General features: G+C 64.8%; 44 protein-coding genes. 14 read left to right on the plus strand and 30 right to left on the minus strand.

All coding sequences use genetic code 11. The features are described 5' to 3' along the window. The coding region (locus GY769_22090; protein MCP4204608.1) for an alanine--glyoxylate aminotransferase family protein at nt 1–1,023 on the minus strand (1,023 nt) is incomplete at its 3' end. After that, nucleotides 1,020–1,793, minus strand: a complete 774-nt coding sequence (locus GY769_22095; protein MCP4204609.1) for a glutamine amidotransferase — start codon at nt 1,791–1,793, stop codon at nt 1,020–1,022. The genes GY769_22090 and GY769_22095, both read right to left, overlap by 4 nt. 394 nt (nt 1,794–2,187) lie before the next feature. On the opposite strand from GY769_22095, the gene GY769_22100 reads away from it, so the two are divergent. The 3 genes from GY769_22100 (at nt 2,188) to GY769_22110 (ending at nt 3,252) form a co-directional block, all read left to right on the plus strand. Further along, complete coding sequence (locus GY769_22100) at nt 2,188–2,589, plus strand: BrxA/BrxB family bacilliredoxin (GenBank protein MCP4204610.1); 402 nt, start codon at nt 2,188–2,190, stop codon at nt 2,587–2,589. 110 nt (nt 2,590–2,699) lie between these two features. Further along, entirely contained in the window at nt 2,700–2,879 is a 180-nt protein-coding gene (locus tag GY769_22105; GenBank protein MCP4204611.1) for a hypothetical protein, read from the plus strand. A 16-nt stretch (nt 2,880–2,895) separates the two neighbouring features. After that, entirely contained in the window at nt 2,896–3,252 is a 357-nt protein-coding gene (locus GY769_22110) for a DUF423 domain-containing protein (protein ID MCP4204612.1), read from the plus strand. A gap of 60 nt (nt 3,253–3,312) precedes the next feature. Here GY769_22110 and GY769_22115 read toward each other — a convergent pair whose 3' ends face one another. Together GY769_22115 and GY769_22120 are read right to left on the minus strand one after the other, a co-directional pair. Continuing rightward, nucleotides 3,313–5,052, minus strand: coding sequence for a thiamine pyrophosphate-binding protein (locus GY769_22115; GenBank protein MCP4204613.1), 1,740 nt, complete (start codon nt 5,050–5,052; stop codon nt 3,313–3,315). Beyond that, the gene (locus GY769_22120) at nt 5,053–5,457 is read right to left on the minus strand and encodes a PaaI family thioesterase (protein MCP4204614.1); all 405 of its coding nucleotides are present in this window, start codon (nt 5,455–5,457) and stop codon (nt 5,053–5,055) included. A gap of 81 nt (nt 5,458–5,538) precedes the next feature. On the opposite strand from GY769_22120, the gene pruA reads away from it, so the two are divergent. Next, nucleotides 5,539–7,170: an L-glutamate gamma-semialdehyde dehydrogenase gene (gene pruA, locus GY769_22125; protein ID MCP4204615.1), complete on the plus strand. Its 1,632-nt coding sequence runs from the start codon at nt 5,539–5,541 to the stop codon at nt 7,168–7,170. Between the two features lie 883 nt (nt 7,171–8,053). Here pruA and GY769_22130 read toward each other — a convergent pair. After that, complete coding sequence (locus GY769_22130; GenBank protein MCP4204616.1) at nt 8,054–8,377, minus strand: PilZ domain-containing protein; 324 nt, start codon at nt 8,375–8,377, stop codon at nt 8,054–8,056. Nucleotides 8,378–8,451: 74 nt separating this feature from the next. On the opposite strand from GY769_22130, the gene GY769_22135 reads away from it, so the two are divergent. From GY769_22135 to GY769_22145, 3 genes are read left to right on the plus strand one after another with little or no spacing between them, the layout of a single operon-like run. Next, nucleotides 8,452–9,282: a glycosyltransferase gene (locus GY769_22135; GenBank protein ID MCP4204617.1), complete on the plus strand. Its 831-nt coding sequence runs from the start codon at nt 8,452–8,454 to the stop codon at nt 9,280–9,282. Next, the gene (locus GY769_22140) at nt 9,279–10,082 is read left to right on the plus strand and encodes a 5'-methylthioadenosine/S-adenosylhomocysteine nucleosidase (GenBank protein MCP4204618.1); all 804 of its coding nucleotides are present in this window, start codon (nt 9,279–9,281) and stop codon (nt 10,080–10,082) included. Before GY769_22135 ends, GY769_22140 begins: the two co-directional genes overlap by 4 nt. Nucleotides 10,083–10,102: 20 nt before the next feature. Then, nucleotides 10,103–11,137: a DNA photolyase gene (locus GY769_22145; protein ID MCP4204619.1), complete on the plus strand. Its 1,035-nt coding sequence runs from the start codon at nt 10,103–10,105 to the stop codon at nt 11,135–11,137. Here GY769_22145 and GY769_22150 read toward each other — a convergent pair. The 4 genes from GY769_22150 to GY769_22165 all read right to left on the minus strand — a co-directional run bounded on the left by GY769_22150 (nt 11,110) and on the right by GY769_22165 (nt 17,009). Continuing rightward, nucleotides 11,110–12,297, minus strand: coding sequence for a carotenoid 1,2-hydratase (locus GY769_22150; protein ID MCP4204620.1), 1,188 nt, complete (start codon nt 12,295–12,297; stop codon nt 11,110–11,112). The genes GY769_22145 and GY769_22150 overlap by 28 nt on opposite strands. Then, complete coding sequence (locus tag GY769_22155; GenBank protein ID MCP4204621.1) at nt 12,294–14,864, minus strand: ABC transporter permease; 2,571 nt, start codon at nt 14,862–14,864, stop codon at nt 12,294–12,296. Before GY769_22155 ends, GY769_22150 begins: the two co-directional genes overlap by 4 nt. After that, entirely contained in the window at nt 14,861–15,589 is a 729-nt protein-coding gene (locus tag GY769_22160) for an ABC transporter ATP-binding protein (GenBank protein ID MCP4204622.1), read from the minus strand. The genes GY769_22155 and GY769_22160 overlap by 4 nt, the downstream gene beginning before the upstream one ends. A gap of 73 nt (nt 15,590–15,662) precedes the next feature. Then, the gene (locus GY769_22165; protein MCP4204623.1) at nt 15,663–17,009 is read right to left on the minus strand and encodes a response regulator SirA; all 1,347 of its coding nucleotides are present in this window, start codon (nt 17,007–17,009) and stop codon (nt 15,663–15,665) included. A gap of 85 nt (nt 17,010–17,094) precedes the next feature. Between GY769_22165 and GY769_22170 the strand changes: the two genes are divergently transcribed. Then, the gene (locus GY769_22170) at nt 17,095–17,874 is read left to right on the plus strand and encodes a class I SAM-dependent methyltransferase (GenBank protein ID MCP4204624.1); all 780 of its coding nucleotides are present in this window, start codon (nt 17,095–17,097) and stop codon (nt 17,872–17,874) included. Between the two features lie 30 nt (nt 17,875–17,904). On the opposite strand, the gene GY769_22175 is transcribed toward GY769_22170, so the two are convergent. Next, nucleotides 17,905–18,327: a GNAT family N-acetyltransferase gene (locus tag GY769_22175; GenBank protein MCP4204625.1), complete on the minus strand. Its 423-nt coding sequence runs from the start codon at nt 18,325–18,327 to the stop codon at nt 17,905–17,907. Between the two features lie 153 nt (nt 18,328–18,480). Here GY769_22175 and GY769_22180 point away from each other — a divergent pair, with 153 nt between their 5' ends. After that, entirely contained in the window at nt 18,481–19,929 is a 1,449-nt protein-coding gene (locus tag GY769_22180; protein MCP4204626.1) for a diguanylate cyclase, read from the plus strand. 24 nt (nt 19,930–19,953) lie between these two features. On the opposite strand, the gene GY769_22185 is transcribed toward GY769_22180, so the two are convergent. Further along, complete coding sequence (locus GY769_22185; protein ID MCP4204627.1) at nt 19,954–20,283, minus strand: cupin domain-containing protein; 330 nt, start codon at nt 20,281–20,283, stop codon at nt 19,954–19,956. A gap of 77 nt (nt 20,284–20,360) precedes the next feature. On the opposite strand from GY769_22185, the gene GY769_22190 reads away from it, so the two are divergent. Beyond that, the gene (locus GY769_22190) at nt 20,361–21,344 is read left to right on the plus strand and encodes a hypothetical protein (protein ID MCP4204628.1); all 984 of its coding nucleotides are present in this window, start codon (nt 20,361–20,363) and stop codon (nt 21,342–21,344) included. Here the strand turns inward: GY769_22190 and msrA are convergent. The 4 genes from msrA to GY769_22210 form a co-directional block, all read right to left on the minus strand. Next, a complete protein-coding gene (msrA, locus tag GY769_22195) occupies nt 21,337–21,996 on the minus strand; it encodes a peptide-methionine (S)-S-oxide reductase MsrA (protein ID MCP4204629.1) in 660 nt (219 codons plus the stop codon). The genes GY769_22190 and msrA overlap by 8 nt on opposite strands. Beyond that, the gene (locus GY769_22200; protein MCP4204630.1) at nt 21,993–23,222 is read right to left on the minus strand and encodes a DUF1579 domain-containing protein; all 1,230 of its coding nucleotides are present in this window, start codon (nt 23,220–23,222) and stop codon (nt 21,993–21,995) included. The genes msrA and GY769_22200 overlap by 4 nt, the downstream gene beginning before the upstream one ends. After that, nucleotides 23,219–24,475, minus strand: coding sequence for a PQQ-binding-like beta-propeller repeat protein (locus GY769_22205; GenBank protein MCP4204631.1), 1,257 nt, complete (start codon nt 24,473–24,475; stop codon nt 23,219–23,221). Before GY769_22205 ends, GY769_22200 begins: the two co-directional genes overlap by 4 nt. A 144-nt stretch (nt 24,476–24,619) precedes the next feature. Then, nucleotides 24,620–24,871 carry an RNA-binding protein gene (locus GY769_22210; protein ID MCP4204632.1) on the minus strand — a complete coding sequence of 84 codons (252 nt, stop codon included), beginning with the start codon at nt 24,869–24,871 and terminating at the stop codon, nt 24,620–24,622. A 255-nt stretch (nt 24,872–25,126) separates the two neighbouring features. Between GY769_22210 and GY769_22215 the strand changes: the two genes are divergently transcribed. Beyond that, nucleotides 25,127–25,273 (plus strand): hypothetical protein, encoded by a 147-nt coding sequence (locus GY769_22215; protein ID MCP4204633.1) that lies wholly within the window; start codon nt 25,127–25,129, stop codon nt 25,271–25,273. A gap of 129 nt (nt 25,274–25,402) precedes the next feature. Beyond that, nucleotides 25,403–26,224 (plus strand): alpha/beta hydrolase, encoded by an 822-nt coding sequence (locus GY769_22220; protein MCP4204634.1) that lies wholly within the window; start codon nt 25,403–25,405, stop codon nt 26,222–26,224. Between the two features lie 3 nt (nt 26,225–26,227). Here GY769_22220 and GY769_22225 read toward each other — a convergent pair whose 3' ends face one another. The 10 genes from GY769_22225 to GY769_22270 all read right to left on the minus strand — a co-directional run bounded on the left by GY769_22225 (nt 26,228) and on the right by GY769_22270 (nt 36,416). Further along, entirely contained in the window at nt 26,228–27,694 is a 1,467-nt protein-coding gene (locus GY769_22225) for a sulfatase-like hydrolase/transferase (GenBank protein MCP4204635.1), read from the minus strand. Between the two features lie 689 nt (nt 27,695–28,383). Then, nucleotides 28,384–30,366: a VWA domain-containing protein gene (locus tag GY769_22230; protein ID MCP4204636.1), complete on the minus strand. Its 1,983-nt coding sequence runs from the start codon at nt 30,364–30,366 to the stop codon at nt 28,384–28,386. A gap of 43 nt (nt 30,367–30,409) precedes the next feature. Continuing rightward, nucleotides 30,410–30,949, minus strand: a complete 540-nt coding sequence (locus GY769_22235; protein MCP4204637.1) for a hypothetical protein — start codon at nt 30,947–30,949, stop codon at nt 30,410–30,412. A gap of 4 nt (nt 30,950–30,953) precedes the next feature. Further along, entirely contained in the window at nt 30,954–31,544 is a 591-nt protein-coding gene (locus tag GY769_22240) for a porin family protein (GenBank protein ID MCP4204638.1), read from the minus strand. A 101-nt stretch (nt 31,545–31,645) separates the two neighbouring features. After that, nucleotides 31,646–32,437, minus strand: coding sequence for a methyltransferase domain-containing protein (locus GY769_22245; protein MCP4204639.1), 792 nt, complete (start codon nt 32,435–32,437; stop codon nt 31,646–31,648). Nucleotides 32,438–32,486: 49 nt separating this feature from the next. Continuing rightward, nucleotides 32,487–32,756: a hypothetical protein gene (locus GY769_22250; protein MCP4204640.1), complete on the minus strand. Its 270-nt coding sequence runs from the start codon at nt 32,754–32,756 to the stop codon at nt 32,487–32,489. Between the two features lie 91 nt (nt 32,757–32,847). Next, nucleotides 32,848–33,117 (minus strand): hypothetical protein, encoded by a 270-nt coding sequence (locus GY769_22255; protein ID MCP4204641.1) that lies wholly within the window; start codon nt 33,115–33,117, stop codon nt 32,848–32,850. A 210-nt stretch (nt 33,118–33,327) separates the two neighbouring features. After that, the gene (locus GY769_22260; GenBank protein ID MCP4204642.1) at nt 33,328–34,098 is read right to left on the minus strand and encodes an AMP nucleosidase; all 771 of its coding nucleotides are present in this window, start codon (nt 34,096–34,098) and stop codon (nt 33,328–33,330) included. Nucleotides 34,099–34,143: 45 nt separating this feature from the next. Further along, nucleotides 34,144–35,811 carry an AAA family ATPase gene (locus tag GY769_22265; GenBank protein ID MCP4204643.1) on the minus strand — a complete coding sequence of 556 codons (1,668 nt, stop codon included), beginning with the start codon at nt 35,809–35,811 and terminating at the stop codon, nt 34,144–34,146. Between the two features lie 62 nt (nt 35,812–35,873). Next, nucleotides 35,874–36,416, minus strand: a complete 543-nt coding sequence (locus GY769_22270; GenBank protein ID MCP4204644.1) for a hypothetical protein — start codon at nt 36,414–36,416, stop codon at nt 35,874–35,876. A gap of 118 nt (nt 36,417–36,534) precedes the next feature. Between GY769_22270 and GY769_22275 the strand changes: the two genes are divergently transcribed. Then, nucleotides 36,535–38,340 carry a PQQ-like beta-propeller repeat protein gene (locus tag GY769_22275; protein MCP4204645.1) on the plus strand — a complete coding sequence of 602 codons (1,806 nt, stop codon included), beginning with the start codon at nt 36,535–36,537 and terminating at the stop codon, nt 38,338–38,340. A gap of 97 nt (nt 38,341–38,437) precedes the next feature. Here GY769_22275 and GY769_22280 read toward each other — a convergent pair whose 3' ends face one another. The 5 genes from GY769_22280 to GY769_22300 form a co-directional block, all read right to left on the minus strand. Further along, entirely contained in the window at nt 38,438–40,075 is a 1,638-nt protein-coding gene (locus GY769_22280; protein MCP4204646.1) for a CRTAC1 family protein, read from the minus strand. Between the two features lie 47 nt (nt 40,076–40,122). Next, entirely contained in the window at nt 40,123–40,605 is a 483-nt protein-coding gene (locus tag GY769_22285) for a hypothetical protein (GenBank protein ID MCP4204647.1), read from the minus strand. A 91-nt stretch (nt 40,606–40,696) separates the two neighbouring features. Beyond that, nucleotides 40,697–40,852, minus strand: a complete 156-nt coding sequence (locus tag GY769_22290; GenBank protein ID MCP4204648.1) for a hypothetical protein — start codon at nt 40,850–40,852, stop codon at nt 40,697–40,699. Nucleotides 40,853–40,870: 18 nt separating this feature from the next. Next, nucleotides 40,871–41,155, minus strand: a complete 285-nt coding sequence (locus GY769_22295) for a sulfurtransferase TusA family protein (GenBank protein ID MCP4204649.1) — start codon at nt 41,153–41,155, stop codon at nt 40,871–40,873. A 30-nt stretch (nt 41,156–41,185) separates the two neighbouring features. Then, entirely contained in the window at nt 41,186–42,208 is a 1,023-nt protein-coding gene (locus tag GY769_22300; protein MCP4204650.1) for a cysteine synthase family protein, read from the minus strand. 1,554 nt (nt 42,209–43,762) lie between these two features. On the opposite strand from GY769_22300, the gene GY769_22305 reads away from it, so the two are divergent. Continuing rightward, on the plus strand, nt 43,763–44,644 hold an 882-nt coding region (locus GY769_22305), incomplete at its 3' end, for a hypothetical protein (protein ID MCP4204651.1).

The following is a 44,644-nucleotide window of genomic DNA, read 5'->3' on the forward strand; positions in this document are numbered from 1 at the left end:
CAGCTCTCCGAGTCCGCCGCCGATCTCGATGTTGTAGCCGTTCAGCAACTCCCGACGAACCGCGGCATCGTCGACGCCCGCTGGGACATGGACCGCATTGAGCATCGGTAGCCGGTGCTTCCGGGCTACAAACGGGGAGCAGCCGAGGGCCTGAAGCCCGGCCATCAGTGCGGCGCTGTTTCGCCGATGACGCTCGAACCTGGATCCGAGACCTTCCTCCAATGCCAGCGCCAGCGCCTGATGCAGGGCGTAGTTCATCGAGATCGGGGCGGTGTGGTGGTAAGAGCGCTGGCCCTCGCTCCAGTAGCTCCGGATCATGGAGAGGTCGAGATACCAGCTGGCGACCCGAGTCGTGCGGCGATCGAGCTTGTCGACCGCGCGAGGTCCGAGAGTGACCGGCGCCAGCCCGGGCGGACAGCTCAGGCACTTCTGGGTCCCGCTGTAGCAGGCGTCAATCAGCCAGTCGTCGACGCGAAGATCCTGGCCGCCCAGGGACGTCACCGCGTCGACGACCAGAAGGGCCTCGTGGGCGCGACAAATCCTGCCGAGATCGGCGAGCGGTTGGCACGCACCGGTGGAAGTTTCGGCGTTGACGATCGCGACCAGTTCGATCTCGGGGTGATCGGCCAGTGCCCGTTCGATCTCGGCCGGATCGAAGACCTCTCCCCAGGGCCGATCGATCCTGTGCAGGACCCCGCCCAGCCGCTCGACGATGTCGGCCATGCGATTACCGAAGACTCCGTTGACGCAGACCAGAGCTTCGTCACCGCGCTCGATCAAATTCGTCAGAACGGCTTCCATACCGGCACTGCCGGTCCCCGAGACGGCAACGGTGAGGAGGTTTTCGGTCGCGAAGACCCCTCGCAACATCGTCTGGAGCTCGTCCATGATCTCGAGGAACTGGGGGTCAAGGTGTCCGACGAGGGGCTTACCCAGTGCCTCGTAGACGCGCGGATGAACGCTGGATGGGCCCGGCCCCATCAGCAGGCGGCCCCGCGGCTCGAGTTTCCATCGCTGACTCATTTCGGCTCCGAAACCAGATAGGGCACCCAGTCGTCATCGGGCGGCCAGGGAATCAACAGGCCGCCGCCGACTCCAGCCGCAACCTGCTCTCCGTACAGCCTGTCGACGAGATACATCGCGGCGTCGAAACTGCGCGCCCCTCCCTGGGATGTGATGGTCTTTCCGGAGTGAACAAAAGACACGTTGATACGCAGGTCGAGCGCCGGAAAACGCTCGGTGAAGGTGTCGTAGTCGCTGGGGAACGTCGTGCAGGCGGTGTCGTCGAGAAGGCCGGCCTGCGCGAGAACGAATGCGCCCCAACAGAGAGACATGTTCCCGCCCGCCCGCTCGCCGGTTGCGGCGACCCATTCGATAAGGTCTTCGCGTTCGAGGTCCTTGTCTCGACTCGCTTCGGCGCTTGGAACCACGAGCAAGTCGATGGCCGGCGCGTTCGCGAAGCTGTGGTCGGCCTGGATGTTCAGGCCTTCCGCCGTGGTCACGGCCCGACCGTCGGGAGAAATGGTGAAGACCTCGATGCCGAGGCCGTTCGGGGCGTGGTAAATCGTGTGCTGGAGGACGTCGAAAGGCGCAGTGAGCTCGGTGTTGTAGACACCGTCGACAATGAGAAAAGCGGCGGTGAGACGCCGTTCGCCGGCGGTCTTCACCAGGTCGTCGAGCATACTCGTCGCGGGTCCGCTCGACCAGTTGCCTTCGCCCGCGGGGGCGGCTTGGCAGGCGACGAGCGCCAGCAGGAGTGCCGAGCTCAGGATGGTCTGTCGCGCTCGCAGCACCAGGCGATTCTAGCAGCGGTAAGTTCTGAAGAGCCGGTCCCGGCCTTGCCAGCACTCGAGCCTTTCGGCTCATGCGATCCAGTGGACTCGTTGCGGTGCGTAGGAGGAGAGAGCGGCTGACCAAAGGCGCGGAGGAGCCGATTGCCAGAGCAGCGGCCAGGGGACGCCTCGGGCAAGGAGACCAGAGGCGCGCAGGCGAGAGCCGAGCGCTCAAAGGCCTTCCAGCTCGAGCCGGCCCCTGGTAAATCGCCTGGCGGGGCGCGTCGACGCACTGGCCCCGCCGGCTGGTGTCGTCCGGCTCCTGTCATACAATTGGCCGCGCCCGCGACGACACTGCGGGCGCCTTCAGCGAAAAAGGAGATTGCACGTGTACAGTCCTCTACTTGTCCAGCCGATGCGAGACGAGCTCACATCCATCGGCTTTCAGGAACTACGCACCGCCGAAGAGGTCGATGCCTTCATGGCCGACAAGTCCGGTTCGGCGTTGCTGGTCGTCAACTCGGTTTGTGGTTGCGCTGCCGGTCAGGCGCGCCCCGGCCTGCGGGCGGCGCTTCAGTCGGAAGTCAAGCCGGATCGGTTGGCGACGGTATTCGCCGGTCAAGATGCCGAAGCCGCGGCCAGGGCGCGCGGTTATTTTGCCGACATTCCACCATCGAGCCCCTCGATCGCTCTGTTCAACCAGGGCGAGCTGGTCTATTTTGTGCCCAGACACCGGATCGAGAATCGGTCGGCCGAAGAGGTGGCGGATGATTTGACCCAGGCCTTCGCCCGGGACCTCGGCGCCTCGGTTTCCTGAGTTGGGCACCTTTCACCAGGGCAAGAGTGAGCTCCACGGCATTACCGTCGTGGTCGAGACCTCCGCGGAGGACCTCTACGTGGGATCGCTGCGAAGACGAGGATGAGCGCGTGGTCGTTCTCCTGGATGCCGATATGCACCGGCCGACGGATAAGATGAGCCGGGGCGATTACCTGAAACGGGCGATTCAGTTCGGGGTCTGGAACCGGCTACCCAGAGTTGAGGTAGAACGCCGGGAAGTGACGTCGATCCGGCCGCTGGGCGAGTTCGAGGCACCCGGCGCCGGTTAGGCGGCGAGGCAATGTGATGAACTGGCTTGTGGCCGGAGCGCTCCTCTGCGCGGCTTCGATCGTCGCCGGCGCCTTTGGAGCGCACGCGCTGGCCGCTCGGCTGGCAGCGGACAGCCTTACCCTTTGGGAGACGGCGGCTCGCTACCTGATGTATGGCGGCCTCGGGCTGTCGCTGGTAGGACTCGGCGGGAAAGTGCTCGCTCAGCCTGTGGCGGCACCGGGCTGGTCGTTGTTCCTCGGCACGCTGGTTTTCAGCGGTACCGTGTTCGCTCTGGCGCTGGGCTCGCCCCGTTGGCTCGGAGCCGTGACCCCGATCGGCGGCCTGCTCATGATCGTCGGCTTTGTCCTGTTCGCGATCGCGGCCTGGCGCTGATCGGGGGGACGCCTCGATACACAGAGTCGGGAGGAGACACCAACAGAATGGTGTCCCCGGCTACATCGAGATCGAGCCCTTGCGGAAGTCGCTCTTGCCGAGCAGAGCGTTGATCAGCACCGGCCGTCCCCGAGCGGCCTCCGCCTTGGCAGCGGCCAGAGTCGGCGCGATCTTGTCCGGGGAGTCCAGGAGGAGCCCTTTGCCGCCGAATCCCTCGGCCACGACGTGGTAGTCGCTGCGCCGGAGCACGGTTCCGACGTCGTCTTCGAGGATCTCGATCTGCTCCCTGGCGATCTGGGCCCAGGAGGCGTCGTTCCCGACCACGGCGATTACCGGCAGTTCGTGCCGGACGTAAGTGTCGAACTCGGCGATCGAGTAGGCCGCGGAGCCGTCTCCGTAGATGATCCAGACCTCGGCCCCGGGCCGGCAGAGCTTGGCGCCGAGAGCGAAGCCGCCGCCGACACCGAGAGTTCCGAAGACCCCGGGATCCAGCCAAGACAGCGGACCCCGCGGCGACACGGAATAGGAGGCAGTGGCCACGAAGTCTCCGCCGTCGGCCACCAGAACGCTGTTGGAATCGAGATGGGTGTCGATCTCCCGGCACAGGGCCAAGGGGTTGATATGGCCGGTGGGCTCGGTGGCCCGTTCGGCGATGTCCTGTTCGCGCGCGAGGTCGCGCTCGCGCAGGCGTCCGAGCCATTCGCTTCGGTCTACGCTTCGCGGAGCCTCGGTCGCCAGCGCTTCGAGGAAGCGGCCGGCGTTACAGCAGACGCCGAGATCGGGATCCCGGTTCTTCTTCAGGCCTTCCTCGCTCAGGTTCGCCGAGATCACCTTCGCTTTTGAACTGATCTGGCGGCCGTAGTCGAGTCGAAAGTCGAAGGGGACGCCCGCCAGGATGACCAGGTCGGCCTCCTTGAGAGCGACGCGCCGTTTATGCCGCATTTGCAATCGGTGCCCGCGTCCCAGGAGACCGCGCGCCATGCCCGAAAGGTAGGTTGGAATCTCCAGCCGTGCCACCGCTTTCGCCACATCGGCGGCGCGCTCCGCGCGCACCAGAGCCTGGCTGCCCACCATCAGCACCGGCCGTCGCGCGAGCCCCAGGCGCCGCAGGGCGCGGCGAATCTCGAACGGTCGCGGACCCGCGGGTTCCGGGATCCCCAACTCGGCGGCACGAGGCTTTCCGGCTCCTCGAAACAACCTGTTGACGTGCCAGCCAAGGTAGGAAGACAGGGCGCGGGACGACAGGCTCTGCCCCTTGCCGCCCATATCGAGATAGAGCTTGCGCACGATCTCTTCCGGATAGAGCAGATCCACCGGGCACTCCAGGAAGACCGGTCCGGGCACGCCTTCGGCCGCTATGAACATGGCCTTCTCGAGCGCCGGTTCCAGGTCCCGCACCCGTGACGACGTGCCGGCCCACTTGACGTGCGGCTCGACCAGGGCGAGCTGATCGATGTCCTGGAGTGATCCACGACCCTTGAGGATCGTGCCCGTGGCTCCTCCCAGGATCACCACGGGGGACTGCGCCAGCTGGGCGTTCTTGACCGCCGTAATCGTATTGGTGAGCCCGGGCCCTGCGGTTACCGCCGCCACCCCGGGTATCCCCGTGAGCCGGGCGACCGAGTCGGCGGCGAACACCGCGCTGGCCTCGTCGCGAACATCGACGACTCGAATGCCGCGCCGCTTGGCAGCGACGAGGATCGGGGAGATGTGACCTCCGCACAGCGTGAAAAGAAATCGGACGCCGTGTCGGGTGAGAACTCGAGCTATGCGATCACCGCCGTCCATGGCTATCAAGATCTACTCGGCGTGCGGGCTCGGGACTTGTAGAACGTGATGGTCCAACTCGTAGCAGACCAGCTCGGCGCTCATGACGGTGTCGTTCCCACGGCGGACCTCAACCTGTACGGTCTTCTTCCGGCCGTCGCGTCGGACGATCTCGGCAACCGCGAGGAGGATCTCGCCTTCTCGGACCGGCTTGAGGAATCTACTGTTGGCTTGCCCCAGAACCACGTTGGGGTGGTTCACGGCGAGCATCGCCGCGTGGTCGGCCAGACCGAAAACGAAGCCTCCGTGCACGAGTCTGTGCTCGTCGACCACCATCTCCGGCGTTGCCTTGAGCTCGACCGAAGCGAAGCCTTCGCCGAGCTCGACCGGCTCGCCGCAGAGCCGCCGGTCGATGTCCGGGTGGGTCCTGAGATCCATTCCTGTTCGACTCTAGCAGCCCACACAGCGAGTCCAGACGGTCATGCGTCCGTTGTACGATACGCCGACGGAGGAAACTCGATGCCCAACGCAATTGCCAATCCGCCGCTGCCGAGAAACGAGCCCGTTCGCGACTACGAGCCCGGCTCTCCCGAGCGCGCTGCGATCAAGGAACGGCTCGCCGACATGATGATTGAAGAGGTGGAGATTCCGCTGATCATCGGCGGGGAGGAGGTTCGTACCGGAAACACCGCGCAGGTCATTTGCCCACACGACCGGAAGCATGTCCTGGGGGTCTATCACCGCGCGGGTGAGAGCGAAGTCAACGATGCGGTCGAGGCGTCTCAGCGGGCCTGGCGAGAGTGGTCCGAGATGGCCTGGGAAGACCGTGCCGGGGTGCTGCTCAAGGCGGCGGATCTCCTGGCCGGTCCGTGGCGCGACACCGTCAACGCAGCGACCATGCTGAACCAGTCTAAGAGCGTCTACCAGGCCGAGATCGACTCGGCCTGCGAATTGATCGACTTCTGGCGATTCAACCCCGCCTTCATGCGCAGAATCTATGAGGACCAGCCCGACTCGGCGGCCGGGGTGTGGAACCGGGTCGATTACCGACCTCTCGAGGGCTTCGTCTTCGCGGTGACTCCGTTCAATTTCACCTCGATTGCGGGCAACTTGCCGACCGCACCGGCGCTCATGGGCAACACCGTCCTGTGGAAGCCCGCTTCGACCTCGGTTCTCTCCGGTTACTACGTGATGAGGGTGCTCGAAGCGGCGGGCATGCCGGCGGGCGTGATCAACTTCCTGCCGGGCAGCGGCAGCCAGGTCGGGGATCCGGCCTTGGCGAGCTCGCACTTCTCCGGCCTGCACTTCACCGGCTCCACAGCGGTTTTTCAAGGGATGTGGCGCACCATCAGCGAGCGCCTTGCCGACTACAAGACCTATCCGCGCATCGTGGGCGAGACCGGCGGCAAGGACTTCGTGTTCGTTCACGAGTCGGCTGACGTTCAGGCCGTGGTCACCGCGCTGGTCCGCGGCGCTTTCGAGTATCAGGGGCAGAAGTGCTCGGCGGCTTCGCGCGCCTACATTCCACTGTCGATGTGGAGTGAGCTGAGGGATCGCCTCGAGACCGAGGTCGGCAGAATCAAGACCGGCTCACCACTCGATTTCTCGAACTTCATGTGCGCGGTGATCGACGAGAGCTCATACGACAACATCATGGAGTACCTGGACCACACTCGTACGGCCCCGGATCTGGAGGTGCTCCTGGGCGGCTCCGGCGACAAGTCAGAGGGATTCTTCGTCGAGCCCACGGTCGTCATGTCGAGAGACGCGGGCTCGCGCCTGATGTGCGAGGAGATCTTCGGACCGGTCCTGTCGATTCATGTCTACCCGGACCACGAGCTGGAGGAGACTCTCGAGATCTGCGACCAGACGAGCCCCTATGGGCTCACCGGAGCCATCTTCGCGCAGGATCGCAAGGTGATCGAGGCGATGTCGAACGCGCTCAGACACAGCGCCGGTAACTTCTACATCAATGACAAGCCCACCGGAGCCGTCGTCGGCCAGCAGCCTTTTGGCGGAGCTCGGGCCTCCGGAACCAACGACAAGGCGGGGTCGGCGGCGAACTTGCTGCGTTGGACCTCCCAGCGCTCGATCAAAGAGACCTTCTCGCCGCCGACCGACTTCGGCTACCCGTTCATGGGCGCGGACTAGGGTCGGCGCGCGGCGCTGCGCCGGTTGATCAGGCTCCGATCAAAGAGACTTTCTTTCCGCCCAAGGACTTCGGCTATCCGTTCATGGGCGCCCGGCGTTGGAAGTGCCACCCGTCTCTTGAGCGGGACGCGGAAAGACCGGCGCTGCGGGGCCGTTCGGTGGCGACCCTCCAGGGGACGGCGCGAGCAAGAGGGCTGCATAAGTCGGGCTCGCGCCTGCGCGTCGCTCGCGCAAGTCGACGGGGGCCTACGACGGATCTTGCCGGCGCTCGCGACGAGCCCCCTGGGAGGGTCGCTACCGATCCGGCCGGTCCTCGCGCCTATGTCCGCCAGGTGCGACCCATTTCTGAGAAGAACTCGAGACACTTCAGTTCATTGAGAGTTTCAGCAGTCAGCACTCGTGGAGTTAGGTGACCGGCCTCGATCGTCCTGTCCTTTAGGCGAGCTGGAGAGCTTCTCCGAGGCGGAGCCGCCTTTTCCAAAGCACGCAGCGACTAGTAATCCCCTGTTCTGAGGTGCCAGGAACCGCGGAGCGAATCGGCGTCGAGTTGCTGATCGAGGTTCTGCCCCCGTTGCCCTGGAGGTGCCATCCCTTTCGGAAGACCGCGCTCGCTCGCCGGCGCGAGGACCAGCCGGCTCGACGGCAAGGCGCTCAGGGGGCTCGACGCGAGCGCCGGCAAGCTTGTCGCAGTCTAAGGCTGGTTTGCGCGAGCGGCGCGCAGGCGCGAGTCGGACCCTTGCAGACCTCGTGCTCGCGCCGTCCCATGGAGCCTTGCCGTCGAACGGCGCCGCAGCGCCGGTTGATCAGGCTCCGATCAAAGAGACTTTCTCTCCGCCCAAGGACTTCGGCTATCCGTTCATGGGCGCCGAGTAAGACTGCTCGATCAGCCGAAGAAGACCTCGGCGACGAACCACTTGATTCGCTCTCGGTCCGCGTCGCTGATCTGGGTGAAGTGCACGCCCACACCGACCGCCTGATCGGTCCAGATGACCTCGCCCTTGCCTGTAACCGGCGCTTCGGCCTCGTCACTCGGCAGAGCGATCCAGAACTCGAGCTCGGCACCGACCTCCAGGGGGTGAGAGGTTTCGATGAACATCCCGGTTTCGCTCAGGTCTTCCAGCCGGGCCTCGATCGGCGGCGACGAGCTCGAGTAGACGACGTCGAGCGCCTTCTTGACTCGTACAGCAATGCGACGGTTGTCTGCCATTGACGGCAGATTGTAGCGGAACCAGGATTTCCAGCGGCGCTCGCGCCGCCTCGGCTGGGATACGCTAGCCGCCGATGAAGGCATCGATCTCGGTCGTGATCCCGACCCACAACCGCGTCGGGCCTCTGGAACGTGCTCTGAACTCGGTCCTACAGCAGTCGTATGCCGCGCGGGAGGTGCTGATTGTCGACGACGGCTCCGAGGACGGCACGAGCGAGATGGTCGCCGAGCGATTCCCGGGATTTACGGTTTTGAGCCAGCCGAACCGGGGCGTGAGCGCGGCGCGGAATCGCGGCGTCCGGGCGGCCGGCCATGAGTGGATCGCCCTTCTCGACTCCGACGACGAGTGGCTGCCGGGCAAGCTCGAAGCCCAGATCGCGGCGCTAGAGGCCGACCCCGCTCAAAGACTCTGCCACTGCGACGAGATCTGGATGCGCAACGGGATTCGCGTGAATCCACGCCTGCGGCACCGGAAGGCCGGCGGCTGGATCTTCCGGCAGTGCCTGCCGCTCTGCGCGATCTCGCCGTCGGCGACGCTTTTGCACCGCTCCGTTTTCGACGAGTGCGGGTTCTTCGACGAGAGTCTGCCGGCGTGCGAAGACTACGAGTTCTGGCTCCGGTATACGGCTAGGAACCCGGTGCTCTTCGTCGACCGGCCCCTGATGATTAAGCATGGCGGGCACGCCGACCAGCTGTCTCGGAGGGTCGAGGCCCTGGACAGGTATCGTATTCGAGCGCTGGCCAAGCTGCTCGACGGATCGCCGTTGACAGCCCCCGACCGTGCCGCTGCCGTGGCGACTCTGCTCGAGAAGATCTCGATCTACAAGTCGGGTGTGGTCAAGAGGGGGCGCTCCGAGGAGGTCGCGCGGCTCGAGCGGCTGGCCGCGAGGTTTCAAGCCGCATGACCTTCATCGTTACCGCGCTCCAGTCCGAGGCGCGCCCGCTGGTGAGGCATTTCGGCCTCAAGGGCTCGGACGCTCCGTCGCCCTATCGGATCTATTACGGCGAGGAGATCACTTTGGTGGTCTCGGGTGTGGGGCGCGTCGCGAGCGCCGCTGCGACGTCTTTCGTCTTCGCACGAGCCGGCGCGCCGCGCAACCGCCCCTGGATCAACGTCGGGATAGCTGGGCACCCGAGCGCCGAGATCGGGTCGGCGTGGCTCGCTCACAAGATCTCCGACGATTCGACCGGGCGCTCCTGGTATCCGAGCCTGGTTTTCGATCCCGGCGTTCCGACGGCTGAAGTGGTGACCGTGGATCAACCCGAGAATCGATTCGCGCGACATGCTCTCTACGACATGGAAGCGTCGGCCTTCTTCGCCGTCGCGTCCCGCTTTGCTCTGGTGGAATTGGTACAGGTTTTGAAGATCGTCTCTGACAATCCGAGCGCACCCGCCGGGGGACTCAAACCGGCGGATGTGGCGAGGCTTGTCGGGGAGCACGCCGAGGCGGTCTCGGAGCTGGTCACGAAGACCCGCACGGTCGCCGACGGGCTCGCGGAAGTGCCGGTGGACCCGGAGCCCTGGATGAGCGGCAGGCATTTCACGGTCAGCCAGACTCGCAAGCTCTTCGAGCTTCTGCGCCGTCTGACGGTTCTCGATGACGGGACCGGTTTCTCGGCCGACGACTTCTCCGGCGCGGGAGACGCACGCGGCCTCTTGCTGGCGCTCGAGAGGCGCGTAACGCGGGGAGGCGTCGCCTTCTAGGCATGGGCGGCCCGCGTTCGATGGCTCGGGTCTATCTCGAGAGCGAAGTCGCTGCGCATTCGCGATCACTGGCGATCTTGGACCGGCTGCCAAAAACCGAGCGAGTCGAGTGTGCGCGCTATACCGAGGTTTTCAATCGCAGGGCCCAGAATTTCCGTTTGCAGAAACTCCGGCCGGCCCTGATCCTGGCGCGCAAGCATCGCGGACTCGTGCTGCCCGCGCCACCCGGATACGGCGTCGGGGGCGAGCACAACTTCTATTTTTCGCACATGCTCAACTGTGTCTACGATTGCCGCTACTGCTTCCTGCAAGGGATGTATCGATCGGCGAACTACGTTCTGTTCGTCAACTATGAGGACTTCTTTGCGGCGATCGACAGTCGTCTGGCGGAAACCGAATCCGACGCCGTCTGGTTCTTCTCGGGCTACGATTGCGACAGCTTGGCCCTCGAGGGCTTGACCGGTTTTGCCTCGGGGTTCCTGCCGTTCTTCGCCGCCCGCCCTCAAGCTTGGCTCGAGTTGCGGACCAAGAGCACGCAGACTCGATCGCTGCTGGAAACGGAGGCGATCGCGAACTGTGTCGTGGCGTTCAGCTTCACTCCCGAGGCGGCACACCGGAAGCTCGAAGCCGGCGTGCCGTCGATCGAGAACAGGCTGGCCGCGATGCGCAAGCTGGCGGAACGGGGTTGGCGGCTGGGCGTGCGTTTCGATCCGCTGCTCTGGAGCGAGCGGTTCGAGGAGGAGTATCGGAGGCTCGTCGATCGGGTCTTCAGCGTCGTCCCGGTTGCCAGTCTGCACTCGGTCAGCTTCGGTCCGTTCAGACTGCCAGCGGACTTTTTCCGCCGGATGGCGAAGCTGATGCCCGACGAGAGGCTCTTCGCCGGGGCGCTGGAGACGGTCGGCGGAGTGGTGAGCTATCGGTCGGGGCTGGAGCGCGAATTGGCGGAGTTCGTGAATGCCGAGCTGGCGCGGCGCGTTCCGGCGCAGGTCCTGTTCCCATGTGCCCCCGAGGGCGGCGTGGCCGCGGCTCAACGCGGCGAGGCTCGGTCCCCATAGCCGGTCATCTCGAGATAGCCTTGGCCGGCGACCGTGCCCGAGATGGCAACCGCGCCCTCCCAGTAGACGAAGGACAGGCGCAACTCCTGATCGGCCAGCAACGGCTCGATGTCGAGCGAAAGGCCCTCGTCGGGCAGCTCGAGCCGGAAGGCGGCAGGATAGGTGACGCCGGTCTCCGGGCTGGTCCAGTCTCCGCGCGGTATGAGCGCGAAGCCCCGCGTATCGAGAGTCCGACTGTTGCCGTCGAGCGCTACCATCGTGCCGTCAGCGCGCGCGCTGGATCCATCGCGGCGGCGGAGCCGGAAGAACATCAACTCGCGACCGTCTTCGAGCTGCGCTCCGAGCCAATCCCATCCGACCTCGTCCTGGGCGAGCAGAGACGTGCTCCACTCGCGATCGAACCAGCTGGCCCCTTCGACCTCGAGCGCGACGTCTCCCAGGAGGATGCTGCCGCGCGTGGGCATGCGCGTTCGCGAGTAGTAGTAGGAGGCCGCCCCGGGGGCCGTGCCCTTACGGCTCAGGCCTCGATCGCCGTGCAGCACTCTCGGCTTGCCGGGGTCGAGAGTGAGCCGCAGCTCGACCGGACCGCCCGCCGCCCGCACGATCCAGGCCTCGCCTGATTCGCTCGCCTCGACCGACCAGTCTTCGAGCCAGACCCGGAAGGGATCTGACCGTGCGCCGGCCAGATCCAAGGCGCCGCGACTGAAACGCTCGAAGGACATGAAGCTGTCGCCATCGACGTCTGCGACCGCCAGGTGAGCCATATAGAGCTGCCGGGTCGCCCAGTCCGAGGTAGCCGAGCTCTCCGAGCTCTCGTCGTCCGGGGCCGGTGGTGCCAGGGCGCTGCGAAAGAACGTCAGCTGGTAGCCGAAGCGGCGACCGTCTTCGGCCTCGAGGTTGCCGATCCAATACCACCACTCGGTTCTGTACTCAGGGTGGGGGCCGTGGTCCTCAGGAAAGAGAAGCGTACGCGGCTCGAGCGCTCTTGCGAAGCCCTCGACCTCGGTGGTGTCGCCGGCGCCCAGCGAGGCGGCGACCGAGAGCCGGCCGGGGGCGGACGGCGTCATTTGCTCTCGGTTCGGCGTCTTGCCAGTGGGCGGCGCGCAGGCGAGCCCTGCCGCGACTACGAGCGCCGAAAGCTCTCGTGGTTTCGATCTCATTCGCCGCGTAGGGCCTCGGCCGGCGAGGTTCTGGACATCCGGTAGGCGGGGTACAGGCCGGCGAGGAGCGCCGCGCCCACCGACAGGACGACCGCCGCCAGCAGGGGCTCGGGAGACACCGTCATCTCCAGCGACCACCCAAACGACCTGCGATTGATCACGTGGATCATGATGGCGGCCATCGTGAGTCCGACCGGTATCGCCAACACCCCGGCGACCGCACCGATCATTGCGGTCTGGGTCGTGACCAGGGTCCACACTTCCCTGGGCGTCAGGCCGAGCGCTCGGAGGACGCCCAGCTCGCGCCCACGCTCGAGCTGGAGCGCGGTCAACGCGGCCAGAACACCGACGAACGCCACCAGCACCGCCAGCAGACGCAGCACCCCGGTCACGACGAAGGTGCGATCGAAGACTCTGAGCGACTCGTCACGCAAAAGTCTGTTGGAGCGGATCACGAGCTCCCGGTCCTCGCCGAGCGTTCGAAGCGCCGCCGTTTCGACCGACGCTAGATCCGCGGTGCCCAGATACAGGGCAGCCGCGGTGATCCCGAAATCGCCCCAAAGCTCGCGATAGCTCGGCTGCGCGAGCAACACGGAGCCTTCTTCGGTGGCGTAGTCGTAGAAGATGCCGGCGACGGGAAAGCCGCGCCGACCCGCCGGCGTCTCCAGGCTCAGAGTGGCGCCGAGCTCGAGGCCGTGCCGAAACCAGAACGGCTCCGAGATCAGGACCGCGTCGCCGCGGTAGTAGGCGTCCCAGGCCTCTCCGTCGTCACCGGCCTTGAGCCGGAACGCGCTTTGGCCGAACCGGCCCAGGTCGTGCGCCAGAAGTCGCACCGGACCGACGCTCGAACCGACCCGGGCCGTGCGTACCGTGGTCACTCGCGCGACCCCTTCGAGCGCTCGCAGCTTGGTGATGTCGGCCGCGGACAGCGCCGCCGGCGAGGCCGTGTAGCGGTCGGTGAGCGCGCCCTGCGACGTCAGGTAGAGATCCGCGGGCAGCGAGTAGGCGAGCCATCGGTCGACCGTGCCACGGAAGCTCCGGATCATCACATCTACGCCCACCGTCACCGCGACCGTCATCATGAGCGCGGCGATGGCGACCCCGGTTCGGCTGAGGGTGGCGACGACGCCCCTTGCCGACAGCCTGCCGAGGTTGCCGAAGACCCGCCCGGCGCCCGGAGTCAGAAGCCGCATCAGAACCAGGGTCGTGGCGGGCGTGAGGCAGGCCATGCCGACCAGAACCATGAAGAGGCCGGCGAAGCTGGAGATCAGCCCGGTCAGTGGAAGCGATAGGCAGGTCGCTCCGGCGATTACGACCAGAGCACCGAGGACCGTCACTGCCGGGATGGCTCGACGCGTCCGGCCTTCGAGCTCGGCCCGAGCCAAGGCCGAGCGTGGCACGGTCCTGAGTGCCTCGGCGGCCGGCCCCATCGCCGCGACGAGTGCGGCGCCGATTCCCAGGACGGAGCCGGCGACGAGCACACCGGAGGGTACCGCGACCTCCCTGACGTTGACGGCGAAGTAGAGATCGTTGACGGTCTGAGTGACTCGCGCCACCAGGAGGCGCGCAAGTGCGCTCCCGACTGCACAACCCAGGAGCGCCCCGATCCCACCGACGACCGCGGCCTCGGAGAGCACGATGGCGAAGAGCTCGCGCGAGGTCGCGCCCAGCGCGCGCAGCGTTCCCAGAGCCGGGCGGCGTTGAACGACCGCGAAGGTCATGGTGTTGTAGATGAGGAAGGCGCCGCAGAGGAGGGCCAGGAGACTGAGCGCCCGCAGGTTCAAGCGGAAGGCCCGGGTCATCTGCTCGGCGGCGGCCGAGCGCTGCTCGGGCCGAACGATCTTGGTTCCCGCCGGCAGCGCGGCTCGAATCGGGGCGAGCGGGTCCGTTGCCGACGCCCCGTCCCGGGTCCTGGGGGCGATCAGGTCGATGCGAGAGAGCCGGTCACCGAGTCGCAGCAGCGTTTGCGCCGTCGAGATATCGCAGATCAGCAGGTCCGCGGCGGCCTGCCGGTCGAAGTCGCTAGCAGGCTCGAAGAGACCGACGACTTCGACTCTCTCGAGCCGGCCGGCGATCAGCAGGCCGAGCTCGTCGCCGATCCCGATCGATCTCACGCTGGCGACCGGAGCCGAGAGGACAACGCCGGGTCGAGTCATGAAGGCGGCCAGGTCGACAACCGTGCCCGGGCGGGCCTCGAGCTGGCCACGAAACGCGGCCTCGGCGAACGAGTCGACTCCGAGCAGGCGAAATCGAGGGCGAGAGTCGTCGTCGGCTACGAGGGAAACGAAGCCCTCGATCACGGGAGCGGACCAGCGGACTCCCAGGTCAAGCCGCAGCTTCCGGTAGAAGGACTCCGGGACTCCCGCCGATTCGCCGATGATCTGGTGAGTGGTGCGACCGGTGATAGCCACGGTGGAAAGCTCGAATGCGCGCAGGGCGGACCCGTTGGCGCCCTCGATACCCACGAACACGGCGACTCCGAGGGCCACGCCGATCACCGCCAGGCCGGCCTGGAACGGGTGCTTCTTGAAGTGCCCGAGGGCGGCCTTGATCAGCAGAGGTTTCATCCGGAAGCCGGGGGGGGTGCCGGAAGGGGCGCTTTCGCCGGAGCGATCTCGACGGGTCGGCCATGGTCGATCCGAAACACCCGGTCGGCAACTCGGGCCACCTCGCGGCTGTGAGTCGCCATGACCAGCGTTCGACCCTCCTGGCGGGTCATGGTGTCCAGAAGCTCGAGAATTTCGAGACCGGTATCGGCGTCCAGGTTGCCGGTCGGCTCGTCGGCCAGGAGCAGATCGGGTCGGTGAACGAGCGCCCTGGCTATGGCGACGCGCTGCTGCTCTCCGCCCGAGAGTCGTTCCGGGAAGCTCCGCTCCCGGCCGGCCAGCCCGACCCGATCCAGTAGGTCGAGCGCCCGTCGGCGGGCGCGATCGTCGAGCCGTCCCGACAGCTCCAGCGGCAGCAGCAGGTTCTCTTCGACCGTCAAGGTCGGCAGGAGGTTGAAAAACTGGAAAACGAAGCCGATTCGTCGTCTGCGAAAAAGCGTTCGCTCGCGCTCAGTGAGCTCGTGCAGGGCGATGCCGTCGACCGTGACCTCGCCCGCGTCGGGCAGGTCGATACCGGATAGCAGATTGAGCAGGGTGGTCTTGCCCGAGCCGCTCCTGCCCAGAAGTACCACGAGCTCACCTTCGGCGATCGAGATCTCGGCCCGATCGAGGACCACATGGACCTGCTCGCCTTCCCGGTAGGACTTGGAGAGCTCGCGGATCTCGATAAACCTGGAGTCGTTCAAGGCCGGTCGATTCTAGCTCCGCTCGGCTCGGCGCCGGGAGACCTCGCCCGATGGCCCTCGCTGGTGGACTTCGCTAGTGGACCTCGTAGGCGCTGCCGCCGAGAAACTCGCGCAGCAGAGAGGTCGGCGGCACCATCGAGTCATCGGCAACATCTTCGATGGACTCGAGAAGGTCTTGGATCCGGCGGGCGCGAATGTAGCCGTCGAGACGCTTCTGATTGCCGCGCCATTTCTCCAGGAAACCCGGAAGATACTCGAAGAGCCGATGCTTCAGGAAGGGCAGCTCATAGGGCAGGGCGCTGTTGACCTTGAAGTCTGCCGACCCCTGGTTGGGGATGATGTGCTTGAGCTCGCTGCGGCGAACGTAGTGCCAGTGCAGAATCGTCTTCTCCGGCGGATAGGCACGGAATTGGCTGTCGCGAAGCATGCGCCGAAGGAGGCGAATGTCGGTCCAGCGGATGTACTGTCCGCTCACGTTCTTGAGCTGGCTGACGGTCTCGATGTAGATCTTGAACTTGTGCTCCGCCTTGACGCTTTCGGTGAGGCCGCCGTAGAGGCCGTGGAGGTTGTCGAGCAGGACCAGGCTTCCGGGCTCGGGCTCGAAGCGGGTGGTTTCACCGGTGCGTTTGCCGGTCTTGAAATCGTAGGTCGGCATCTCGACGGGTCTGCCGGCGTCGACCTCGGCGAGGTGCCGATTGATCAGTCTGAGATCCAGAGCCTCAGGGGTCTCGAAGTCGTAGTCGCCGAACTCGTCCTTGGGATGAAGCTCGAGATCGAAGAAGTAGTTGTCGAGCGACATCGGGATCACATGGACGTCATGCGACTCCAGGTGTTCGAGGAGCTTCATGGTGGTGGTGGTCTTGCCGGACGAGCTCGGACCGGCGACGATGACGAAGCGAAGCTCGTCTTTGCGCTCGAGGACTGCCTTGGCGGCGCCTTCGATCATCGCATCGTACGAGCGCTCGGCGGCGCCGATCAGGTCCGGTAGCTTGCCGGAGCGAACGATCCGGTTGAGCTTGTCGACCGTGTGGCAGTCGTGCTCGACGTTCCAGTCAAGCGCGTGCCACATCATCTTGTACGGAATGTTGTCGATCTTTGCCGACTCGGTCAGCGCACGAATCTGTGCCCGCTCATAGCGATAGGTGTTGTAGGCCCTGGCGATCAGGGCGGCCTTGGGGTGCGCGCTCTTGATCAGAGCGCGCTCGACGATGTCCTGGATGTTCTCGACCGTGGGTGGCAGGTCGCTCGAGTAGGTGGCGCCGACCGCTTCAACGACTTTCTGGGTCACGGCGTCGGCGAGATCGCGGTCGTGGTGTCCGACACTGGCGCCGGCCTTGTAAACGGCGATCGCGATCTTGTCGCGGTCGAAGGCGACGACCTTGCCGGTGCGCTTGACGATCGAGCCGACTGAAGATGACATGGCCGATTCAGACTCTATGACACGAACGCGAGGTTTTTCTCTCGGAGCGGTTCCTTCCAGCCGCTCGGTCGAGTATAAAGAGGTCGTGACGAAGCCGAAGGCATGGCTCAGCGAGGAGGAAGACCGACTGACTCCGGAGAGGTCTCTGTGGCAGGACCCGAATGAGCCCATCAGCCACTACTACAGATGGATCTGGGAGTACCTGGCGTACCTGCCACTGTTGTGCGACGTCGAAAGACACTCCTCGATACTCGAGATCGGCTGCAGCCACGGTCGGACCTCTCGCGGGCTCCTGCAGTATCTGCGCAGTCCCGGGAGGTACTTCGGCTTCGATGTCGACAGGGAGCAGATCGACGAGGCGGTCCGACGAATCACTGCGATCGCGCCCAACTTCAGGTATTCCCACGTTGACATCTACAATCGTCACTACAACCCGGGCGGAAGCATCCCGGCCAGCGAGTTCGCGTTTCCACACGACGGCAGCACGTTCGATTGTGTCTACGCGGCCTCGGTCTTCACTCACTTGCTGCCGGACGAGGTCACGAACTATCTTCGCCAGACAGCGAGAGTGCTCAAGCCCGGTGGCAAAGCGCTGTTCAGTTTCTTCGTGCTCGACTTCTACCAGGGGCCCGGGAGCACGATCGCCGCCGACTACCAGTTCGACCATCTTTTCGAAGGCAACGAGGGCGTAGCCGTGAAGGACCGAGAGTACCCGGACACGGTGATCGCTTACAGTCGAGAGACCATCGCGGGGTACGCCGCGGCTGCCGGCCTCGAGCTCGCTCGAATCGTCCCGGGTCTGTGGTCCAATGGCTCCGGCCTGGCGGTCAACGAACAGGACCTCGTGCTGCTCCAGGCGCGGTGAGGCGCTGCCGGGCCCAAGAGGAATGCCCGGCTACAGATCCTTGCGCAGAAACAGCCGCGAGTGTCCGGTGGGATAGTCATCGAGAGCGGCAAAGACGGCGTAGCCATTGCTCTCGTAGAAGGCTCGTGCTTGGTAGGTGAAGGTATCGAGATGAGAGTGGCGGCAGCCTCGTCGTCGAGCCTCCGCTTCGATTCGCTCGAGCAGAAGCGAGCCAAGCCCGCGCCTGCGGTGCGCCGCCGCTACCCAGAGGAGGTTCACGGAGAGCCAGTTCCAGTTCACTTTGCCGGCCGTCCCGCCAGCGAGATCGCCTTCGGCGTCCGCGGCGAAAACCGACAAGCTCTGGAAGCCGGGTGCATCCACGAACGATCGCGCGTGTTCGGTCAACCCGGCTTGCAGTCGCGCGACCAGTTCGGGTCGCGGGGATTCGGATACCGTGATCTCGAAATCCTGCATGGCGAACAGCAGATGCTACCCGATTGCCCGAGACCGAATCCGTCGTCGAGCCCGCGCCTCGATCCGGGCGGTGTCGCCGTCACGATGGAAGCGGTACTATCTTCGACGTAGCAACTGCTTAGTAAGGTCGCGCTGCCGGAGCCAACATTCCCAATGACATCCTCTCCCATGCTCTTGCCCGCCGTGGGCCTGGTCGCGCTCGTCGCCGTGGTGCTGCTGGTGCAGGCGCGCAGCCGAATCCGGGCTCAGAATCTCAGGCTCCGGGAGCTCGAGCGACTGGAAACGAAGGCGGCCGACCTCGAAAGGCAGCATCACAGCCTAGGCCAGTTGATGAGCGACTACCTGGCTTTCATGCGCGATCTCCACACTGCCGATGCCTTGCGAGAGATTCCGGGCATGCTGCTCAAGTTCATGGCCTGGCTTTTCGATCCGGAAGAGGCCGTTGTCTTGATGAGGCGGCGACCGGCGGTCTCCGATAGCGACCGCGAGCGCCAGTTGATCGTTGCGTCAAGTCTCGGCACCAAGGTGCGCCGGGGTACGGTGCTACGGCTCGGAGTTGGGGAGCTGAGCATGGTGGCGATTGCCGGCGCCACGCTCGACGCGGACCGCGGCCAGGGCGGCGAGGGGGGCGAGTTGGCCGGGTTTGTTCCCGATCTCGCCGTGCCGGTCTCGATCGACAACGAGAATCTGGGCGTCCTCGCGTTGATGAAGGCCAGGAAGCCGCGGATGCACTCGCGTCAATTGCTGTCCCTGTTCGCGCAATCCGCCGCTCTCGCGTACAAGAACGCCTCAGCGCTCAACCGGGTGCGCTCGCAGGCCGACATCGACGCCTTGACGGGAGTGCTCAACAAACGGGGCCTGTCGCAGGCGCTCGAGACCCTTTCCGAAAAGACCGCGGAGCACGGCCGGCCGCTTTCGGTCTTTCTATTCGATATCGACAACTTCAAGAACTACAACGACACCAACGGCCATCTGCCGGGAGACGACTGCCTGCAGGTGATGGCCAGGCTGGTGACCGAATCGATTCGAGCCGATGACACGTTCGGGCGCTACGGAGGGGAAGAGTTCCTGGTGATCCTGCCCTGGCGGGGCTTGGACGATGCGCACCTGGTCGCGGAAAAGGTCCGGATGGCGATCGAGCATTACGAGTTCCCGTTCGGCGAAAAGCAGCCGCTGGGGCGGGTCACGATCAGCGGCGGCGTCGCCTGCATTCCGGAGCACGCCGACAACACGACCGACCTGATCGAAGCCGCCGACCGGGCGCTCTACGAGGCCAAGAACGCGGGCAGGAATCGGGTCGTGCGCGCCAGAGCTCGGGAAGCCGTCGAGCCGATACCGCAGGACACCGACGAGCTCGAGCCACTGCCGTTCGAGGCCGACGATCTCGAACGCATCAAAGGGATCGGTCCTGCGAGTGCCGAGAAGCTCAGGGACCTGGGCGTGATCAGCTACCGGCAGATCGCGGAGCTCGATTGGCCGGGCATCCAGGATCTGGCGCACGCCATCAGCACCAATGCTGAGCGGATTCTGCGCGAGGAATGGCTAGCCCAGGCGAGGGAGTTGAGCGGTCGTCTTGCGGATGTCTCTTCCGATCAGGACTGAGCCCGTCCCCCGACCGGAGCGACGCTAGCGGTTGCCGTGGACGGCCAGCCACACCGTTGGCCGCTCGGGGTCGGTCCAGGTCACGCGATGCCGGCAGTTGGCCGGCAGGCTCAGCCAGTCACCGGCCGCCAGCTCGACGATCTTCGAGGGCTCGGCGATCTCCAGCCTGGCGCGACCCTCGAGCACCATGACCCACTCGTCCTCGGGCTGGTCGTACCAAAACCCGTCGGCCGAGGCCTGGCCCAGGGAAACGATCCTCTCGACGCGAAAGCCGAGAGACTCGAACAGCGTCTCGATCCGTTCGCTCTCCGTCGCCTCAGGAATCTGTTTGAAGAAGTTGGCACTTGTGGGCAGCTTCACCTCGCTAGGCTATCCCAGCTCGCGGTTGGTGCTTCCAGGAGTGGAAGGCCGTTATTCTCGGCCGGATGACGATGTCGGATCCAAGGAAGATCGCGCTGGTTGTCGCGCTAGTGGCGCTCTATCTGGTGGCGCCGGGTCGGGTGGCGTCGGTGGAGGGGAATCCGTCCGCGGATCTCGTGTCTGTGGAGATCGATGCGCCGCCGGAGTTGCAGGGCTTCGCCGATCGACTCGCGACCTGGGACTCGAGGCGGCTGGCCAGATTCGGCCATCTGCTCGGGCTGCCCGGGCCGAGCAGCGAGCCGCCGATCGCGATTCGAGTGGTCCTGGCGCCGGAAAGCGCGGCGCTCGACCTCGGAGCGCCCCGCTGGGTAGCGGGCTACGCGCGCGCGGATTCTTCGATCGTAGTGCTGTTTCCGTCTCGAGTCCCGGTGTACCCGTACGGGTCCCTTGAAGAGCTGCTCGGGCACGAGGTGGCTCACGTGCTGATCTCGCGCGCAGCTGGAGGCCGTTCCCTGCCACGCTGGTTCCATGAGGGGCTGTCGATGCTGGCGGAGGAGGCTTGGGGTCTCGGGGACCGAAGTCGCGTCGCTCTGGCCGTGCTGCGGCAGGGGCGCCATGATCTGGCCGCTCTCGACCGTCGCTTCGGCGATCCGCGGCAGGTGGCGCGGGCCTACGCGCTTGCGGGAGCGTTCGTGCGCGATCTGGTCAATCGCTACGGCGGCGAGTTCCCGGCTGAGTTGCTGCGTGCCGTGGCTGCAGGCGAGGAGTTCCCGGTCGCCTTCGAAGCGGCGACAGGGAGCAGCCTGGGGGAGGCCGAAGACTCTTTCTGGCGCAGGTTTACCTTCTGGTACCGATGGCTGCCGTTCCTGACCAGCTCGACCGCCCTGTGGATGGCAATTGTCCTTCTGGCGCTTCTCGCCATCCGACGCCGGCGGCGGCGAGATCGCCTGTTGAAGGAACAGTGGGATCTGGAGGAAGCCTGGGAAGCCGAGCGGCTGCGGAGGCTCCGAGAGACGGCGCCTCCGGACGACGAGTCCCTGGGTCCGATTAACTAGGCGGCGGCCCCCAGATCCTCTCTAGCACCCGGTCCCGACCGCAGCCGGTGCGATAGCGCTTGTAGTGCGTCGGGTTCTTCTTGTAGAAGTCCTGATGGTACTCCTCGGCCGGATAGAACTCGCCGGCGGCGGTGAGCTCGGTGACGATCGGGCCCTTCAAGATCCCCGACTCTTCGATCTTGCGCTTCGACTCCTCGGCGAGGCGCTTTTGCTCTTCGTCGAGGTAGAAGATCCCGGTGCGGTACTGAGCTCCCCGGTCACAGAACTGCGCGGCTCGAGTCAGTGGGTCGATGTTGCGCCAGAACACCTCGAGCAGCTCCTGATAGCTGATCGTCTCCGGATCGTAAGCTATCTCGACCGCTTCGGCGTGCCCGGTTCGACCGTACGAGACGTCCTTGTAAGTCGGGTCCTTCTCCGGTCCACCGGTATAGCCGGACGTTGTCGAGACAACCCCGGCGAGCTTGTCGAAAGGTGGCTCCATGCACCAGAAACAGCCGCCGGCGAAGATCGCCCGGGCGAGCGTTCCGTCGTGGGTGACGCCGGTGGCGGTTTCGGTTCGGGCTTCCTGGTCGGCGCTGGCGCCCGAACAGGCTACGACCAGGGTCGCGAGAACGGTGAGGATCAGGAATCCGCCGCGGGCGAGTCGGGTCATGGCGCACCTTCTGCCGAATCGGCCGAGTCGGTCTTACGCGTGTAGGCGAGCTTCTGCATCACCGCCCAGGTCTCACCGCCGTCGATCGAGCTCTCTCGCTCGATCTTGAAGGAGTCTCGTTCCAGATCGTAGAGGCGCATGCGCTCGTAGATCGTCAATCCGAACAACAGGCTCGGCGTTTCGGTCACCAGGTCGTCCAGAACCAAGGCGCCCTCCTCGTTCCAACCGCCAGCCAGGATGTCCATGGCGTTAGTGCTCGAATCGATCAGCGTGACCAGGTAGCGCTCGCGGAACTGGTCGTAGGAGAGCGTTCTCATGACTTGAGTGCCGTTCGGATTGGTCCAGGTCTCTTCGAACAGGCCGCCACGAAAGTGAGCCTCGATGACCGAATCGCCTTCGCGCTCGGTAAACGGTGCGGCTGGATTCTGTCGGGATTCGACCGCGATGGTCCAAGACCCGGCAAGGTTCTGCAGTTTCTCCATCCCGAACGGCGCCGGCATGAGGAAGAGTTCATCGTCTATGTCGACGTTCACCTCGATGGCCTGTGCGTCGATCACCCGATGGCGGGTGTACCACTGGGTCTCTGTGTAGTGGGGGATCATCACTCCCGCCACCTCTTGAAAGCTGTCGAAAAAGGTCCGCTGGGTCATCGGCTGACCAAAGTCGGAGCCGGGAGAGTCGCGGGCCACCTCGAGGTAGCTGGACGGATCCAGATACCAGGTCTCCTTGGATTCGTCGGCGCGCTGGAGCTCGATCGCGATCACCTCCTGGCCTTCGAGATCCTGCTTCCCGAGCAGGGTGGCGGTGTGGCCGGAGGCCTCCAGATCAAAGAACGGCGTGGCGAAATCGAGATCCCTTTCCAAGACCGCGCGGTCGGCGCCGTCGATCTTGCGGGCACCCTTGCCGAAGAAACGGTGGTCCCACCAAGGGGTCTCGCCGTCGAAGCCGATGACGACCGACTGGTCACCCCACACGTGGTCGATGTGGTACCTGCGGTCGCGGGTCTTGTGCACGGTGAACGGATGGACCTTGCTGAACGCCGTGAACTCGCCGGTCAGCTTGAAGGAGTCGATCGCGTTCCAGGCGTCTCGGCCGCCCTTGGCTTCGATGTGTCTGGCCACGATCTCGTTGACATCGCCGGCCGCCTCGTGATGCTCGGCGCCCGCTGGCACGGCCGCAAGCGTCAGGGTGAGCAGCAGCGCGCCGGTCGCGTGGTGTCGTTTCATGACGAACCTCCGTGCCGCAGGTCGTAGGCCACCAATTCGGAGTGTGACCTCAGATAGAGGATGCCGTTGGCGAGCGAGGGCGCGGTCCAGGTCTTGCCGCTCAGGGCCTGCACGCTGCCCTCCTCGGTGTAGGCCTCGGGGGTCGCTTTGATCTGCAGCAGGCGCCCACGATCCGAGAGCACGAAGAGATGCCCGTCGGCCAGGATCAGTGAGCCCTTGCCCAAGCCCCTCTTGGCCCAGGCCAGCTCACCGGTGTCGGCCGATACCGCCTTGAGCGTGGCGTTGTCGAAGCCGTAGATGGTGCCCTCGTGGGCCACCGCACTGGAGAAGTGATTACGCAGATGTGGCGCTTTCCAGACTTCGGCGACGCTGGCGCCGTCGTCGCCCTCACGGACCTCGACCAGCTGCGCCCCGACTCCCTGGGCGCCGGAGGCGTAGATCCGGTTGTCGCTGACCAGCACGGGCATCGCATGAGTTTCGCCCCGGGGCCACTCGTGCTGCCAGATCTCTTTGCCGTCCTCGTCGATGCAGCGAAGCTGGCCGCCGGCGATATAGACGTACCGTCGCTCGCCGTTCATGTCCACCGCCAGAGGCGAGTTGTAGCCGGCGCCGCGGGCCTCTCCGGTGGACCACAAGACCTCACCGGTCGAGGCATCGAGTCCAGAATAGGACTTGCCTTCGGGCCCGCCGCCCTCGACGATGACCTTGCCTTGGTCGACCAGTATGGAAGTGGCGAACCCCCAGTTCGGCATGGAGCCGCCGAAGGTCTCCGTGAGATCCAGTCGCCAGTTGATCGTTCCCTCGGCGGCATCGAGGGCCGCCAGGTCGCCGCGGGAGCCGAGCACGTATACGGTGTCGTCAACCACGGTCGGGGTCGAGCGGGGACCGTTGCCGAACTCGGTGTCGAGCTTGTCGCCAACCAGGGTCTTCCAGATCTCGTTTCCGGTGCCGGCATCGAAGACGACTGCGTACTCGACCGGCTTGCCGTCTTCCTCGCCCGCGTACATGGTGTAGAGACGGTCGTCGACGATCGAAGACGCCGAATAGCCTTCGCCGATTGGAATTCGCCAGAGCTCGGTGGGTCCAGCCTCGGGCCAGTCGTGTAGAAGACCGGTTTCGGCCGAGGTCCCGTCCCGGTTCAAACCTCGAAACTGCGGCCAGTCGTTGGCCGCCGCGGTGGTGGCGAGAGCCACGGCCAGGACCGCGGCAAGGGTGGCTGTGGGCAGTTGGCCCCGGAATGGGGATCTCCGCATCAAGTGTCCTCCTGAGACATCTGAATCATGGTCTGGGTACAGCTACGTTGGGCGCAGGACGAGGTTTCGCCGACAGAAAAAGGGCGGCTCGAGCAAGATGTGCCGAGCCGCCTTCAATCGGTGATGTCTTGCGGCGAAACGGATTCAGCGGCGGGGGCGGGCCTCGTTGACGTTGAGCTTGCGACCGCCCATCTCGGTCTGGTCGAGAGCGGCGATCGCCGCGTCGGCCTGCTCACTGTCTTCCATTTCGACAAAGCCGAAGCCCCGCGGCCGGCCGGTTTCACGGTCGGTGATCAGGTTGATGGACATGACCGGACCGAATTCCTCGAACTTCTCGCGCATCTCGTCCTCGGTAGCGGTGAAGGGCAGGTTTCCAACGTAGATTTTCTTCGACATTCTTGCGGTTCTCCTAACTCGACTTGTGACTGAAACGAAGACTGTGGTGGGTCTCGGGCTAATGTACGAATTCTACCTGAAAACCCGTTCGGCGGTCATTCGCGAGTCCAATGGACTGGCTGGGACGCTGGGACGGTTCTTGCAGCGAGGGGTGAGTTCGAAGGAACCGCGGGCCGGGAGACTCTAACAAAACATGAAGCCGTCGGCGGAACCGGTTCGTACATTCAGCGTATCGAGTGTTAAGGGAGAAACACCTTGCTAGAGCTATTTCGAGATCGCCGGCCGCTTTCGCAGATCGGCGGTCTTCGCGCCTATTTCCGGCAGGTGGCCTGGTCTTTCTGGTGGCGCTACGAGCTGCGCAGGCGCGCCCGATCGGCCAACCAGCCCGAGCCCTTGACTTAGACGCCGCCACGATTCGAGCCCGGGGACTGAACGTCCCCGTCTCTGAACGCGAGCGTCACCTCGAGGCGGCGCCCTCCGAAGGTCCTGAGCAGGGTAGTCTCAGAGTCCCGAGGGGCCTCGGGGCGGCTCATGACGATTCGTCGGACATTCGGCTTGGCGCTATTGTTGGCGTCGATCTGGTTCTTGACGCCGATGTTTCTCCGCCGTTTCACCGATAGCGCTCTTTTCTATCCCGAGCGCGGCCAGTGGCGGACTCCCGCGGCCCTCGGATTGCCCTTCGAGGAGATCTGGCTGGACGCCGAGGGCGATCGCGCTCAGAGCTGGTGGGTCGCCGGAGAGGAACCGGGCGCGGTCGTCGTGATGTTCCACGGCAACGCCGGCACCATTGCCGACCGGCTCGAGAACGTGGCGGAGCTCGTTTCCAGGTTCGGTGTCAGCGTCTTGCAGGTCGAGTACCCCGGCTACGGGGAGTCGGGCGGACATCCGTCGGAGCGGTCGCTCTATGCGGTCGGCGAAGCCGGCCTGCTCGAGGCCAGACGGCGAGCCGGAGCCCGGAAACTGGTGCTGTTCGGCCGTTCGCTGGGTGGAGCCGTTGCCATCGAGGCGGCGATCCGGCATCCGGTCGACGGTTTGATCGCAGAATCCACTTTCACCAGTCTTCGTGACATGGCGTCGTCGAGCGGCATCCCGCTGGCTCGATATCTTGTGGCCTATCGCTTCGACTCGCTGGCGAAGATCGGCCGCGTTCGCGCGTCGGTGCTGCTGCTCCACGGCAGCCGAGACGAGGTCGTTCCCTACGCGATGGCGCCGCGGCTTCTCGAGGCGGCGACGAGCGCTTCCCGAAAGGCGCTGCACACCGTGGCGGGCGGCTCGCACAACGACACCTGGGTCCTTGGCGGAGAGGCGTACTGGGCGGCTTGGGCGGAGTTCTTGAACAGCCTGGCACGTTAGAGGCTACTGCAGGTAGCCCAGGGCCTTGAGCTGTTCGCGCGTTGTCTCGTCCATCTCACGCGCCTCACCGCCGTCGTCTTCGTCGATCTCGACTTCAAAGGCAGGAGCATTCCACCAGTCTCGAAGCTGGCGGCGCAGGCGCTGGAGCTCGCGCGGGAAGCGCTCGGCCACGTTCTCGAGCTCCTCGGGGTCGTTGTCGAGATCGTAGAGAATCCAGGGCACGCCCTCGCCACCGATCCAGCGCTGGTCGCTCGAAACGGTGGCGTTGGTCAGCTTGAATCGCCGGTCGCGCACGACCTTGAGCCACTTCCGATTCTCGCCGTAGCCGGCCTCGGTGAACGCAATCATCGGAGCGGACGGCGCCGGCGCTTCCTGCCACAGGCGCGGCTCGAGCGAGTGTCCCTGCATCCAGGAGCCATCGTCGAGATCCACGCCCGCTGCCTCGAGAAGGGTCGGCGTCAAGTTGATCAACTCCACGGGCTCTCTGTCCACGCCGGGTGGGACGATGCCGGGGAAGTGGATGATGAAGGGAACTCGAACGCAGGTCTGGAACCCGAAGCGTCCGTGGTCGAAGTAGTAGTGGTGCTCGCCGAGCGACTCGCCGTGGTCGGAGGTGAACGCGGTCAGGGTGTTGTCGAGTAGCCCTTTGGCCTCCAGCGTTTCGAGAAGCCGGCCGATGTGATGGTCGGCGTACGCGATCTCGGCGTCGTAGCGGGCGATGTAGAAGCCGAGGTCGTCGCGGTCGTCGAGGACCTGAGACGAGCCGATGCCGGTCATTTGCATCCGCGGGCGATCGCGTCGGATCGCGATCTTGGGCTCATCGGAGTACCACTCGTCATCTTGGAACCGATCGCTCCACTCGCCGGGGGGAGTATAGGGCGCGTGGGGGTCGAGATAGTGAACCCAGAGGAAGTAGGGCTTTTCGCCGTTCAACCCCTCGATGATCGCGTTGGCCAGGGCGTTGACCGTCGCGGCCGCGGTGTTGTCGGCTTCCGGTGTGGGTGGTGGCGTCTTCCAACTTTCCAAGTAGGTGTCGAACCCCTGACCGAAGCCGAACTCGCTGCCCACGGCGCCGTTGGAGACCACGGCGTGAGTCTCGTAGCCCTGGTCCTTGAGAACCTCGGGAAGCATGCGGAAGCCCTGCGGCAGCGGAATGCCGACTTTCCGCACGATGCCATTGTCCTTCGGGTACGTGGCGGTGAAGATGGATGCGAAGGAAGGGCCGGTTTTCGGCCACTGAACGGACGCGTTCTCGAAGAGCACGCCTTCGGCCGCCAGTGCGTCGATGACCGGCGATGTGGCCCGAGGGTAGCCGTAGCTCGAGAGATGGTCGGCGCGCAGCGTGTCGACCGTGATCAAGAGGATATTTGGACGCTCGGGAAAGCGCGATTTCGAGCAGGCCCCCATTGCCAAGACGCTCGAGATGCTGAAGAGGCCGAGCGTGATGCCCGCCACCGGGCTCGACTTCACGAAGAGCCTACGCAGGGAGAAGGACTGCTGATTCATTGTCGGTTGAGTTGCCCGATGCGCCGGGTGTCGGCGCTCTCGAGCGGGTAGGACGCGGCATCATACTACGCCTCCCGCGGGTGGCGCCGGCCGGACGAGCGACCAGCGCTCGTCCGGGGGCTAGTGGGCCGTAACAGAGGAATCGCTACTGCCTGAGCGGCCCTCAGCTCCGGTCTCGGCGTTGCGGCTCCTCGACATAGCTGCGGCTATGCCTGCGTCGCCGCGCCTTGACCCCGAAGCCGATGACTCGCCCATCCAGTAGCGATTCCTCTGTTACGGCCCACTAGTGTGGCTCTATAGGCTTCGGAGACCGGATACGCTTCGACACTTCGGAGTTCGTTCGGTGATCCGGGAGCCTGGCTGGCGCAACTCGTTGGGGGCGGCCTCCAGCGCCGGGCTGGCGCAGTGAGCCACCCTGGCGCGCCGGCTGCGGGGGAGAGGTCTGTGAACCCTTCCGGAAGAGACGCGGCAAGATGCGCGTCAGCAACCATAGTGCGACGACGATGAACCAGATCCAGTCGCTCATTTGGCTCAGTTCGGGCATTCGGCGGTCTCCTCGATTCTCGGCTGGCGGCGCAGCCCGATCTTCAAACTATATCTCGGGGGTTCGGGCCTCGTGGCACGACCACCGAGAGTCGGCCGAGAAGGCCGCTCTAGCGCTCGAGCACCACGATCCTGGTCGACAGACCGCGACCGGTCACCGACACGTCGAGGGCTTCCAGCTCCTTCTGGGTCAGCCGCTCCGGGGTCGAGAACGCGAGCAGATACTGGCTGCGCAACTCCGCGTTGATGACTTCGTAGACGGCTCCGAGCTCGTTCATGTCGGCGATCGAGAAAACGCGCCCGCCGCTGTCTGTGCTGAAACCCTCCAGGAACGCGTCGACCGGGAAGGTCTTCTTGGGCTTCTTCTGCATCCAGGCGCCGGGGAGCCGGTTGGCCAGATCGCTGATCGCGATGACATATACCGGAACCCCAAGGCGGCGGGCTTCTTCAAGAGCTCGCTTGGGGCCGAACTTGCTACCGTAGTCGCGGCCGTCGGTCAGGAGAACCAGAGCTCGCCGGCCCGGCTCGCGTTCGAATTGCGCCAGCGAATAGACGACGGCGTCGTAGAGCGCCGTGTTGCCACCGACGCGCAGACGGCCGAGAGCCGGCACCAGGATCCCGAGGTTACCGCTCAGTCCCTGCGCCAGTCGAGGCTGAGTGTCGAAGTCGACCAGGAAGGCGCGGTCGTCGTCGAGGACGGTTTGCGACAGGAAGCGCGCCGCCGCTCGCTTGGTGTCTTCCATCAAGAAGTCCATGCTCTCCGAGCTGTCGATGATCAAACCCAAGACCAGGGGTACCTCGTCGGCCAGTGCGAAGCGCTCGATCGGGATTTCACGTCGTCCCTGGGTGAGACGGAATCGATCGCGATCCAGATTCTGGACCGGATTGCCCTTGGCGTCGGAGACGACGGCGTACACCTCGACCAGGTTGACCTCGATTCTCTCGCTCACTGCCTGCTCGGAGAAGAGCCTCGCGTCTTCGACGCTGTCACCGCTTTCCAGGTAGGCGACGACGCGCAGGAAATCCGAGGGGTCCTGGCTTTCCGCCAGCAGCACCTCGAACGGCGCCGCAGACAACGTCGCGACGAGCTCCTGGTTCTTGTAGAACTCGACCCGGTTCAACCTCTCGGCCGGTGGCACCGAGACGCTTGCCGTGACCCGTGTCTTGCCGTCGCCGACGCTCTCCAGATCGCCAATTCGAACCGCGAAAGGCTGCTGGTCGAGGTTGACCGTGATCTCGTCTTCACCCAGCTTGAGGTCTTGGAAACCGAACGCCTCGACCCGGACCAGCCGGGCTCGCGGAGTCGGCCCCAGGTCGAGCGTGGCCGAAAACGGCGGGCGCTCGTCCTCGGCAACGCGCTCGCCGTCCAGATAGAAGACGGCGGAGCGAATGCCTCCCATGGTCGCAACGGTGCGAAAGCGGACTCTGCCGACCGCCGGCCGCTGAGTGGGGGCGATCAGCTTGATGATCTCCGGCCCGGCCTCGGGTTCGTCGGCGGTTGCCGGCGGCTCCGCAACTGGCTTGCCGGTCTCGTAGGGGGTGGTTCTGGGCAACCGCACCACGCCTGGCGGTGTCGTCCCCGGCCGGCTCGCCCCGGGAGTAGCGGAGGCCGATGCGCTCAAGACGGCCAGGCCGACCTCGACTTCGTTGAGCTCGTCGGTCAAATCGACCGCCGCTGCGCCCCAGCCGCCGGATGTCAGGTTCTCGACCGCCACCGCCGCGTCCTGAAGATCCTCCGGAACAGAGGCTCGGATGAGATACGCCCAGCCGGAGGTATTGCCAGTGGCGACGGCGTCCGAGCTCCATTCGACCAGGCTGTGAAGAACCAGTGGTTCCCGGTCCACCGCCGGCACCAGCAAAGTGATCGCCCACCGCGTTCCTGCCGCCGGTGCCTCGCCCGTGAACAGGCTGACTGCCAGTTCCGCTTCCGACGCGCCATCGTCGAGAGCCAGTTCCGCGTTCACTTCGAGCTCGCCGCTGGCCAGTTCACCCGATTCGAGCAACCGGTCGGCGCGGAGCAGATTGCGGCTCTGGGCGAGCGTCGCCCCGAGACCCTGCGCCTGGGCGGCGCCCGCTCCCGCGATCGAGAGCAATACGCTCAGAGCCGAGCAATAGCGACGCAAATCGACGTTCGGCTCAGTTGCCGATCTCCCTTACTTCTTCGAGTAGCAGGTACTTGTGGTTGTCGTGCTGAAGTCGCAGGTAACTGCCGTTGGAGCCCTTGACGTGGCCGTCGAGCTCTTCCCGGCCCGCGAAGGCGATCGAGTCGCCTTCGTCGATCCGTTTCAAGGCTCGCAAAACGGTTTGGTCCCTGGGCACGAGGTGCAGCGCCAGGATCGTTCCCTCCGGCTGTTTCTTGGCGGTCCAGTAGAAGTTGCCGCCACCGGAATCGCCGAGCTTGACGACGCCCGGGTCGCTGTATTCGCCGGTGGTCAACACCACGTGATGGGTGAAGAAGGGCGCGGGCTTGTACTTGGCTCGATCGATCAGCCGGACGTCTCCCGAGTGCGTGACCTGCGGCCCCCAGTCGGCTTCATAGCGAACGGCTTTGTACTGGATGGCTCCCGCCTCGGCGGCGATAACGGTGTTGCTGACGACGCGCCGCGCCGAAGGACCGCGCAGATAGACAAACGCCGCTGCGACAACGAGGACCAGGAGTACGCGCCGGGTGGTCATGGACTCAATAGCCGAGCGTCGCGCCCAGCGAGACGGTTTCGAAAGTGTCGGCGATGCGCGAGACCTCCGCAAAGGCCCCGAAAGGTCCCAGAACCTCGAAGCGAACGCCCACTCCCAGGATGTACTCCTCGTCGTCGAGCTTCGCCAGCGAGGTGCCGGCGAAGGCCTCGGTGACGTCGCTTTCCCAGGTAGCGATGCCGAGGCGACCGTAGAGCGAAAAATGCTCGGTCAGCGGCCAGTGGGGGAGTACCGAGATGGCGATGGCCGTGGAGTCGACCTCTGCGGGTGCGACCAGGGCGGTGCACAGGACTTCGGGATCCGAACAGATACTCAACTCCTCGGCGGTGCCGAGGTCGTGGTACGTGCCTTCGATCGCCAGATGCTCGCTGATGTGGAATCCGATCCCAAAGCTCCAGCCTTCGTCGTCGTCGTCGATCAGGCGTTCGAAATCGGCTTGCACGTCGATATCGGTAGATGCGTTGAGGATCGCTCCGGTTACGTAAAGGGGGCCGGAAGCGCTCGCGGCCGCCGGCAGACCGGCTGCCAGGCCGGCCGCCAGGAGGCCTGCCGCCATCGTTGTCTTGAGTTGTCTCATCTCGCGATCTCCTTGTTAACGGAAACGGAGGGTGTGCCGACGTCTGACCCGCTTCCCCGGATTCGTCAGCACGCTACGTGCCATCGAGCCCGATCTTCGCGCTACCCTCCAGCCCTGACCGCCGCCAGGACCAGATCGGCCGATTCCTCCGCGTCGTAGGCGCCTCCCGTCATGTCCCCGTAGCGCGCTGCGATCTCGAATCCGTTCTCGGGCAGGATCCGCTCCAGCTCGGCTCTCTTCCAGGCTCTCAGCCGAACCTCCTTGGCGGCTTCGACCTCGACCGGCCGATCGCTACCTGGTTCGAGGGTAAACGTCGTCGGATAGAACCAGACATAGCGGTCGTCGCCATCGGCTCGGAGCAGCCGCAGGAACACGATCTCGCCCGGCCCCTCGGGATCTTCACGGAAGTTCACGGGTAGGTGCCGGATACCGCGCGAGACGATTCGCTCGTAGTTGAGCAGCTGGATCAGGAGCCGACCGTGTGGCAAGAGCACACTCGCCGTCTGGTGCAGGGTCTCCGCGAGAGCGTCGTCGTCGAGATGTGGGAGGACGTTGCCGAGGCACATGGCGAGCCCGAAGCGTTCGTCCGTGAGACGGCCAACCTCGGTCAGATTGCCCTCGATGAAGGTCGGCCCGTCCTTGAATTCGTTCTCGAACTCGCGAGCCTTGCTGATCTGCGCCTCGTTGCGATCCACGCCCAAAGAGCGTACGCCCTCGGAGGCGAGATGCCGCGCGTGCTCGCCGGTGCCGCTGCCCAGGTCGATGACGCTTCTCTCCGGCGAGCGGCCGATCTCGTTTTCGAGAAACGGCCACTCGCGCCGGATCCGCTCAGGCCAGGCAATCAGGCGGCGATAGTTGAGCCGGCTGTACGGGCTGTCGGCTCGAGAGTGCATCTTCGAGAGCTGGTCGACCCGGCGTGAGAAGCCCAACAGGTTGTTGGCGTTATCGGTCCCCGCGCTTCTTGACCGATGTGCTCGGATGGTGGCCACGGGCGTCCGGATGCCCGGACGCGACGTCGCCACCCGACGTCACCGGCCCGGACCCTTCGCCGACGATCTCCACGTCGCCCGCCTCGACCAGTTTCTTGAACGATTTGCGGTCGGCATCCTGGGTCGCTATCTGGCCCTCTCTGCCCGGCCCCAGGTGCAAGACCCGGCCGCGCGACAGATGAATCTTGAGTGGCCTTCTGGATTTGTTGAGTATGGATTTCATGAGCTCATCATACCGCTGGTGAAGACCGGCCGGTCCCCCACCTGCACCGGACGCGAGCGTTCCGCCGAGTTGACCGGGTCGGGTTTTCAGACTACCGCTGCAGGAACAGGCGCCGGTACCAGGGGACGCCTTGCTCCTTGAGCCGCTTGCGCGCCTCCTTGCGATGCTCCTTGTCCTCCTTGCGCGCCAGCTTGGCCAGGAACGCTTCGCCGTCACGCTGGTGGCAGTCCTTGTACTTCGAGCCGCTGCCGCACGGGCAAGGGTCGTTGCGGCCGATCTTCTTGGTGTGCCGCGGTGCGGGGTTGTTCGAGAACCCCGGCCAGACGACCTTGCTGTGCTGTTTTCTGCCTCGGGTCGACATACCGCCATTTTAGAACATGCCTTCGGCGATTGGCCGGAGAATCCGTACGAGGCGGCTTGGGGCAAGAGCGCTGTGGCAGGTTGGCCAGCGCGTTGACGGCGGCTCGGCAGGCGATTCTCCAGGGGCCGGCTCGGGCTTCCCAGACTGCCAAGTCCGGGCCCTCGCCTGCGCGCCGCTGCGCGCAGACCGACCGCAATCTACGTCTCTCCTCTAGAACCGGAGGTGCTTCACCGTCAGCCCTTCGTTGATGAGCTGAGACAGCGAGTCGATTCCGATGCGCAGGTGGCGATCGACGAAAGACTCGGTCACCTGGCGGTCGCTGGCTTCGGTCTTGACACCCTCCGGGATCATCGGTTGATCCGAGACCAGCAATAGCGCACCGGCAGGTATCTTGTTAGCGAAAGCCACGGTGAAGACGGTCGCGGTCTCCATGTCGATGGCCATCGCCCGGACCTCGCGCAGGTACTTCTTGAAGTTCTTGTCGTGCTCCCAGACCCTGCGATTGGTCGAATAGACCGAGCCGGTCCAGTAGTCGAGATCGTGATCCCGGATCGTGGTCGAGATGGCCTTCTGGAGCGCAAAGGCCGGCAGCGCCGGCACCTCCGAGGGCATGTAGTCGTTCGAAGTGCCCTCGCCGCGAACCGCGGCGATCGGCAGGATCAGGTCGCCGATCTGGTTCTTCTTCTTCAGCCCGCCGCATTTGCCGAGGAACAGGCAAGCCTTGGGATTGACCGCCGACAGAAGATCGAGCACCGTGGCGGCGTTGGCGCTACCCATGCCGAAGTTGACGATCGAAATTCCGTCGGCGGTGGCGTTCGGCATCGGCCGGTCGCCACCGTGGATCTCGGCACCGTAGAGATCTGCGAACTTCTCGACGTAGTTCCCGAAGTTTGTCAGCAGGATGTATTTGCCGAAGTCGTCGACCGCCGTACCCGTGTAGCGGGGCAGCCAGTTTTCTACGATGTCCAACTTGGTCAACATGGCGGCGGACAGTATCGCACGAAGTCCGGTCTGCCGCCGGGGAAGCTAGGCCGTCTCGACGAGCTGGGGCTCGCCCCTCGCCGGCCCGCCGGGAGGCGGATGCGCGGGTAGAAAGGCCCTCGGCAGAAGTCCTCGCTCCCTGAGGAGCTCGGCCGTTCGGCGATGGGTGGCCTCGATCGGGCCGTCGGTGAAGACCCGTGCGAAGAGCTCGCGGTGCTCGGGGTTCGGTGGCTCCCATTCCCGGCGCTGGCGCGCCATGATCTCGACGCGTCCGTCCGAGCGGGTGTCGTGGAGCTGACGGTCCTCGAGACGCCGCTGTTGTTCGTCCGGCGCGCAGGCGGCCTCCAGAAACAACAGCCGGGCGCCCGCCCGCTGGGCCAGCTCGAAGACCGGGAGCCGACCGCCCTGGGTTTTGAAGGCGCCGTCGACGGCGACCGGGAACCCCGCATGAAGCAGGTTCTCGGCCCGGTCGCATACCTCTTCGTAGGTGCGCCGGTTCATCTCGGGTGAATAGAGCCCGGCGTTGTAGGGCACGTAGACGCGCGTGTTCTCTCCGACGCCCGAGATCTGCTTGCGAACGGCATCGGTGGAGAGGACGTGCCATCCGTAGTGCTCTCGCAGGTGTCGCGCGATAAGAGTCTTACCGGTGCCCATGAGCCCGTAGACGACCACCAGGGGTGGCTTCAACCGGCCTTGCGCGTATCGGTAGGCCAGTCCGAAGTGGCGGCGCGCGAGGTTGCGCTGCGCGCGCCGACCCATATCGTCGAGCCCGGGATCCGCCGAGGTGAAGCAATGGACCTTGGCGCGCACGTAGGCTCGGTAGCACTTGTAGAAGTCGATCAGCTCGAGAATCCCGGTGTCGCCGGACGCGGAAACGAAGCCGTCGACGAAGCGGCTGGATAGGTCCGCTCGACCGCGAAAGTCGAGGTCCATGGCCAGGAAGGCCAAGTCGGCGGCGACGTCACCACAGCGGAAGCGCTCGTTGAACTCGATGCAGTCGAAGATGACCGGCGGATTCTCGAAGAAGATATTGCCGAGGTGCAGGTCGCCGTGGCTCTCGCGGATGCGCCCCGCGTTGACGCGTCGGGCGAAGAGCTCCGCGTGCTCCGAGTAGAAACGGTCGGTCCATTCGCGAATGTGCTCGTAGCGCTCGCGCGAGACCAGTTTGCCGACGTGATCCGCCGTCTGGGCGAAGTTCTCGTCGGTGTTGTATCTGACCGCCCGCAGAGCGCCGTAGGCATCGACTCCGGCTCCGGTGCGGGCGTCTCGGTAGAAGGACACCAGAAGCTCGAGCAGAGCATCGATGTGACCCTCGGAGATCTCGCCGCGCTCGATGACCTCGGTCCCCAGCCTCTTGACGTTCAGCTGTCTCATGACCACGAGCCAGTCCACAACCTCGGTGCCGGCGCTCGCCGTCCTGGAGGCGTCTCCCAGCTCCGGTCCGTCGTCGCGAAGGACGATCGGCGCGACTTCGAGGTAAACCTCGGGCGCCAGCCGCCGATTCAGGTCGAGCTCGGCGCGACAGAAGTGCTCTCGTAGCTCGACGGTGGAGAAATCGAGGAAGCCGAAGTTGACCGGCTTCTTGAGCTTGTAAGCGCGCTCACCGGTCAGAAAGACCGACGAGATGTGGGTTTGGAGAAAGTCGACCCTGCTGACACGCGGGCCGTAGAAGGACGGTACCCTCAGGGCGGCGACCAGGTCGGCGTGCTTCATCAAGCGCCTCCTTGCCGAAATCGGCCTTGGGCGATCCTGCGGATCCCCTTCGAGGTTACGGTTCAGGCTGGCTCGGGGGAATACCCCTGCGGGTGGGCTTCAAGAAAGGTCCGATCCGTTGGATCGATCATCAGCCAGACGCGAGCCAGCGACGGCGTGGACGCTTCAGCGAGAGCACCGTCGAGCGCTGCGAAGGAGTCCTCGGGGCGGAGCCTTCCGTGGCGAACCCCGAGGAGCGGGACTCCGATCTCGCGGAAGCGGCGTCGCGCCGCCAGGTCGAGGAGTTCCGAGAGCGCACTCGAGATCCATTCAAGTCGACAGATCGGATCTTGGTCGACGTCGTAGACGACCGTGTGGACCCGCACTGGCGAGCCCTCCTCGACAAAGATCGAGCCGGGAGCCAGAGGCCGGGCTGCGCGCAACTCGTTCATGAGTCGGATCGGGTGTTCCCAGGTGGGACGAAACTCGGGATCCGCTCCGAGTGCCCGCCAGGTGTCATTCTCGACCACCAGCGCGTCGAGCGACGGGATCGCGTGATTCCGAGCGACGATGCTGTAGCGCCAGCGCCGGAGAGGCAAGCCGCCTTCGGTCCCTCCGATGGACATGAAGCGAGAATACGCCAGCCGGACTCGCCCGGTCACGTGGTGTCGGCGCTGACCTGATCTCGAATCGAGTAACCTTCGTGCTGGTCTCGAAAGAAACGATCAAGCCCAGGGAGCTCTGATGATCTCAGCCAGCCTTGCCCGCCTCACCGTCGTGGGTCTGATCCTTGTTACCGGCTCGGTGCATGCTTCCGAGACGCCAGTTCTTAACTACGATGCACAATGGCCCCAGTGGCGAGGCCCCTTGGGAACCGGCGTGGCACCGAACGGCAATCCGCCCGTGACCTGGAGCGAGACCGAGGACGTGCGGTGGAAGGTCAAGATACCGGGTCGCGGGCACGCCAGTCCGATCGTCTGGGGGGATCGGGTGTACTTGCTGACCGCCGTCGAGGTCGAGCCGGAAGCGAAAGAAGAAGAGGTCTTAGAGCCCGAAGCACCCAAGGAAACCCAAGTTCGGATTCCGGGAGGCGGAACGCGTTTCCGCCCGAGTGGGATCCAGACCGAGAATCCAGTGCGATTCGTTGTTCTGGCGCTGGACAGGAGCAGCGGTGCCGTCGTCTGGGAGAGGACCGCCCGCACCGCGGTACCCCACGAGGGAACTCACGCGACGGCAAGCTGGGCCTCGGCATCCGCGGTGACGGACGGGGAGGTGTTGGTCGCGAGCTTTGGTTCGAACGGCATCTACGCTTACGACCTCGACGGCGAACCTCTGTGGCAGCGGGATCTGGGTGATCAGCGCACCCGCAACGCCTTCGGCGAGGGCAGCTCGCCGACGATCCACGGCTCGACAGTGATCGTCAACTGGGACCACGAGGGAGACTCTTTCATCGTCGCTCTCGACCGGGACTCGGGCGAGACGCGGTGGCGCAGTGAGCGGGACGAGCGGACCTCCTGGTCGACACCCGCGGTGGTCGAGGTAGAGGGCCGCGCACAGGTCATCGTCAACGCCACGAACCGAATTCGCGCCTACGATCTCGAGACCGGCGACATCGTCTGGCACGTCGGCGGCATGACGCTCAACGCGATACCAACGCCCACATATTCGAATGGTCTCGTTCACGTCATGAGTGGCTTCAGGGGCAACATGCTCATGGCGATCCGCGTCGCTGGAGCCCGAGGTGATCTCGACGGCACCGAACACGTGGTTTGGTCATACGACCGTGACACCTCCTACACTCCCTCGGGACTCGTCTACGGCAACACCTACTATTTCCTCAAGAGCAACAACAGCATTCTCACGAACTTGAACGCGAGCACCGGTGAGGTTCACTTCGGGCCAGAACGCCTCGAGGGCCTGGAAGGTGACGGCAGGATCTACGCCTCGCCGGTGGGGGCCGCCGACCGCGTCTACATCGTTGCCCAGAGCGGTAAGACCTTGGTTCTCGCCCGTGGCCAGGAGTTCGAGATTCTGGCTGCAAATCAGCTCGACGACGGCTTCGATGCCTCACCTGCCATAGCTGGTAGCGAGTTGTTCCTGCGCGGCCGGGAGTATCTTTATTGCCTCTCGGAAGGGAGCGGAAGGGCAGCTGGGGACATTTCTCGCTTGGACTGGTTGAGCGGCTGCTGGCAGGGCGACGCGGGCGAAGAGTGCTGGCTGGCCCCGCGCGGCGGCACGATGGTGGCGGCCAGCCGCGGTCCGGAACGAGAAGGCAAGCAGCCTTCCTTCGAGTTCCTTCGCATCGTCGAGCGGGACGGCGGGCTCGCGTTTCTGGCGAGCCCCGGAGGGCGCTACCCGCCGACGCCTTTCGAGGCGGTCGAGCTCGGTGACTCCCGCGTCGTCTTCGCCAATCCCGACCACGACTTTCCCCAACGCATCACCTATTGGCTCGATGGAGACGAAACGTTGCGGGCGCGTGTCGAGGCCGAGGAGGACGGCGAGTGGCGGGGCTTCGATGTCGCCTGGACGAGAGCCGGGGCTAGTCCCTGATCACCGGCAACCGGAGTTGGCTCGGGTACTCGGCCGAATGGTGCACCGTGTTGTGTCCTTGGCGCTCGAGGAGACGTAAAGCGTGACCTCGCTTCTATTACGTATTGTGTCCCGGATAGACACTCAGGCGCACGTCGACCGGCAATCCCAACATCACCGTCCGCCGGCCGTTTGGCCAGGTGAGCTCGAGGCGGACGACATCCTCGGCTGGACCCAGGCCGAAGTGGAGACGCTGATCGTCGACCGAGACGTAGGAGCCGCCGATGACGCGGTGGCGAAAGAACGTCTTGCCGCCCGTCTCGACTTTCGCCCGGATCGCGCGCGGCGCATCCACCAGCAGCCAGCCGCCGCCGCCGGTCGACTCGTTACGCAGCAGTGACGGCGGTGCGTCGGTGTTCCAGATCGCCAGATCGACGTCGCCGTCGTGGTCGACATCGCCAGCGGCGGCACCGCGGCTGGACTCTTGGATCGCGAGGCCGGGTCCGGCCCTGGGACTGGCATCGACGAAACCGCCACCGGTGTTTTCGAGCAGCAGATTGGTCTGGCGAAAGCTGGTGTTCGCCGTCGGCGGCGCCCGGTCCGCTTGCGGGTAGATGTGGCCGTTGGCCACGAACAGGTCGAGGTCGCCGTCGTGGTCGAGATCGACCAGCTCCGGTCCCCACGAAAGAGAGCTGTAGGTGGGCTGCGCGACACCCAGATCGACCGAGGTGTCCTCGAACAGGAAGTCGCCCAGGTTGTGGTAGAAGGTCGACTGATCCTGGGCGAAGTTGGTGACCAGCAGATCGGCGTTGCCGTCGTTGTCGAGGTCGCCGGTGGCGAGTCCCATTCCGGCCTGGGCGTTGCCCTTTGCGTCGAGGGCGGCCCCGCTCCAGAGTCCGACCTCCTCGAAGCGGTCGCCGTCGTTTCGGTAGATGTAGTTGGGGTTCGAGTCGTTCGCGGCGTAGATGTCGAGATCGAGATCACCGTCGAGATCCAGCGCGGCGATTGCGAAGGTATAGAACAGGCCGACGTCCTCCAGCCCCACTTTCTCCGTGGCCTCGACGAACCGGCTCGGACCGTTGTCGCCGGTGTTCTCGAAGTACCGGTTTGCCAGCCCCTCGAGGCCGAAGGGGCCGAGCATGACCTGCATCCCTTCCCACTTGAGGTTGGGCACCGCATGAAGGACCTCGTCGAGTGTGCTGTCGACGTAACCGCCGACGAAGAGGTCGGCATCGTCGTCACCGTCGGCGTCGAAGAGAATGGCGGCCGCCGACCAGCCGTCGATGCCCGGTCCGTCGTCGACCCGCTCGAAGCTGCCGTCGCCGCGATTGCGATAGAGGACGTCGACGCCGAAGTTGCTGACGAAGAGATCGGCCCAGCCGTCGCCGTCGATGTCTCCGACCGCGATCCCCGTGCTCCAGCCATCGTCTCCAACCCCGGCTCGCACGGTCACGTCCTCGAAAGTTCCATCGCCGCGATTGCGGTAAAGGAAGTTCCTGCCACGCTCGGCGACCTCGGCGGGCTCGGCCCCAGCCAGGCGCCAACCGTTGCCGATGTAGAGATCGAGGTCGCCGTCGCCGTCGTAGTCGAAGAACGCGAGCCCGCCGCCGCCCGATTCGAGCAAGTGGGGCTTCTCGATACCGCCGCACCAGGTCGGTAGCTCGAGACCGGCCTCGGCGCTCGCGTCGGCGAAGCGCAGGCGCGGAGTCGTCTCAGTTTCTTGAGCCGGGGCGACCCCGGGCCATCCGGCGGTCACGACCAACGCCGCGACCGCCGTTATCGGAAGGAACAGAGACCGGGCGATCACATCTTGGCCAGGAGCTTCTCCACGATCGCGTCGAAGTCGTTCCAGGCCGCCTGGCGCTCCTCGTCGGTGCCCGCCTGCCGCATCGCGGCCGAGACTGCGAGTATCTTCTTCTTCGCCTTCCGGGTGACCACTACGAACCCGGTTTCGTACTCGCCGTCCTCGCCGTCGTCGGCATTGTGGTGATGGCCGCCCTCGACCAGCTTCTTGCGAATGCCGGCGATCGCGTTATCGCCTTCGGTGGCGAACAGCGCCATCTCGGCCGCGGCCCGCTCGAACTCGCCGCGGGCCATCGAGCGCTTGGCGCCGCGATAGTGGTCATCCAGGACCACGCGGACGAAACCGTCCTCAGCCGCCCTCAAAGCGAGAATCGAGTCGGCCAGCGCGTCGTAGGCTTCGGCCATACTGGTCGGGCTCTTCTGCGCCGCCAGGGGCAGCGCGAACAGCGTCAGGCACATCACAATCAGCAACTTCTTCGGCATATGGATCTCCTTCCCGAGGTCAAGTCAGACCCACAACCTAAAGCAAGGGGGGCGAGTTGGCTCCACCCGAAAAGGTGGCTTTCGGATGCCCTTAGACAAACAGCTGGACGTCGGCGTCGCCGGCGAAGTCGAGAAAGACCGCCGCCCCGGCGATGTCGCAGCCATCGATCAGATCTTCCTCGGCCACGCCCATGACGCCCATTGTGGTTGAGCAGGCGAGGAACTTGCCCCCCAGCTCGCGGGCCATTCTTGCCGTTGCCGTCGCTCATGGGGTTCTCTCTGGAGCCGCGGCCTTCCTGAGCCAAAAAGTCTGCTTGCCTTCTCCTTCGAGGGTGCGCAGAAGCTTGTGGCCACTTTGGTTGGCGAGCGCGGGGATGTCGGCGAGCGACCCCGGGTCGGTGCAGATGAGCTCGAGCACCTCGCCCGGCGAGAGCTTCTTGAGAGCCACCGATGCCTTATAGACCGGAAGCGGGCAGAGCAGGCCCGAGGTGTCCAGGGTCTCGGAGGCGACGATTTCGGATTCGGTTTCGGCCTTGATTGTCAGTTCCATCGGGAGTTTCCTTTCAGTGTCTACTGCTTTCTAGAGTTGGGGAGTGCCTTCGTCGCCCAGCAGCTCGCCGAAGTAGCTCAGGTACTTGAGGCCGCTGTCGGGAGAGACCCCGACGGTCAAGCCGTCGATCTCGCCCTCGAGCCGGGTGGCGGCTTCGACGACCGCACCGGTCGAAGGCCCGACGATCAGACCTTCCTCCCGGAACAGGCGCTTGGTCATCTCGTAGGCCGGTTCGTCGTCGATCGGGATGACCCGGTCGATCACGTCCCAGTCCAGGATCTCGGGCTGCTTGGCCTCTTTGAAGTTCTTGAGTCCCGGCAGGCGGTGCCCCTTCTGGGGCTCTACCGCGATGATCCGGATCTCGGGATTCTGTTCTTTCAGGAACCTGCCGACCCCAGTCAAGGTGCCGCAGGTCCCGAAGCCGGCGACGAAAGCTCGCACGCGGCCTTCGGTCTGATGCCAGATCTCGGGGCCGGTAGTTTCGTAGTGGGCCCGGACGTTGTCCGGGTTCTCGTACTGGTTGGGCATTACGTAACGCTCGCCGCCGGCACTCTCGGCCAGCGAGCGCGCCAGGGCGATCGCGCCGTCCTTGGGGTGATCGACCGGGCACAGATCATCCGGCGTCGGCCAGACCTCGGCGCCGAGCATCCTCAGCAGCGTCTTTTTCTCTTCCGGCACGCCATCCGGAATCGTGATCGTGAGCTTGCGGTCGTCGAGCGCGGCCAGCGCCGCGAGCGCGATCCCGGTGTTGCCCGAGGACGGTTCGACCAGTTCCTTGCCGTCGAGCCGGCCGGCTTCCTCGAGTCCGCGCAGGAGAAACGCCGCCGTCCGGTCCTTGATCGAGCCGAACGGGTTGAGCCACTCGAGCTTGAGGTAGAGCGGCGCGCTGTCTTCGGGCAGGACCCGCCGGATTCGCACCAGGGGCGTCGGGTTCTCGACACTGGGCAGCAGCTGCCGAATGTCCTCGTAGCGCCGCCGGGTGTCGTCCTGGCTCAGCTCTTCGGCTTGCCCCTCGGCCTGCCAATCTTCGATTCTTGCGATTTCTGGTTCCATGTCGGTCGATTCCTCTCAGAAAAAGAAAAAGACCCGCGCCGGGTGTGCCGGTGCGGGTCTTTTTGAGATCTAGCGGTCTGTACTGCCTAACGGCTAATAACGGACCTCCCCACCGGCACGGCTCAGAGCCATACAAGCGCAACAACAACAGCAGGTGTTCTGGGAGGGCGTCATCGGGGGTCTGAATCTAAGATACGCGGCTCGGTCCGTCAAGGTTCTCAAGGTCGGTCGAGCCGCTTGGTGTAGGTAACGGTTGGGCTGGCTGACTAATTCCCGGCGGATTGAAGCCCAAGGCCGCGGCGTTCCGGGCTTTCAGAACCGGTGCAGCAAGGAATTCCGGATCCGGTAGGAAAAAACAGCCGGTCTTGAGTTGTCGCGGCACAGTGATCGTGTTGCTTGATACGAGTCCGTCGTTCGCCTTACCAGTCTCTCTGCCAGGAGGTTAGCTTGTGCTGAGCTGCTGTATCCGCGCCGGCTCTGGGACTCACCGGCACCGGTTCGTTTGGCTGGCAGATCGCTTGCAGAGAGCGATGCCCGATCGAGTTCTCTGGTTCCCGAAGCTACCTCACAAGAGGATCGTCGACGGGCCCGTGCGGCCGAGGACGTTTCCGTGAAAGGCCCGGTGAGTGCTCTTGTGCGGTCTCCGTGGGACTTACAGTTTGTTGGGCAAGAGTGAAATCCTTCACAGTCGTGAGAGTTGAGCCGCCCCTACGCTCCTCCGCAACCCGTATGCATAGGAGCGTCTGGTGGGCCTGCATAGTTATTGGCGTATGCGCGGCGATGCTGTGCCTCGGTGGATCTCAGGTGATCGTTGCGGCCCAGGCAGCAACCGTGAGCCCACACGGTTCGCTCGACACCGAGTGCAGCGAGTGTCACACCGTCGGTGGGTGGAATCAGTTGCGCGAGCCGGTTCTCTTCGATCACGCAACGACCGGTTTCCCGCTGCGTTTTGGTCACGCGAAGGCGTCGTGCGTGAGTTGCCACGAGAATCTCGAATTCAGTTTCGTAGCGACAGCCTGTGCGGACTGTCACGAAGATCCGCACGCCGGGGATCTTGGTTCGAATTGTGAGTCGTGTCATTCGGCGGACAGATGGAACAACCGACGACGGATCTTCGATCTTCATAGCGCCACGCTGTTTCCGTTGACCGGGGCCCATGCGATTCCCGACTGTGCCTCGTGCCATCGGGAGGAACCGCCGTTCGAGTTCGCCGCAACGCCGACGAATTGTTTCGCTTGCCATGCGTCCGACTACCAGAACGCGGCTCGTCCCGATCATGTTCAGCAGCGCTTTCCGACCCGTTGCGAGGAGTGCCATGCGCCTACTCGATGGCAGGAGTCTTCGTTCCTAGGTGGGGCTGATTTCGACCACGCACTCTTCTTCCCGCTGGTAGATGCTCATGAGCGTGTTGAATGTGCTTCGTGCCACGTGGGAAAGAGCTTTGCTGGAACTCCCCGCGACTGCTTCTCCTGTCATCGGCAGGCCTTCGAGCAAGCCACCAATCCGAATCACCGGTCGGCGGGATTCCCGCAAGCCTGCGAGCAGTGCCACGGGATGATGGCATGGGACCCCGCGGACTTCGACCACCATGAGTTTTTTGAGCTGAAGGGAGCCCACAAAGAGACCACCTGCGACTCCTGCCACACGGGTGGCCCGTATGCCGGAACGTCGACCGACTGCTACTCGTGCCATCGGGCGGACTTCGAGGAAACTAAGGATCCCGATCATCAGAACGCGGGGTTCGCCCCGACTTGCGCGAGTTGCCACGACGAGTCGACCTGGCTCGGGGCGTCGTTTGAGCACGACAGTTTTTTTCGACTCAGCGGAGCCCACAGGAAAGCCGCATGTGGCGGCTGCCACCAGAACGGCGTTTTCGCGGGCACACCAAGGGATTGTTTTTCGTGTCACCAGGCCGACTACGATCAAACCACCAACCCGAACCATGCCGCGGTGGGCTTTTCAACCACCTGCCAGAGTTGCCATACACAGAAGAACTGGGAGGGGGCCGAGTTCGACCACGATCTGGTTTTCAAGCTGACCGGAGCTCACAGGTCAGCGGCGTGCGAGTCGTGTCATCAGGGCGGTGTCTACACGGGAACTCCGCGCGACTGCTTCTCGTGCCACCAGTCGGACTACGACGGAACGACGGACCCGAACCATATGGCAGCCGGGTTTCCGACGAGCTGCAAGACCTGCCACGGGACCGACCGCTGGAAGGGCGCCGCGTTCGACCACGATCAGCTCTTCCGGCTGACGGGCGCTCACCGCAAGGCGGACTGCGACTCTTGCCACCAGAGTGGCGTGTACAAGGGGACACCGCGGGATTGCGTCTCGTGCCACCAATCGGAGTACGACGGGACAGCGGATCCGAACCACGTGGCGGCCGGCTTCCCGACGAGCTGCGAAACCTGCCACGAGACGGACCGCTGGGAGGGG

It is taken from the genome of bacterium (genome assembly GCA_024224155.1).
GTDB lineage: Bacteria > Acidobacteriota > Thermoanaerobaculia > Multivoradales > JAHEKO01 > CALZIK01.

Excerpts from the sequence above, each read along its gene's own strand:
- GY769_22100 (MCP4204610.1), top strand. The coding sequence starts at position 2,188 with ATGCGAGACGAGCTCACATCCATCGGCTTTCAGGAACTACGCACCGCC.
- GY769_22110 (MCP4204612.1), top strand. The coding sequence starts at position 2,896 with ATGAACTGGCTTGTGGCCGGAGCGCTCCTCTGCGCGGCTTCGATCGTC.
- GY769_22120 (MCP4204614.1), bottom strand. The coding sequence starts at position 5,457 with ATGGATCTCAGGACCCACCCGGACATCGACCGGCGGCTCTGCGGCGAG.
- pruA (MCP4204615.1), top strand. The coding sequence starts at position 5,539 with ATGCCCAACGCAATTGCCAATCCGCCGCTGCCGAGAAACGAGCCCGTT.
- GY769_22130 (MCP4204616.1), bottom strand. The coding sequence starts at position 8,377 with ATGGCAGACAACCGTCGCATTGCTGTACGAGTCAAGAAGGCGCTCGAC.
- GY769_22135 (MCP4204617.1), top strand. The coding sequence starts at position 8,452 with ATGAAGGCATCGATCTCGGTCGTGATCCCGACCCACAACCGCGTCGGG.
- GY769_22140 (MCP4204618.1), top strand. The coding sequence starts at position 9,279 with ATGACCTTCATCGTTACCGCGCTCCAGTCCGAGGCGCGCCCGCTGGTG.
- GY769_22145 (MCP4204619.1), top strand. The coding sequence starts at position 10,103 with ATGGCTCGGGTCTATCTCGAGAGCGAAGTCGCTGCGCATTCGCGATCA.
- GY769_22150 (MCP4204620.1), bottom strand. The coding sequence starts at position 12,297 with ATGAGATCGAAACCACGAGAGCTTTCGGCGCTCGTAGTCGCGGCAGGG.
- GY769_22155 (MCP4204621.1), bottom strand. The coding sequence starts at position 14,864 with ATGAAACCTCTGCTGATCAAGGCCGCCCTCGGGCACTTCAAGAAGCAC.
- GY769_22165 (MCP4204623.1), bottom strand. The coding sequence starts at position 17,009 with ATGTCATCTTCAGTCGGCTCGATCGTCAAGCGCACCGGCAAGGTCGTC.
- GY769_22175 (MCP4204625.1), bottom strand. The coding sequence starts at position 18,327 with ATGCAGGATTTCGAGATCACGGTATCCGAATCCCCGCGACCCGAACTG.
- GY769_22180 (MCP4204626.1), top strand. The coding sequence starts at position 18,481 with ATGACATCCTCTCCCATGCTCTTGCCCGCCGTGGGCCTGGTCGCGCTC.
- GY769_22190 (MCP4204628.1), top strand. The coding sequence starts at position 20,361 with ATGTCGGATCCAAGGAAGATCGCGCTGGTTGTCGCGCTAGTGGCGCTC.
- msrA (MCP4204629.1), bottom strand. The coding sequence starts at position 21,996 with ATGACCCGACTCGCCCGCGGCGGATTCCTGATCCTCACCGTTCTCGCG.
- GY769_22200 (MCP4204630.1), bottom strand. The coding sequence starts at position 23,222 with ATGAAACGACACCACGCGACCGGCGCGCTGCTGCTCACCCTGACGCTT.
- GY769_22205 (MCP4204631.1), bottom strand. The coding sequence starts at position 24,475 with ATGCGGAGATCCCCATTCCGGGGCCAACTGCCCACAGCCACCCTTGCC.
- GY769_22210 (MCP4204632.1), bottom strand. The coding sequence starts at position 24,871 with ATGTCGAAGAAAATCTACGTTGGAAACCTGCCCTTCACCGCTACCGAG.
- GY769_22220 (MCP4204634.1), top strand. The coding sequence starts at position 25,403 with ATGACGATTCGTCGGACATTCGGCTTGGCGCTATTGTTGGCGTCGATC.
- GY769_22235 (MCP4204637.1), bottom strand. The coding sequence starts at position 30,949 with ATGACCACCCGGCGCGTACTCCTGGTCCTCGTTGTCGCAGCGGCGTTT.
- GY769_22240 (MCP4204638.1), bottom strand. The coding sequence starts at position 31,544 with ATGAGACAACTCAAGACAACGATGGCGGCAGGCCTCCTGGCGGCCGGC.
- GY769_22245 (MCP4204639.1), bottom strand. The coding sequence starts at position 32,437 with ATGCACTCTCGAGCCGACAGCCCGTACAGCCGGCTCAACTATCGCCGC.
- GY769_22250 (MCP4204640.1), bottom strand. The coding sequence starts at position 32,756 with ATGAAATCCATACTCAACAAATCCAGAAGGCCACTCAAGATTCATCTG.
- GY769_22255 (MCP4204641.1), bottom strand. The coding sequence starts at position 33,117 with ATGTCGACCCGAGGCAGAAAACAGCACAGCAAGGTCGTCTGGCCGGGG.
- GY769_22260 (MCP4204642.1), bottom strand. The coding sequence starts at position 34,098 with ATGTTGACCAAGTTGGACATCGTAGAAAACTGGCTGCCCCGCTACACG.
- GY769_22265 (MCP4204643.1), bottom strand. The coding sequence starts at position 35,811 with ATGAAGCACGCCGACCTGGTCGCCGCCCTGAGGGTACCGTCCTTCTAC.
- GY769_22270 (MCP4204644.1), bottom strand. The coding sequence starts at position 36,416 with ATGTCCATCGGAGGGACCGAAGGCGGCTTGCCTCTCCGGCGCTGGCGC.
- GY769_22275 (MCP4204645.1), top strand. The coding sequence starts at position 36,535 with ATGATCTCAGCCAGCCTTGCCCGCCTCACCGTCGTGGGTCTGATCCTT.
- GY769_22285 (MCP4204647.1), bottom strand. The coding sequence starts at position 40,605 with ATGCCGAAGAAGTTGCTGATTGTGATGTGCCTGACGCTGTTCGCGCTG.
- GY769_22290 (MCP4204648.1), bottom strand. The coding sequence starts at position 40,852 with ATGGCCCGCGAGCTGGGGGGCAAGTTCCTCGCCTGCTCAACCACAATG.
- GY769_22295 (MCP4204649.1), bottom strand. The coding sequence starts at position 41,155 with ATGGAACTGACAATCAAGGCCGAAACCGAATCCGAAATCGTCGCCTCC.
- GY769_22300 (MCP4204650.1), bottom strand. The coding sequence starts at position 42,208 with ATGGAACCAGAAATCGCAAGAATCGAAGATTGGCAGGCCGAGGGGCAA.